47 protein-coding genes and 2 pseudogenes (1 of these 49 running past the window's edge) are annotated in these 54748 nt (G+C 53.6%); 44 read left to right on the forward strand and 5 right to left on the reverse strand.

What is annotated here, in order from left to right; genetic code table 11:
- Positions 1–362, forward strand: partial view of a histidine phosphatase family protein gene (locus ACK8P7_RS06590; protein ID WP_410043469.1) — the 3' portion only. 187 nt of this gene lie to the left of the window's left edge; 362 of the gene's 549 nt are visible here — the last part of the coding sequence; the start codon falls outside the window, past its left edge; the stop codon is at positions 360–362.
- Positions 363–459: 97 nt separating this feature from the next.
- Positions 460–1395 (forward strand): DUF1848 domain-containing protein, encoded by a 936-nt coding sequence (locus ACK8P7_RS06595; protein ID WP_410043425.1) that lies wholly within the window; start codon positions 460–462, stop codon positions 1393–1395.
- Positions 1396–1689: 294 nt separating this feature from the next.
- Here ACK8P7_RS06595 and ACK8P7_RS06600 read toward each other — a convergent pair whose 3' ends face one another.
- Entirely contained in the window at positions 1690–2007 is a 318-nt protein-coding gene (locus ACK8P7_RS06600; RefSeq protein ID WP_410043426.1) for a type II toxin-antitoxin system RelE/ParE family toxin, read from the reverse strand.
- Positions 1988–2260, reverse strand: a complete 273-nt coding sequence (locus tag ACK8P7_RS06605; protein WP_410043427.1) for a type II toxin-antitoxin system Phd/YefM family antitoxin — start codon at positions 2258–2260, stop codon at positions 1988–1990. The genes ACK8P7_RS06600 and ACK8P7_RS06605 overlap by 20 nt, the downstream gene beginning before the upstream one ends.
- Positions 2261–2445: 185 nt before the next feature.
- Between ACK8P7_RS06605 and ACK8P7_RS06610 the strand changes: the two genes are divergently transcribed.
- The 19 genes and pseudogenes from ACK8P7_RS06610 (at position 2446) to ACK8P7_RS06700 (ending at position 21693) form a co-directional block, all read left to right on the forward strand.
- Entirely contained in the window at positions 2446–2952 is a 507-nt protein-coding gene (locus tag ACK8P7_RS06610) for a hypothetical protein (RefSeq protein ID WP_410043428.1), read from the forward strand.
- A complete protein-coding gene (locus ACK8P7_RS06615; protein ID WP_410043429.1) occupies positions 2891–3850 on the forward strand; it encodes a hypothetical protein in 960 nt (319 codons plus the stop codon). Before ACK8P7_RS06610 ends, ACK8P7_RS06615 begins: the two co-directional genes overlap by 62 nt.
- Positions 3747–4571, forward strand: coding sequence for a hypothetical protein (locus ACK8P7_RS06620; protein ID WP_410043430.1), 825 nt, complete (start codon positions 3747–3749; stop codon positions 4569–4571). Before ACK8P7_RS06615 ends, ACK8P7_RS06620 begins: the two co-directional genes overlap by 104 nt.
- A gap of 91 nt (positions 4572–4662) precedes the next feature.
- Positions 4663–4914, forward strand: a pseudogene (locus ACK8P7_RS06625) (glycoside hydrolase family 32 protein); the annotation flags it as partial.
- Positions 4905–5285 (forward strand): annotated as a pseudogene (locus ACK8P7_RS06630) (carbohydrate kinase family protein); the annotation flags it as partial. The pseudogenes ACK8P7_RS06625 and ACK8P7_RS06630, both read left to right, overlap by 10 nt.
- Positions 5286–5474: 189 nt before the next feature.
- Positions 5475–6824 carry an MATE family efflux transporter gene (locus ACK8P7_RS06635; RefSeq protein ID WP_410043431.1) on the forward strand — a complete coding sequence of 450 codons (1350 nt, stop codon included), beginning with the start codon at positions 5475–5477 and terminating at the stop codon, positions 6822–6824.
- A gap of 445 nt (positions 6825–7269) precedes the next feature.
- Complete coding sequence (locus ACK8P7_RS06640) at positions 7270–7527, forward strand: HPr family phosphocarrier protein (RefSeq protein ID WP_410043432.1); 258 nt, start codon at positions 7270–7272, stop codon at positions 7525–7527.
- A 35-nt stretch (positions 7528–7562) separates the two neighbouring features.
- A complete protein-coding gene (gene ptsP, locus ACK8P7_RS06645) occupies positions 7563–9182 on the forward strand; it encodes a phosphoenolpyruvate--protein phosphotransferase (RefSeq protein ID WP_410043433.1) in 1620 nt (539 codons plus the stop codon).
- A gap of 13 nt (positions 9183–9195) precedes the next feature.
- The gene (nagB, locus tag ACK8P7_RS06650) at positions 9196–9927 is read left to right on the forward strand and encodes a glucosamine-6-phosphate deaminase (protein ID WP_410043434.1); all 732 of its coding nucleotides are present in this window, start codon (positions 9196–9198) and stop codon (positions 9925–9927) included.
- Between the two features lie 26 nt (positions 9928–9953).
- The gene (nagA, locus tag ACK8P7_RS06655; protein WP_410043435.1) at positions 9954–11066 is read left to right on the forward strand and encodes an N-acetylglucosamine-6-phosphate deacetylase; all 1113 of its coding nucleotides are present in this window, start codon (positions 9954–9956) and stop codon (positions 11064–11066) included.
- A 3-nt stretch (positions 11067–11069) separates the two neighbouring features.
- Positions 11070–11549: a PTS glucose transporter subunit IIA gene (locus tag ACK8P7_RS06660; protein ID WP_410043436.1), complete on the forward strand. Its 480-nt coding sequence runs from the start codon at positions 11070–11072 to the stop codon at positions 11547–11549.
- Positions 11550–11616: 67 nt separating this feature from the next.
- Positions 11617–13086 carry a PTS transporter subunit EIIC gene (locus ACK8P7_RS06665; protein WP_410043437.1) on the forward strand — a complete coding sequence of 490 codons (1470 nt, stop codon included), beginning with the start codon at positions 11617–11619 and terminating at the stop codon, positions 13084–13086.
- A 215-nt stretch (positions 13087–13301) separates the two neighbouring features.
- Positions 13302–14249: a hypothetical protein gene (locus ACK8P7_RS06670; RefSeq protein WP_410043438.1), complete on the forward strand. Its 948-nt coding sequence runs from the start codon at positions 13302–13304 to the stop codon at positions 14247–14249.
- 194 nt (positions 14250–14443) lie between these two features.
- A complete protein-coding gene (locus tag ACK8P7_RS06675; RefSeq protein WP_410043439.1) occupies positions 14444–14866 on the forward strand; it encodes a NusG domain II-containing protein in 423 nt (140 codons plus the stop codon).
- Between the two features lie 143 nt (positions 14867–15009).
- A complete protein-coding gene (locus tag ACK8P7_RS06680; RefSeq protein ID WP_410043440.1) occupies positions 15010–17559 on the forward strand; it encodes an FAD-dependent oxidoreductase in 2550 nt (849 codons plus the stop codon).
- 278 nt (positions 17560–17837) lie between these two features.
- Positions 17838–18500 carry a zinc ribbon domain-containing protein gene (locus ACK8P7_RS06685; RefSeq protein WP_410043441.1) on the forward strand — a complete coding sequence of 221 codons (663 nt, stop codon included), beginning with the start codon at positions 17838–17840 and terminating at the stop codon, positions 18498–18500.
- 33 nt (positions 18501–18533) lie between these two features.
- A complete protein-coding gene (fliB, locus tag ACK8P7_RS06690; protein WP_410043442.1) occupies positions 18534–19751 on the forward strand; it encodes a flagellin lysine-N-methylase in 1218 nt (405 codons plus the stop codon).
- 124 nt (positions 19752–19875) lie between these two features.
- A complete protein-coding gene (locus ACK8P7_RS06695; RefSeq protein ID WP_410043443.1) occupies positions 19876–20670 on the forward strand; it encodes an aspartate dehydrogenase domain-containing protein in 795 nt (264 codons plus the stop codon).
- 120 nt (positions 20671–20790) lie between these two features.
- Complete coding sequence (locus tag ACK8P7_RS06700) at positions 20791–21693, forward strand: NAD(P)-dependent oxidoreductase (protein WP_410043444.1); 903 nt, start codon at positions 20791–20793, stop codon at positions 21691–21693.
- A gap of 109 nt (positions 21694–21802) precedes the next feature.
- On the opposite strand, the gene ACK8P7_RS06705 is transcribed toward ACK8P7_RS06700, so the two are convergent.
- Positions 21803–22708: a TIGR01212 family radical SAM protein gene (locus ACK8P7_RS06705; protein WP_410043445.1), complete on the reverse strand. Its 906-nt coding sequence runs from the start codon at positions 22706–22708 to the stop codon at positions 21803–21805.
- Positions 22709–22837: 129 nt separating this feature from the next.
- Here ACK8P7_RS06705 and ACK8P7_RS06710 point away from each other — a divergent pair, with 129 nt between their 5' ends.
- From ACK8P7_RS06710 to ACK8P7_RS06740, 7 genes are all read left to right on the forward strand, one after another.
- Complete coding sequence (locus tag ACK8P7_RS06710; protein WP_410043446.1) at positions 22838–23656, forward strand: MBL fold metallo-hydrolase; 819 nt, start codon at positions 22838–22840, stop codon at positions 23654–23656.
- Positions 23657–23754: 98 nt separating this feature from the next.
- Positions 23755–25023 (forward strand): chloride channel protein, encoded by a 1269-nt coding sequence (locus ACK8P7_RS06715; protein ID WP_410043447.1) that lies wholly within the window; start codon positions 23755–23757, stop codon positions 25021–25023.
- 285 nt (positions 25024–25308) lie between these two features.
- Positions 25309–25977 (forward strand): polyphosphate polymerase domain-containing protein, encoded by a 669-nt coding sequence (locus ACK8P7_RS06720; RefSeq protein WP_410043448.1) that lies wholly within the window; start codon positions 25309–25311, stop codon positions 25975–25977.
- A 20-nt stretch (positions 25978–25997) separates the two neighbouring features.
- Positions 25998–26681, forward strand: coding sequence for a DUF4956 domain-containing protein (locus ACK8P7_RS06725; protein ID WP_410043449.1), 684 nt, complete (start codon positions 25998–26000; stop codon positions 26679–26681).
- Complete coding sequence (locus ACK8P7_RS06730; RefSeq protein WP_410043450.1) at positions 26681–28339, forward strand: CotH kinase family protein; 1659 nt, start codon at positions 26681–26683, stop codon at positions 28337–28339. The genes ACK8P7_RS06725 and ACK8P7_RS06730 overlap by 1 nt, the downstream gene beginning before the upstream one ends.
- A 43-nt stretch (positions 28340–28382) precedes the next feature.
- Positions 28383–30572 (forward strand): glycosyltransferase family 2 protein, encoded by a 2190-nt coding sequence (locus tag ACK8P7_RS06735; RefSeq protein WP_410043451.1) that lies wholly within the window; start codon positions 28383–28385, stop codon positions 30570–30572.
- Positions 30573–30581: 9 nt separating this feature from the next.
- A complete protein-coding gene (locus tag ACK8P7_RS06740; RefSeq protein ID WP_410043452.1) occupies positions 30582–31769 on the forward strand; it encodes a cellulase family glycosylhydrolase in 1188 nt (395 codons plus the stop codon).
- 183 nt (positions 31770–31952) lie between these two features.
- Here ACK8P7_RS06740 and ACK8P7_RS06745 read toward each other — a convergent pair whose 3' ends face one another.
- Positions 31953–32828, reverse strand: a complete 876-nt coding sequence (locus ACK8P7_RS06745) for an ROK family protein (protein WP_410043453.1) — start codon at positions 32826–32828, stop codon at positions 31953–31955.
- 208 nt (positions 32829–33036) lie between these two features.
- Positions 33037–33522 (reverse strand): peptidylprolyl isomerase, encoded by a 486-nt coding sequence (locus ACK8P7_RS06750; protein WP_410043454.1) that lies wholly within the window; start codon positions 33520–33522, stop codon positions 33037–33039.
- A gap of 512 nt (positions 33523–34034) precedes the next feature.
- Between ACK8P7_RS06750 and ACK8P7_RS06755 the strand changes: the two genes are divergently transcribed.
- The 16 genes from ACK8P7_RS06755 (at position 34035) to ACK8P7_RS06830 (ending at position 54615) form a co-directional block, all read left to right on the forward strand.
- Complete coding sequence (locus ACK8P7_RS06755) at positions 34035–34793, forward strand: S1 RNA-binding domain-containing protein (protein ID WP_410043455.1); 759 nt, start codon at positions 34035–34037, stop codon at positions 34791–34793.
- Between the two features lie 146 nt (positions 34794–34939).
- Entirely contained in the window at positions 34940–36292 is a 1353-nt protein-coding gene (locus ACK8P7_RS06760) for an ATP-binding protein (protein ID WP_410043456.1), read from the forward strand.
- Positions 36293–36419: 127 nt separating this feature from the next.
- Positions 36420–37307: a radical SAM protein gene (locus tag ACK8P7_RS06765; RefSeq protein WP_410043470.1), complete on the forward strand. Its 888-nt coding sequence runs from the start codon at positions 36420–36422 to the stop codon at positions 37305–37307.
- Positions 37308–37617: 310 nt separating this feature from the next.
- A complete protein-coding gene (sufC, locus tag ACK8P7_RS06770; RefSeq protein ID WP_410043457.1) occupies positions 37618–38361 on the forward strand; it encodes a Fe-S cluster assembly ATPase SufC in 744 nt (247 codons plus the stop codon).
- A gap of 18 nt (positions 38362–38379) precedes the next feature.
- On the forward strand, positions 38380–39798 hold the full coding sequence (gene sufB / locus ACK8P7_RS06775; RefSeq protein WP_410043458.1) for a Fe-S cluster assembly protein SufB: 1419 nt from the start codon (positions 38380–38382) through the stop codon (positions 39796–39798).
- Between the two features lie 11 nt (positions 39799–39809).
- Complete coding sequence (locus ACK8P7_RS06780; RefSeq protein ID WP_410043459.1) at positions 39810–40889, forward strand: SufB/SufD family protein; 1080 nt, start codon at positions 39810–39812, stop codon at positions 40887–40889.
- Entirely contained in the window at positions 40882–42120 is a 1239-nt protein-coding gene (locus ACK8P7_RS06785; protein ID WP_410043471.1) for an aminotransferase class V-fold PLP-dependent enzyme, read from the forward strand. Before ACK8P7_RS06780 ends, ACK8P7_RS06785 begins: the two co-directional genes overlap by 8 nt.
- On the forward strand, positions 42120–42587 hold the full coding sequence (gene sufU / locus ACK8P7_RS06790) for a Fe-S cluster assembly sulfur transfer protein SufU (protein ID WP_410043460.1): 468 nt from the start codon (positions 42120–42122) through the stop codon (positions 42585–42587). The genes ACK8P7_RS06785 and sufU overlap by 1 nt, the downstream gene beginning before the upstream one ends.
- A 367-nt stretch (positions 42588–42954) precedes the next feature.
- Positions 42955–45591: a transglycosylase domain-containing protein gene (locus ACK8P7_RS06795; RefSeq protein ID WP_410043461.1), complete on the forward strand. Its 2637-nt coding sequence runs from the start codon at positions 42955–42957 to the stop codon at positions 45589–45591.
- A gap of 8 nt (positions 45592–45599) precedes the next feature.
- The gene (locus ACK8P7_RS06800) at positions 45600–46214 is read left to right on the forward strand and encodes a YigZ family protein (RefSeq protein ID WP_410043462.1); all 615 of its coding nucleotides are present in this window, start codon (positions 45600–45602) and stop codon (positions 46212–46214) included.
- A 50-nt stretch (positions 46215–46264) separates the two neighbouring features.
- The gene (typA, locus tag ACK8P7_RS06805; protein ID WP_410043463.1) at positions 46265–48097 is read left to right on the forward strand and encodes a translational GTPase TypA; all 1833 of its coding nucleotides are present in this window, start codon (positions 46265–46267) and stop codon (positions 48095–48097) included.
- Positions 48098–48206: 109 nt separating this feature from the next.
- Entirely contained in the window at positions 48207–49091 is an 885-nt protein-coding gene (gene dapA, locus ACK8P7_RS06810) for a 4-hydroxy-tetrahydrodipicolinate synthase (protein ID WP_410043464.1), read from the forward strand.
- Positions 49092–49301: 210 nt separating this feature from the next.
- Complete coding sequence (dapB, locus tag ACK8P7_RS06815; protein WP_410043465.1) at positions 49302–50066, forward strand: 4-hydroxy-tetrahydrodipicolinate reductase; 765 nt, start codon at positions 49302–49304, stop codon at positions 50064–50066.
- A 174-nt stretch (positions 50067–50240) separates the two neighbouring features.
- Positions 50241–51677 carry an adenylosuccinate lyase gene (gene purB / locus ACK8P7_RS06820; RefSeq protein ID WP_410043466.1) on the forward strand — a complete coding sequence of 479 codons (1437 nt, stop codon included), beginning with the start codon at positions 50241–50243 and terminating at the stop codon, positions 51675–51677.
- Between the two features lie 280 nt (positions 51678–51957).
- The gene (locus ACK8P7_RS06825) at positions 51958–53967 is read left to right on the forward strand and encodes a M28 family peptidase (protein ID WP_410043467.1); all 2010 of its coding nucleotides are present in this window, start codon (positions 51958–51960) and stop codon (positions 53965–53967) included.
- Positions 53968–53979: 12 nt separating this feature from the next.
- Entirely contained in the window at positions 53980–54615 is a 636-nt protein-coding gene (locus tag ACK8P7_RS06830) for a GNAT family N-acetyltransferase (RefSeq protein ID WP_410043468.1), read from the forward strand.
- Positions 54616–54748 lie beyond the last annotated feature (133 nt).

The raw sequence follows: 54748 nt of genomic DNA on the forward strand, positions 1-54748 counted from the left end.
GCCGTGCCTATGATACGGCAAAGGAAATTTCTGTGATGACCGGTGTGCCGATGCGGATCGAGCAAAGGCTCATTGAACAGAATTTCGGCAAATGGGAGGGAACCGCCCGAGACGGAAAAGAGTTTGCCAGAGCAAAGCAGAACTTCTGTGACAGCTTTGACGGCGGCGAATCCATGATGCGAATGGCACAGCGCATCTACAATCTGATTGATGATCTGAAAAGGGATCCGGAGAAGACATATCTGCTCGTTGCACACAACGGCATTTCCAGAATTATCGAGTCATATTTTCATGACATGACGAACGAGGAGTTCGCTTCATTCGGTATCCGCAATGCGCAAGTGCGGGAATATGATTTCTGATGCCTTTATCCGTTCAGTTGTCTCGAAAATCAGCAGATTGCAGATAAGTTGTGCAGAATTGAAATTGTATGTGCACAGTGGATTTCAGAGGTATGCAATGATTATCAACACAGGAAGCCGAACGGATATCCCAGCCTTCTTTTCGGACTGGTTCTATAACCGCATTCGCGAGAGATATGCCCTTGTCAGGAACCCATATAATCCGGTCTCCGTGACAAAATACAGGTTGGACCCGTCAGTTGTGGATGTCATCTCTTTTTGCACAAAAAATCCAATTCCTATGCTGAACAGGATCCATGAACTGGACGCATTCCGCACTTTCTTCATGGTGACCATCACTCCTTACGGGACGGAGATAGAGCCGCATGTTCCGGAAAAGAAGAAGGTTATGAAGGCCTTTGCTGCTCTTTCCCGTTACGCCGGCCGAAGGAGTGTCATCTGGAGGTACGATCCGGTCTTTATTTTCGGAAAATATACGGTTGATTTCCACAAACGGACATTCGCTGAGATGGCTGGGAAATTAAAGCCCTATACCGATCAGTGTGTAGTGAGCTTCCTTGATCTGTATGAAAAGACAAAGCGCAATTTTCCAGAGGCATCGGCAGTTCTGATGTCCGTACAGAATGAGCTGATCGATTCTTTCAATATGACCGCTGAAAGGCTGGGTATGCAGATTCACCTGTGTCTGGAAGACAGATCCCTTGTCAGAAGCCATGTGGATGCAGAAGGGTGTTTTTCTAAGAAGGTCATTGAAAATGCCATAGGAAAGAGACTTCTCGTGCCAACCCATTCCCCTGCACGGCAGGGGTGTTCCTGTCTCCTTGGCGCTGATATTGGCGAGTACAACACCTGCGGACACGGCTGCCTTTATTGCTATGCCAACTACGACCAATCCGCTGTTCTCCATAATATGAGTCAGCATGATCCTTCGTCTCCGCTGTTAATCGGACATCTCACAGAGCATGATATTGTACACACTGCCAAACAGGCGTCCTGGATTGACAGACAGATGAGCATCTTTGACCTTCTCTAGAGCTCCCTCCACACAGCAAAATGATCGTAGATGTAGAACATTAAACATTGATCCTGTGGAATCACGATTGGAAAAGTCGCGGGTAGAAAGATTCTTATACCGGCTCTACGTGGCCCGAAGAGGTACTCATTTTTCAGAATCAATCTGAGAAGGGGTGCCTCTTTTTATATGCGCGCCGGCTTCTAGGTATGCGTGATGGGAGGAAAAGAATATGAGCAAAGTAATCGCAGTAGCAAATACAGTGCTAGTGATGACAGAAAAAGCCGCCTGTTTCAGCAGGCGGCTTGACTGTAATTATGTCAGCAGGTTGTCAAGATCACGCTTGGCGTACAGAGCACGGCGAATTTCCATTGTGTCGCCAATGACAACATAGAATATTGAAAAGTTTCTTACATTGATTCGGTAGTAAGGATGAGGCCTGGTTTTCGATGACGGATAGGGTGCGAAAGCAAGCGGAGTCTCAAGCCGTTTATTGATCGCAATCTCAATATCATCAATCAGACGGAGAGCAGCATCAGGATTATGCAGATGGTTCGCAATATAATCTGTGATCTCATCCAGGTCTTCCTCAAAGAGGGGAAGGAAAGACAGATTATACTTTTGCGTGCTCATTGATTCTTCTCCTTGCTCTGCCGAAAACATCTGAAGCAGAATACCGAACGGTAGTTTGTTCGGCAGCGGCATCAGCCTCATCCAGTTTCTGCTCGATGTTATCTGTGAGTTCGGAGTATTGTTCAATGCTCATGAGCACCATCGTTCCATAACCATTCTTTGTAAGAAACACAGGCGCGTTGGAATTAGTAACTGTTTCCTCAATCTCTGGAAACTTATTTCTGAGATCTGAGACAGGACGAATGTTGATCATAGTGGCACCTCCTTTATAACACTACATTATCATTATTTTATCAGAATCACAATAAAAAACTAAAAGCCAATGGGGCAGATGTCAGAGAAAAATTCATTCTCTGGCATCTGCATTTTTTAAGGAGAATCTGATGGCAAGAAAATCAAGGTACATGGGGTATAAGAACGCAGCGAGAACTATGAGAAATGCACCAGAAGTACCGAAGCGGGGAACCGCGCACGAATCAATCCGCCAGCGGCTCCGGTACTGGTTCGGAGAACAGCGGAAATCAGACGGGAAGCGATACGGAGAATTCTGGGAAACCGGATTCAGGAGAGAATACAGCGTCACCGGAGTCAACTGCGAATCTCGTTGATGAGACGAAAACGAAGCTGACGGAGATGAATTCTCTCGGCTGGTGGCTTCCGATCGTCTATGAGGAGGGCTATACCACAGAAAATACGGTCGTCACGGTCGACGGCGTAGACGTGACCAGTGCACTGACGAAAGTGACGGATGATGGAAGCATTGGCAAACTCGCACTGCAGCGCACGCCGGGGACGATCCGCATCCGCAGTACAGAAGATGCCGATAAGTACGAGACGATCGCTCTGAGTGAAGCGACGACGGAAACGGAAAATACGGACGCGAATGATAAGACCGAGGACGGCGCATGCAAGCTACGCACCGGACGCCATCATGAAGGAAGATGAGAGCGGTACGGTGTCTATTATGTTTAATTACAACACGGAGGACGAGAAGACCTGGTTTGATGGCATCGAGAAGCTCGCGCTGGTGTCCTATGACGAGCAGAAGAGGACGCTCAATGCGGATCTTCAGTTCGACATGAAGAAGAACGTTCTGCATGGCAAGGGCCATGTCGGTGAGCTGGAGATTCCGATGGGACAGACGAATTTTCGGAACAATGGTCGCTATTATGTACGCGTGACGTCGAGTGCAGGCGAGACCACGCTGGTTCCGATCCATGTGGTCAATGAGAAGAAGCCGAAGCTTACACTGAAGGAGACCGCGCAGTCCGGAAAGAATCTGCATTTTGCGGTCAGTGATCTCGTATATGGCATCACTTCGCCAGTGGAGCGTGTCACCCTGAAGACGCCGAATGGCGACATCGAGGAGCTTCAGAAATTTGATGACTGGTATCTGCTGAGTCAGGATCTGTTTGTACTTTACAACGATAAGACAGATCATCTTGCGACGAAGGGAAAGTATACACTGACGATTTATGCAAACGGATTCCAGACCTTCTCGAAGAATGACTGGGATGATTATGTAGACCAGTGCGAAGATGAAAAGACGGAAAATGACCGTATGCTTCCGTATGCGGAATACTGTGAGCGTGGAGAAATCTATGCGAGCCGTCCGGCCGCTGCAAAGGAAGTGCTTGAGGATGGCCTATTAGGTGACATCCAGCAGAGCAGTAGCTTCATTCCGAAGGACGATACCGAGCATGGTACGGAAACCGATCTCAGCCTGAAGGCACAGTATGATGAAGATGCAGAAGTATTTACCGCAACGAAGGATGATGCCGAAAAGTACTATGCTGATGCGACCTTTGAGCTTGAAGGAAGCGGAAGAAGAGACACCGGATGAGACGAGTATCGATATCCGCGTTCGGGCTATACGAAAGGAAAACGGATTTTTCACCAGTGGATATGTCATTCAGTTCAGCTACGACGATGGAGGCGGCATCACTGGATCCGATCTCGAAAAAGCACTGGAAACGTATGTAAAGAGTATTGATTGCGTTACGGTCGGCACGACCGAGTATTCGGCAGCTTCATCTAGCTTCAGCTTCGGAGACGATACGTTCTTACCATTTACCTATGACAGTACCTATGGAAGCCAGAAGGACAGCCTTCTTCTTTCGTTCAGCGGCTTTGATAAGAATGGTGATACCAGCGTCGCCATCAGCGCAGGAGAGAGTTATCCGGAAATTGAATTTGTAATCGATCAGAACGGAAAGCTGAAACAGGCGGCGACGTCTGAAAACACCGGTTCTGAGGAAGTGAAGGCATCGGATGAAGAAGCTGTTTCTGAAGGAGATGTACTTGCGGCCGATGACACGGTAATCTCCAGAAAAGCAGATACAGAGGTGAATACAGCGGCAAAGACAGAGGTAAATGCAGAGGCTGAGGAAAGAGAGACAGGTACTGCGATGAAGACCGAAACCTCAGATGACGCAAATGACGCAGAGGACGAGGGGCAGGAGGAAGATGAAAAGAAAGCGCCTTCAGATGATGCTGAGCAGAAAGATGAAATGATTGCGTCTTCAGCTAAGACGGAGCAGAAGGATGCGAATCCAGAAAACTGAATAAGAATCAGAACCAACACCATCTGGCCTCCCGGAGAAATCCGGGAGGTTTTTATGTAAATTCCTTACCATCGACAGCATCATTTCGTCGTGGGAATGTCCAGATTTCTTCGCACTCGGTGATAAACGCGTGCTGATCTGTTCTCCGCAGGATATGAAGGCGCAGAAGTATGAATTCCATAACGGTCATAATTCTGTATACTTCCTCGGTGATTATGATACAGAAACACATACGTTCGTAAAAGAGGAGGCACGTCCACTGGATTACGGTATGGATTTCTATGCCCCACAGACGACAGAGCTTCCGGATGGTCGTCGTATCATGATTGCATGGATGAAATCCAGTGGCTGAGTGGAGAGCAGGACTTCGATGCAGGTGTTCGCTGGATTCGAGCGCGTTTTTCGATTCCACTGATTCTGGTTTCGATGGGAAGAGATGGAAGCCGTGCGTACTATCAGGATAAAATCGTAGAGGTGAAGCCTTTCCTTCAGCCGACGACGATCGAAACCACCGGTGCCGGTGACACCTTCTGTGCCTGTGTACTGCACTATATCCTGTTGCATGGATTACAGGAGTTAACAGAAACGGATCTCTGGGTGATGCTTCGTTACGCAAATGCGGCAGCATCCATCATCACGACACGAAAGGGCGCACTTCGTGTGATGCCGAAGCCAGAGGAAATCAAGCAGCTTCTGGATAATGCAGCGCTTTAATCACATACCATAAAACATCTGGCCATGCCGTAGTGATGCTACGGCATGGCTTTTCTGATGGAAGCAGGCATATGAAGCGGTGCTTTTTATGTACCGAAAAATAAACGGAAATCCTCTTCACAAAGATTTGAAAAACTGATATAAACAGGAATGTTTGCGTTCATTTCGGGTTATAGCTGAGAGGAATTCATGATGAAAAAGGCAATCAATATGACGGAGGGGCCACTGGCGAAGCAGATTCTCTTCGTGAGTCTGCCACTCGTGATGTCGAACCTGCTTCAGGTGCTGTTTAATATATCGGATGTTGCGATCGTCGGACGCTTCGCGGGCTCGACTGCACTCGGATCGGTAGGCTCGACGAGCATCTTCGTTACACTGTTTACAGGATTTCTGATCGGTCTCGGTGGTGGCATCAATGTGCTGGTTGCGCGCTATTACGGTGCCGGTCGTGCGAAAGACGTGAAAAAGACGGTCGGGTCGTCACTGATCATCAGCCTGATTGCCGGTGTGATCCTCCTGCTCGTCGGACTCTTCGGGTCGCCTGCATTGCTCAAAACCATCAACACGAAGCCGGATCTGCTTCCGGGTGCGGTCATGTACCTCCGGGTCTACTTCCTGGGTATGCCGGCGCTTGCACTGTACAATTACGGTAATGCGGTCTTCAGTGCGATCGGTGATACGAAGAAGCCGCTGATCTTCCTCGCGATCGCGGGCGTGCTGAATGTGATTCTGAATCTGTTCTTCGTCATCGTGTGTCATCTGAGCGTGGTCGGTGTCGCACTTGCGAGTGCGATTTCACAGTGTGTTTCCGCGGGACTGATCCTTCATGCCCTGACGAAGGTGCAGGACAGCTATGCGCTCCACCTGCGGGAGGTGAAGTTCGATCGGACGATCGGGCAGCGTGTGCTGATGCTCGGTGTGCCGGCGGGGCTTCAGAACGCCGTGTTCGCCTTCGCAAATCTGTTCATCCAGGCAGGCGTCAACTCCTTCGATTCGCTGATGGTAAAGGGGAACTCTGCGGCGGCCAATGCAGACAACCTGATCTATGATGCCATGGCCGCCTTCTATATGGCCTGCGCAAGCTTTATGAGCCAGAACTACGGTGCAGGCAAGGTCGATCGCGTGAAAAAGAGCTTCTACATCAGCCTGGCGTATTCCTTCGCCATCGGCCTCGTGCTCGGTGGCAGCCTGCTGCTGTTCGGACGCGAGTTCCTCGCACTGTTTACGACAGAGCCAGCCGTCATCGATGCCGGTATGTACCGAATCGGTGTCATGGGACTCGCCTACTGCATTTCGGCCTTTATGGACTGCACCATCGCCGCCTGCCGCGGCCTCGGTGAGACGGTCGTGCCGACCATCCTCGTCGTGCTCGGCTCCTGTGTGTTCCGTGTGATCTGGGTATATACGATCTTTGCCTACTTCCATACGATCCCGTCCCTGTACCTCCTGTATCCATTCTCCTGGGGACTGACGGCCATCGCAGAAATCATCTATTTCGTCCGCATCTATAAAAAAGCGATGCGGGTCTATCAGCATTAATAGAGAATTGACGAGAGTCGTCCGGACCGTCCCGGGCGGCTCTTTTTCTGTCTTAAGAATTTCGTAAGGGGGTCTGACCCCATAAACTTCAGTTTAGAATCTGTTTAGAAAAATTTAATGGGGTCAGACCCCATTAAATTTCGAGGGGGCAAGAATTAAATATTCATCTGGAAATGACATTCTTAAGAGTTATGCCGATGAAAACCGGGTGGAATGAGAAAAGGCGCTTTGGAAAAGTGACGAAATTACGTAAGTGTAAGCACTTTATGTGACAAATCTGTCATAAACATCGGCAAAATGATGGACAAATTCTAAAGAAATTGTTAAAATACTATAAAGTTAAGAATTTCACAATTCATAATAATTTAAAAATACACAAAATTCGTGATGTTAAAGCCTGCTTGATCGAGGCTTTTTTTGAGCAGTAAGAAAGGATGCGATACAAATGAAGGAATTTTCTTATGTGATTAAGGATGAGATCGGACTGCATGCGAGACCAGCCGGATTACTGGTGAAGGAAGTGAAAAAGTTCGAGAGTGCGGTGACGCTTTCCTGCAAGGGAAAGACCGCAGCTGCCGGAAAGCTGATCGCCATCATGAGCATGGGCGTCAAGCAGGGCGATGAGGTGAACGTGCAGGTCGAGGGTCCGGATGAGGATGCTGCGTTCGAAGCGGTGGAAAAGTTTTTCCAGAATAATCTGTAATTCATCGATCGATATAGAATCTGAGAGGACAGAAAATGGAAAAGTACATCGGAAAGTCCGTTTATAAGGGAACGGCGATCGGTCCGATCAATGTTTTGAAGAAGCGTGATGGCATCGTGAAGCGCCAGCATATCGAGGATGTCGCGGCAGAGCTCGAGCGTCTCGAAGCAGCGAAGGCGCAGGCACAGACCCAGCTGGGCGCGCTCTATGAGAAGGCGCTCCAGGAGGTCGGTGAGGTAAATGCGCAGATCTTCGAGGTGCATCAGATGATGCTCGAGGATGAGGACTACCAGGATGCGATCCACTCGATGATCGAGACGGAGGAGGTCAATGCGGAGTACGCGGTGGCGGTCACTGGCGATAACTTCGCCGAGATCTTCGCGAATATGGACGATGAGTACATGCAGGCGCGTTCCGCGGATGTGAAGGATATCTCGAATCGTCTGATCCGGAACCTGAGTGGTGAGGAGGAGCTCGACTGGGCGCATATGGAACCGTCCATCATCGTGGCAGATGACCTGACACCGAGTGAAACGGTGCAGATGGATAAGCGTAAGATCCTCGCGTTCGTCACCGTCCATGGCTCGACGAACTCCCATACCGCGATCCTCGCGCGTATGATGAATATCCCGGCGCTGATCGGTGTGCCGGTGGAGCTCGACCGTCTCCACTCCGGTACGATGGGTATCGTCGATGGCAAGGATGCCGTGTTCTGCGTGGATCCGGATGAGGCAGCCATCGCTGCTGCACGCGAGATGCAGGCGAGGGCGGCAGAGCAGAAGCGGCTGCTTGCAAACTACAAGGGACGTCCTTCAGTGACGAAGAGCGGCCGTAAAGTAAATGTATATGCGAACATCGGCAGTGTTTCGGATGTAGCATATGTACAGGAAAATGACGCGGAGGGGATCGGCCTGTTCCGGAGTGAGTTCCTGTATCTCGGAAAGACGGCGCTGCCGGACGAAAATGAGCAGTTTAATGCATACCGCCAGGTACTGCAGACGATGGGCGGAAAGAAGGTCATCATCCGAACGCTCGATATCGGTGCGGATAAGAATGTCGATTACCTCGGACTCGGAAAGGAAGATAACCCGGCGATGGGCTATCGTGCGATTCGTATCTGTCTGAAGCAGCCGGAGGTGTTTAAGACACAGCTTCGTGCACTTCTTCGTGCGGCGAAGTATGGAAATCTCGCCATCATGTATCCGATGATCATCTCGACGGACGAGGTGCTTCGGATCAGGGAAATCGTCGCGGAGGTGGCCGCGGAGCTCGAGCGGGAGCAAATCCCGTATGCGATTCCGGAGCAGGGGATCATGATCGAGACCCCGGCAGCGGTGATGATGAGTGCAGAGCTTGCAGAGCTCGTCGACTTCTTCAGTATCGGCACCAACGACCTCACGCAGTACACACTTGCGATTGATCGCCAGAATGAGAAGCTGGACGATTTCTATAATCCACATCATGAGGCGGTTCTTCGGATGATTCAGATGACCATCGATGGCGCGCATAAGGCGGGCAAGTGGGTCGGCATCTGCGGCGAGCTCGGCGCAGATACGACGCTGACGGAGCGCTTCGTCGAGATGGGAATCGATGAGCTGAGCGTCGCACCATCCATGGTGCTCAGCGTGCGCAGTAAGATTTGTGAGATGGAGTAAGGGAGTAGAAATCATGAGAATTTATAGAGCGAAGGACTATCTGGACATGAGCCGTAAGGCCGCAAACATCGTTTCTGCACAGGTGATTATGAAGCCGGACTGTGTACTCGGCCTCGCGACCGGATCCACACCGATCGGCTTATACAAGCAGCTGGTGGAGTGGTATCAGAAGGGTGATCTCGATTTCTCCGAGGTTCGCACCGTGAACCTCGACGAGTATAAGGGGCTGACACGTGACAACGACCAGAGCTACTACTACTTCATGCATGAGAATCTGTTCGATCATGTGAATCTCCCGGTGGAGAGCACACATCTTCCGAACGGCATGGAGATGGATTCCGAGAAGGAGTGCAAGCGCTACTCCGCACTCATTAAGTCCATGGGCGGTATCGATCTGCAGCTCCTCGGCATCGGCCATAACGGACATATCGGTTTCAACGAGCCAGATGAGGCCTTCGATTCGGATGTGCACTGCGTAAATCTTACCGAGTCGACGATCGAAGCCAACAAGCGTTTCTTCGCTTCTGCGGACGACGTTCCGAAGCAGGCATACACGATGGGCATCAAGACCATCATGCAGGCGAAGAAGATCCTCATCGTGGCAAGCGGCGAGGACAAGGCACAGATCGTGCACGATGCGTTCTTCGGTCCGATCACACCGAAGGTTCCGGCATCTGTTTTACAGCTCCATAATGATGTAACCCTCGTTGCGGATGAGGCAGCGCTCAGCAAGGTCGAGCTGTAAAGCACAGAAGAGGGGAGCTGAAAACTATGCTTATAAAGGGTGCAAAGGTATATACAGCGGAGCATCGCTTCGAAACGAAGGATGTCGCTGTGGCCGGTGGCCGATTCACTGCGCAGGGCGGAGATGAGCGGGTGGTCAATGCAGACGGCCTCTACATGATCCCGGGCCTCGTGGATATACACTTCCACGGGTGCATGGGCGCAGATATGTGCGATGGCACGGAAGAGGCGCTGGATGTGATCACGAAGTATGAGGCTTCGATCGGTGTCACGTCCGTGTGTCCGGCGACGATGACCATCGCAAAGGATGAGCTTCTCAAGGTGATGCAGAACGCGGGCGCATATACGTATAAGCGTGGTGCGCATCTCGTCGGTATCAATATGGAGGGACCGTTTATCAGTGCCGCGAAGAAGGGGGCACAGGCTGCGGAGAATATCCTTCGCTGCGACGTGGAGCTCTTCCGACAGCTGCAGAGTGCGGCGAAGGGGCTCATCAAGCTCGTAGATATCGCACCGGAGGAACCGGGCGCGATCGACTTCATCGATCAGGTGAAGGGCGAGGTGGTGGTTTCCATCGCGCATACCATGGCTGATTATGAAGCTGCGAAAACCGCCATCGCGCATGGTGCGTCGCATGTAACACATCTTTACAATGCGATGCCGCCACTCAACCACCGGAATCCGGGCGTGATCGGTGCCGCACGGGATGCGGAGAACGTCCATCCGGAGCTGATCTGTGATGGCGTACATATTCATCCGTCTGTGATCCGTGCGACCTTCGCGATGTTCGGTGCGAAGCGGATGATCCTCATCAGTGACAGCATGCGGGCGACGGGCCTCGAGGATGGTGAGTATACCCTCGGTGGGCAGCCAGTCACTGTGCGGGGCAATCGTGCGACACTGCATGATGGCACGATCGCAGGCTCCGCGACGAATCTGATGGATTGTGTCCGTTTCTGTGTGAAGACCGTCGGCCTTCCGCTGGAGGATGCCATCATGTGCGCAACGGAGAATCCGGCCAGAGAGATCGGTATATACGGTGAGGTCGGAAGCATTGAAACAGGAAAGAAGGCGGACTTCGTGCTGCTGGATAAGGATTTAAATCTTGTAAGTGTCTATATCGACGGAGAGGAGATTTGACAGATGTTCGGACTTTTTAAGAGTAAGGAAAAGGGAAGCATCCTCCACTCACCGTGTAATGGAAAGGTGGTTCCGATCACAGAGGTACCGGATCCGACCTTTGCAGAGAAGATACTCGGTGATGGATTTGCGGTGATTCCGGCAGAGGGTAAGGTATATGCACCGGCCGATGGCGAGATCACCATGGTGTTTGACACACTGCATGCGGTGACGATGACCACGACACAGGGCGTCGAGGTCCTGATTCATATCGGACTCGACACGGTAAACCTGAAGGGCGAGCCGTTCACTGCGCATGTGAAGGCCGGGGATAAGGTGAAGCAGGGAGATCTTCTGATGGATGTGGATCTCGGGAAGATTCAGGCGGCCGGCTTAAACATCATCACACCGGTGCTGATCTGCAATACCGATGATTATAAGGAAATCAGCCTGCAGAAGCAGGGCGAGGTCACACTCGCGGACAGCGTGCTGAAGATTTCCTGATAAGTGTTTAATTTCGAACCTGATTGGAGTAATCCAATTTAGTATATTTTTCTTAAGGAGGGGAAATATGAAGTTTCTTCAAAAGTTGGGTAAAGCGTTAATGCTCCCAGTAGCTGTGCTGCCGATCTGTGGTATCCTGATGGGTATCGGATATCTGCTCTGTCCTGCAACCATGCAGGGTGGTGATATCCAGGGTGCAGCCAACCTGATCGGTCTGTTCCTCGTAAAGGCAGGTGGTGCCTTAATCGATAACATGGCGATCCTTTTCGCAATCGGCGTCGGCGTCGGTATGTCAGATAAGAATGATGGTACCGGTGGAATCGCTGCGCTTGCTTCCTGGCTCATGCTCACTACACTCCTTTCTACAGGATTTGTGACGACCCTGATGCCGTCGATCGCAGAGAGCGAAGTCAAGACCATCGCGTTCAACAAGATTGCAAACCCGTTCATCGGTATCCTCGCCGGTGTGATCGGTTCTACCTGCTACAATAAGTTCAAGGGCACGAAGCTTCCGGACTGGCTCGCTTTCTTCAGTGGTAAGCGTTGCGTAGCGATCGTTGCAGGTGTGGTTTCCATCATCGTATCCGCCGTTCTTCTGTTCGTATGGCCGCTGTTCTTCGGTTTACTCGTAAGCATCGGTGATGCAATCGCGAAGATGGGTGTTGTAGGTGCAGGTATCTATGCATTCCTGAACCGTCTCCTCATCCCGACCGGATTACACCATGCGCTCAACAACGTATTCTGGTTTGATACGATCGGTCTCGGTGATCTTTCTCACTTCTGGGCTGGTGAGACATCTGCAGATGTTTCCTGGAGCCTTGGTATGTACATGTCCGGATTCTTCCCATGTATGATGTTCGGTATTCCGGGTGCTGCACTTGCGATGGTACTGTGCGCGAAGCCTGAGAAGAAGGCTGCCACCATCGGTATCTTACTTTCTGCCGCTGTATGTTCCTTCATCTGTGGCGTTACCGAGCCGTTCGAGTTTGCATTCATGTTCCTCGCACCGGGTCTCTACCTGATCTACGCTGCACTGTATGGCGTATTCACGATCGTTACCGTAGCCCTCGGCTTCCGTGCTGGTTTCTCATTCTCAGCAGGTGCGATGGATCTCCTCTTCTCCGCTTCCCTTCCGGCAGCTGCGAAGACATGGCTGATCATCCCGCTGGGCATCGCTGCATTCCTTGTTTTCTACTTCGTATTCCTGTTTGCGATCAAGAAGTTTGATATCAAGACTCCGGGTCGTGAGGATGATGATGTAGAGGCTGAGAAGAACGTTCAGCTCGCTAGTGATGACTTCACTGCGATTGCAAAGCAGATCCTCGCAGGCTGCGGCGGCAAGGAGAACATCGCAAGCATCGACAACTGTGTCACCAGACTGAGACTTGAGGTGAAGGATATGACCCAGGTTGACGACAAGGCCATCAAGGCTGCAGGCGTTGCCGGTGTCATCAAGCCTGGTAAGACCTCAGTTCAGGTGATCGTCGGCACGAAGGTTCAGTTCGTAGCAGATGCGTTCTCTGAGCTTTGCAAGTAAGCTGAGAACAGGATGAAGTGTTTCGGGATACACTGAAAATCCCACTTTTATGAAAAGCGAAGGGACTGCCGCACGTTATGTGCGGCAGTTTTTCTATGTCCTCTGGCCTTCCTCGCTGCAGACAATTTGAATGTTCAGGTGCTGCCCGGACTAAAAATACTAAAAAAAGAGGAAAGGTTCGGAAAACAGGAGAGGTTTATGGTAGTATAGGGGGCATGAATGTAATCGATGAAATCAAGAAGGAATTTGAAATTCCGGGGGCGTTTGAGAGCTGGGCGCTGTACCGCGAACAGGTGACGGATCTTATTCTGGCAAGTGTTTCACAGCCAGATTTGCTGCAGGAGGCTTCGCCGCAGACCTCGATTCAGGACGTGGAGTGTTCACGGCGGCCAATGCCTACATCGGGCACGAAGGCGACAGGCTCTATCGCGCTGTTCGGGATCGGGCCGGCGAATGACATCGACCTCCGGCGTTTGAGTGAGCGTTTCGAGCGGATCACGCTGATCGATCTGGATCGTGAGGGTATGGAGAGAGGGCTCGTGCGTTATGGGCTGCAGCATTGTCCGAAGGTGGCGCTGTGGGATACTTCCCTTTCTGGGGTGACGATGGAGGATGTGGCGGCTTTTTTCGAGACGCTGTATGATCAGGTGGTGCGAAGCGGTCGAGCGCTTACGGAGGCGGCGTTTATGGAGATGTCGCAGGCGGTGCTGGAGCAGATCCAGCGGAAGGTGTTTGCGACTCGGGAGGTGCTACGGGCGAGGCTTCCGAAGGAGCACTACGATATGGTCGTCAGTGTGGGACTGCACAGTCAGTTCTGGAGTATCCTGAGCTACAGCTGGCTGACGCTCGCGGGGAATGTAGAGGAGCAGATCCTCGGACATGCGATGAATCATGATCCGTTTTTCGAGGCGCTGCGGGCGATCGACGATCAGTTTATCCCGGTGCTGAACGAGGTGATGCTGTCGATGGGCGACCGGGCGATCATCGCGGTCGAGGAGGATGAGGCGCACCCGGTCGAGGGCGCGTTTCAGTCGATGCAGGATATACGGCAGCGCTATCCCGATGTGCAGGAGAAACGGCTTCACTGGCCATTCCGGCCGGAGGAAGGGAAGAGCTACGAGATGCTTTTTCAGATCATCGGACAGACAGAGGTCGAGCACTGAAGTACCGCTCCCGGAGCCGCGGCCAGTGCATGGATGCACTGGGAAATGATCTGAATGATGATTAGATAGGAAGGAAATCCGGAGGCCGAAAACAGGTCGCCAAAGAAAGAAAGGAAATCCGGAGGCCGAAAACAGGCCGCCAAAGAAAGAAAGGAAATTCGGAGGCTGTATGCAGGCATCCGATGGGGAGAAATATGCAGGAAACAGTAAAGAAGAAGAGAAATATCATCGTGATCGCAGTCATCGCGGCGATCATCGTCATCAGCTTCGTCGCGATGCTCGTGATTCGAAAGACCAGTGGTCCGCGGCTCGATGTCGTGGTGCAGTACGGCGATCAGGAGATCCTGCGTGTGCCGCTCTCGAAGGATGCGATGTATAAGATCGAGGATGGGCGGGCCATCGAGGTGCCGAAGGATACGACACTTGCGTCACTTGGTGAGGAGGCGTATCCATCGCAGCATGATGTGAATCTGCTGGAAATCAAGGATGGTGAGGTATGGGTGCCGGAATCGAACTGCTCGAACCAGGTATGTGTATCGATCGGAAAGCTCAGTGGTTCGGACTACGATTTCCCGATCACCTGCCTGCCGCACGGGATCATCGTCGTGATTGAATAGGGCACCGAGGGCCGGAAACAGAAGCGGAGTATGGCTTCTGTTTCCGGCTTTTCTGCATCTTTTCTATACAACATGTTGTATGGTTGTATCCGATATGATAAAATATTATCGGTTTTTTGTAGTACGTGAAAGAAGGAGGGACTATGAAAAAAATCGTAAGTGGTGCGATGGCGCTTTGCCTCGTCGCATCGATGACGGCATGCTCAACCGGAAAGCCTGCAGAGACGACAGCGGCTGCTACGGAAGCTGCGAAGCAGTATGTGGCAGGCACCTACTCGGCATCCGAGGAGGGCTTCGCCGGTAAGGTGACGGTCACCATCACGACCAGTGAGTCGGAGATCACAGATGTAAAGGTCGAGGGACCGAATGAGACCCCGGACAAGGGTGGCGCTGCGATGGAAAAGCTGCAGGGCGAGCTTCTGAAGGCGCAGTCCGCAGAGGTGGACGCGGTCAGTGGTTCGACCGTGACCAGTGACGCCGTAAAGCAGGCGATGGCCGCTGCCATTGAAAAGGCGAAGAGTGGTGATGCGTCCACCGGCTCCGATGAAGCGCTTGCATTCACCGCAGGTACCTATACAGGAACCGGTGTGGGCTATAACGGCCCGACGACCGTGGAGGTTACCTTCGATGACAGTAAGATCACGGATATCAAGATCGTGGATACGAAGGAGACCGCTCATGTAGGTGATACCGCGTTCGAGGTACTCATCCCGCAGATGATCGAGGCAAACGGTACCGGCGTCGATGCCGTGTCCGGTGCGACCTTCTCCTCGAAGGCACTGAAGACCGCAGTCAATGATGCTGCAGAGCAGGCTGGTGCGACCAACCTCGATGCGTTTAAGGCAAACACCCTCGAGGTAAAGGCGCAGGATCCGATCGAGGATACCTGGGATGTGGTTGTTGTCGGTGGCGGCGGAGCCGGTATGGCGGCAGCTGCACAGGCAGCACAGAACGGCGAGAGCGTACTCGTGATCGAGAAGAACGTCGAGGTCGGTGGTAATACCCTCGTATCCGGCGGTCAGTACCAGTCTGTGATGCCGTATCTCGTATGGGATCCAGAGAATCCGGATGCGACGACCGGTATCGGCTTCGATGGCAATGAGTACAACAAGGTGAAGTCCGTACAGGGCTGTATCGATGAGCTGAAGACCATCTACAACTGGTCCGAGGAGCCATTCGATGAGGATTACTACGATACACACGAGTATGTAGCCGGTGATATCGAGGAGCTTTCGAAGCACGGTGTCGTTGCTGAGTATCTCCCGACTCTCCAGGCGCTCAAGAAGGAAATCAAGGCATACCTCGACTGGGCACAGCCGAAGCTCGACGCCGGCACACCGGAGTCCGATCTCACCCTGTTCTCAACGGTAAACCTTCACATCTTCCAGAGCTACTATGGCGGCCTTCGTCAGAGCGCGGATAAGTCCAGCTGGATCTGGGGCGATGTCGATCTCGTTTCCCAGTTCATCAAGGATGGTCAGGATCTGAAGCCATGGCTCGAGTCGATGGGTTCGACCTTCGTCGAAGATACACAGCCGACCCTGATCGGTGCCCTCTGGTACAGAGAGAACCAGTTTATCGGTGCCAATGTTGATACCGATGGTGATGGACAGACCGAGGAGTATGATGGCAGATGGGGCACCTACTTCGTAGCTCCGATGACCTCCTTCCTGAACGCAAACGAGCACAATAAGATCATGACACGTACCACCGCCGAGGAGCTGATCCAGGAGGATGGCCGTGTAACGGGTGTGAAGGCGACGATGTATGATGGTACACCGGTCACTGCACATGCGAAGAAGGGTGTCGTTCTCGCAACCGGTGGTTATGCAGCGAACATCGCAAAGGTCGTAGAGACCAACGAGTACTGGGATCCGGAGTATCTCAATGATAAGACCGAGACCACAAACCGCAGCTCGCTGCAGGGCGACGGTATCACGATGGCCGAGGCTGTCGGCGCCGCAACGACCGGTATGGGCTATACACAGCTGATGCCGATCTCCTGGGTAGACAACGGTGACCTCGCATTCGGCGGCGGTGACTATGCTGTTTACATCAACCCGACGACGGGCAAGCGTTTCGTAGATGAGACCTCTGAGCGTGATGTTCTGTCTCTCGGCGAGTTCAGAAACGGTATCGAGTGGAACGGCCATAAGGGCGTCTTCATCGAGATCGCCAATGCAGCGACCCCGATTCCTGGACCATATCCGTACAAGGATGAGGATGTCGAGGGTCGTCAGTATGTCAGAACCATCGGCGAGATCGCAGATGTGCTGAAGGCAGAGGGCTTCGACACGGATGTCGAGACCATCAAGGCGACCATCGAGGATTACGATCAGGCGATCATCAATGGCACACAGCCACAGGATGTCAGCAAGAAGCAGTTCTCTGCACTGATCGGCGACTGCGAGAAGAACGAGGACGGCTCCTACAAGGCCGACACCTATAACCTCGACGATGCAAAGCTTCGTATCCGCTTCCTCGCTCCGTCGACCCACCATACGATGGGCGGTATCCACGTAGACGTGAAGCGTCACGTACTCGATGCAGACGAGAAGCCGATCGCGGGTCTCTATGCAGCCGGTGAGGTGACTGGTGGTATCCACGGTGGTAACCGTCTCGGCGGTAACGCGATCACGGAGATCTTCGTTTCCGGTCGTACCGCAGCAAACGCTATCAGCGAGGATAACTAATCTGCTGAATGCAGGAAACGATTCTGCGGATCGTCCACGGGGATGGATGGCAGAATGAACAGAAACAGAATATGAAACGATTCAGCCGGCGGTCCTCCGGGCAGCTGGCTGAACAGCTACAAAATACCATGCATGGGCCGCTCCGAAAGGGGCGGCCTTCTTGATTATTCCGCGCATCCATACTATGATGAAGGCTACATTTGTTTTTCGGTAACAGTTCAGCGCTGCCGCCCCTCCGGGGCTCCTGCCTGAACGGTTACATTATTTGAGGTGAGTAGATGAAATGTCCGAAATGTGGTGCTGAGATATCAGATTATGCAAGGCACTGTCCAGCGTGCGGCACGCCGATCGTGAAGATCCGGCCGAAGCGTGTCTGCACGAAATGCGGCGCAGAGGTGCCGGATGATGCGACGGTATGTCCTGGCTGTGGCCGGCCTGTGAAGCGTCGTGAACACCAGCAGCCGCACGGTGCCAATGCAGGCGGCGCGAACGCAGGTGGCGCTGCAGCGATGCATGGCAGCGGCTTTATGGCGCGCATCCGTCAGAGCTGGGTGCGTGATAAGTACGCATGGCTGCAGGCGGTGCTCCCGATCGTACTCGCCTTTCTGTATCATATCAATCTGCTGCAGGATAAGATGTCGTTCAATCTGATGAATACCGCACTGATCTTCGAGGGCCTGATTTTCTTCTTCGGCTATCTCGATGTGAAGGAGATCAGCCAGCGCCCGGAGATGTATGGCGGTGTCGCGTTCAGCAGCCGCTACATGTACCTGAGCTATTTCCTGCCGGTCATGAGCTTTTTCGAGCGACGGCAGCTCCCGGGTATGAAGCGAAACGCGCTCTACCCGATCGTCCACGCCGTGCTCCTCGCGATTTTCGCCATCCTGATGCTCTTTACCTCGGATGAGGTGATGCTCCTCGAGGTCGGCGGCGCACTGTGAGACAAATGACGATTACACGAAACAGGAGGAAGCGTGAGCGAGAACAGAAAGCCGATCATCGAACCTGAATTTTATAAGGATTTCCACTGTATCGGTGGGCAATGCTCTTTCACCTGCTGCAAGGAGTGGAAGATTGCGGTTGACCAGGAGACGAAGAAGCGCTGGCGGAAGCTGAGCGTGCCGGAGACGGTGCTGGAAAGCGGTCGTGTGCCGAAGCATGCATGCCAATCAAGCTTAGATAAGGCGCAGTTAAGCCAGTTCGTGATGAAGAAGGATGGCAGTGAGATCATCGAGCTTCTCCCGAATATGCGCTGTCCGTTCCTGGAGGATACGGAGCTCTGTCGTCTGGTGCTCGACTATGGAGAGGAGTGCCTCTCCGAAACCTGTCATGTATTTCCGAGGGAAACGCATGAATTCGCAGATCGGACGGAGTGCACACTCGTCAGCTGCTGTCCGGAAATCGTCGATCGTCTGTATGCATTAAAGGAACTGCACTTCACGAAGCTCCCATATCAGGACCGGGCGTTTCTGCTGAAAGGAAAAGATAAACTGTTTCAAATCCGTAACATCATGATGTACTGGCTACAGGATGCGTCGGTTTCGAACGAAGTGAATCTAAAACGTTGTTTGTTCATGCTCCTCGATCTTCTTGAGAAAGAGCAGAAGATGAGGGCGATCGATCCTGGCGAGTGCCTGAAAGAGGCCGATGTAGAGAAGCTGACGGAGATGATTCTCGCGATGCCAAAGGATGCACAGGCCTCGATCGAGGAGCAGAATGCGCTGTTCCTGGATATCACGGAGAACTACCGGAAGGAAGGGCGCTATCAGGGACTGCTGAATCCACTCTATGCGATGGCAGAGCAGCTGAGTCATGAATTTCAGGAAGCGGAGCCTGCGCGGATGGATGAGATCTGCGCATTGCATGCGGAGGTCGTGGTTTCCTATACGTCACTTCTCCGGAATTACCTCGTGGCGGAAGCATTCGCCACTCTGCTGATCCCGGGATGCACGCTGCGGGACATGGTGCTGCAGCTCGAGTGGATGATCATGGAGTATGTGCTGATCGTGCACGCGATGGTGCTGCAGCGCCTGAGCGAAGACGCACCGCTCGCCTATCCGAAGGCGCGGGAGCTGCTTATCCTGATTGCGCGGATGACCGGCTATGACGGCGATGAGATCGAGGAGTATCTCCGCGACAGCTTCGAGAATCCGGTCTGGCCGTGGGGCTACGCGGATTACCTGCTTGCATAGCATATGATTTGAATGCGACTGTACGTGAATAAGCGCATACCGTTGACATCTTAGATCAGGATCGATTCTCGAGAATCGATGGATAAACAATAAAATAAAAATACAAAACAAAGGAGTTTTGACTATGAAGAAGATTGCGATTATCGGTTGTGGTTTCCTCGGAAACATCATCGCAGACGCGATGAAGAAGGGGCTGCTCACGGACTATACGCTGGCGGGTGCGATGAGCCACCAGAAGGCATCGGCCGAGAAGCTCTGTGAGGGTCTCGGTGGTGAGGCGGTGGAGAGCCTCGACGAGCTGCTGGCACTGAAGCCGGATATGGTCATCGAGACCGCGTCGGTGGCGATGGTCCGTGAGGCCTGCATCCCGACCCTCGAGCACGGGGCAGACTTCATCCCGCTTTCCATCGGTGCATTTGCGGATGCCGCGTTCTATCAGAAGGCACAGGAGGCTGCACGTGCGCGTGGCGTACACATCTACATCCCGCACGGTGCGGTCGGTGGCTTCGATGTGCTCCAGACCATCGCGCTGATGGCCGAGGCCGGTGACATGGAGATCAAGGCCGGCATCGAGACCCGCAAGGGACCGAAGTCCCTCCGGAACACCCCGGTGTATAAGGAGGAGATGGCCGGCACCGAGGAGGTCGAGGCGTTCTACGGCACCTGTCAGGATGCGATCGCGCTGCTTCCAACGAAGGTCAATGTCGCCGTCGCGCAGTCCCTCGCGACCATCGGACCGGAGAAGGCGACCGCACGGATCACCTCCGTACCGGAATTCATCGGTGATGACCATAAGATTACCGTGGAGACCGAGGGGCTGAAGGCCATCGTGGATATCTATTCCAGCACCTCTGCCATCGCCGGCTGGTCCATCGTGGCGCTGCTGCGCAACCTCAGCAGTCCGGTTTCGTTTTTCTGATCGCGGAGGTCCAGCGTGCGCGCCCGGAACATTGTCCTGCAGGACATGTACCGGGGACGTCGGACGATGCGGTATCGTGATTTGATCGAAGGCCATCGCGCTTTCATTAGGGAGTAAGCTATGAAGAAATTTAGAAAACTTGTATCCATCGATAAGGTGGCACTGACCGAGACGGGCATCCGTGAGCTGCAGAACTACGCTGAAAGCATCGAACTCGCGCAGGATATTCCGGAGAACGACGAGGAGATCGTTCAGCGCATCGGTGATGCGGATGCGGTGCTTCTGTCTGCGAATTCACGGCTCGAAGCCGATGTCATGACGCAGGCACCGAACCTTCGCTATGTCGGTATGTGCTGCAGTCTCTACAGCGAGGAGAGTGCCAATGTTGATATCCCATATGCACGTGCGCATGGCATCGAGGTGAAGGGCATCCGTGACTACGGTGATCACGGCGTCGTAGAGTATGTGATCTACCAGCTCGTAAAGCTCCTTCACGGCTATGAAGGCAGAATGTGGAAGTCTGCACCGATGGAAATCACAGGTTTGAAGGTGGGCTTCGTCGGTCTCGGAACCTCCGGTGGCATGACCGCAGATGCACTTCAGTTCCTGGGTGCGGATATCTCGTATTTCGCACGTGCAGAGAAGCCGGAGCGGACGGCACAGGGGTTCCACTTTAAGGATCTGAAGACCCTGCTTTCCGAGTCCGATGTCATCATCACCGCACTCAATAAGAACGTCATCCTGCTCCATGAGGAAGAGTTCGAGGCACTCGGTAAGGGAAAGATCATGTTCAACACTTCGATCGGACCGGCGGCCGATATGGAGCCGCTCCGGAAGTGGATCGAGGATCCGGAGAACATCTTCTGCTGTGACACGAAGGGCGCGATCGGCGAGATCGCGGATGAGGTTATGGCGTACCCGAACGTGTACTGTATGAACGCCAGTGCCGGCATGACCTGCCAGGCCTATGAGCTCCTGAGCCGCAAGGTACTGGATAACATCCGGAGCGTGCTGGAGGTGTGACGCATTCGCTGCCGGGAGGCCAAGGGGTCTGATCCCCGCGGGCATTTTGTCATCACCTTAAGAATTTCGGAAGGGGGTCAGACCCCATTCATTTTCGGCTTTTTCTCTGTCAGGCTTCGTGAATCGCGCGATTCAGAGTGTTCAGAACCTTTTTCTTATCGGCGGACCAGAGCGGTGCGAGGAGCAGTCGCTTTGGTCCGTCGCCGGTTATGCGGTGAATCACGGTGTCGGGTGGCAGGAGCCGGAGGCACTTCACGACCAGTGCACAGTATTCGTCCAGTGAGAGCGTTCGGAAGGGCTCCGCTTCATACATGCGGCCGAGCTCTGTGCCGCGGAGGACGTGAAGGAGCTGAAGCTTGATGCCGTCGAGATGCGGATTCAGTGCGCTGAGATAACGGATGGTCGCGAGCATGTCGTCGTCGGTTTCCCATGGGAAGCCGAGGATGACATGGACGATGACGGTGAAGCCAGCGGCCTTCAGGCGGCGATAGGCAGCGTCGAACACGGCGAGCGGATAGCCGCGGTGGATGCGTTCCGCCGTCGCTTCATGGATCGACTGGAGTCCGAGCTCGATCCAGATGTCCTTTCCGGATTCGTCGCGAAGTCGCTGCAGCATCGCGAGCATCTCGTCCGGGAGACAGTCGGGACGGGTGCCGAGGGAGAGGGCGACGATTTCCGATTGTGCGAGGGCTTCCCGATAGAGCGCTTCGAGGCGCTCGACCGGTCCGTAGGTATTCGTATAGGACTGGAAGTACGCGATGTACTTCTGCTCCTCCTCCGCGCGGTTCTTCGGGAGCTTCGCCTCGACACGTGCCTTCGCGAGCCGGAGCTGCTCCTTCAGCGGAAGCAGCGGTGCCGCGAAATCGCCGGACCCACCCTCCGAGCAGAAGATGCAGCCGCCATAGGAGAGCGTGCCGTCCCGATTCGGACAGGAGCAGCCGGACTGAAGTGAAAGCTTGTAGACTTTCGTACCATAGTGTTTTTTTAGATGGTCGGATAATGTGATGATTTTCATAGGCGTAGTATAGCACAGCATCGCCGACCGTGGCAGACGGAAACCCCGAGGGTAAAACCTCGGGGTTTTCTCATGTGAAAAAACGTTGTAATATATATGCTGAAAATCCAAATGATGAGGAGAATGAATATGAAGATCACGATGCTTGGTACGGGCAATGCGCTCGTGTCGGAGGTTTACAATACCTGTTATGTCCTGACGGATGAGGAGAAGCAGGGAACGGAGAAGTACTTCATGGTGGACGCCGGTGGCGGCGGACAGATCGTGCATCAGCTGAAGTATGCGGGCTTCAACTGGATGGATATGCGGGAAATCTTCCTGACACATAAGCATATCGATCACTTCACCGGTATGATCTGGATGGTGCGTCTCATCACGCAGAACATGAAGTCCGGGAAGTACGAGGGGGAGGCCAATATCTATGGCCACAAGGAAGTCATCGAGCTGCTTGATGATATCTCCCGGAAGCTGCTGCAGCCTGGTCAGGTGAAGTTCATCGGTGACCGCCTGCATCTGATTCCGGTCGAGGATGGCGAGACCCGTGTGATCAATGGGCATAAGGTGACCTTCTTCGATATCGGTTCTACGAAGGCGAAGCAGTTCGGCTATCTCTATGAGATGAGCGATGGTCGGAAGATCTGCTGCTGTGGTGATGAGCCGTATAACGCTGCGTTCGAGGAGAAGTATGCGAAGGGGGCAGACTGGCTGCTCCATGAGGCGTTCTGCCTCTATGAGGAGCGGGACAGCTTCCATCCGTATGAGAAGCATCACTCGACGGTCAAGGATGCGGCGGAGCTCGCGCAGAGTCTCCAGGTGCCGAATCTACTTCTCTATCATACGGAGGATAAGAACATCGCGCGCCGGAAGGAGCTCTATACGGCAGAGGCGCAGGCGTCGTATACCGGCCACGTCGTGGTACCGGAGGATCTCGAGACCATCGAGCTGTAGAGTTTATGGGGTCTGACCCCATAAACTTCAGTTTAGAATCTGTTTAGAAAAATTTAATGGGGTCAGACCCCATGATCGGCGCTAAAAGGGGGAGAGTTATGGGAACAAATTACGTAGCGTACTGGAAGACGCTGCCATATAAGCTGCTGGTGGGGCTCAAGTGGATCGGATTCGGTGTGCTGACCGGCATCCTCGTCGGGGGTGTGTCGGCGCTGTTTGCGAAGGCTATCGTGCTGGCGACGGGCTTCCGCCTGGCGCATACCTGGATCGTGTTTCTGCTGCCGCTTGCGGGTCTGTTCATCGTCTGGTTCTATCATCGTCTCGGGGCGCGGAAGCCGCGGGGGACGAACCTCGTGCTGGAGGCCATCCGCGAGAGTGAGCGTGTGCCGGTGAAGATGGCACCGCTCATCATCGTGTCGACGGTGCTGACGCATCTCTTCGGTGGTTCGGCTGGACGAGAGGGCGCGGCGCTGCAGGTCGGCGGTTCACTCGGGCATGGGCTGGGACAGCTGCTGCACTTCCGGAAGGAGGAGCGTCGCCGGACCATCATGTGCGGCATGAGTGCGGCCTTCTCGGCGCTGTTCGGAACGCCGCTGGCCGCGACAGTGCTCTCGATGGAGATCAGTACCGTCGGCGTCATGTATTACTCCTCGCTCGTACCATGCGCGGTATCTGCATTGACCGCACACTTCGTGGCGCAGGTGATCAACCCGGGAAGCGAGGCGATGCTGCTCTCGGCGGTACCGGCCTTCCATGTGCGCGACGCCGTCTGCACTGGTCTGTTTGCGTGGGCGTGTGCGCTGGTGTCGATCCTCTTTGCAACGTCGATGCACAGCAGTAAGAAGCTGCTGCAGAAGTACTTCCCGAATGACTACATCCGCGTGGCGGTGTCCGGCGTAATCATCGTCGTGCTGACACTGCTCGTGGGCGACCAGACCTATAACGGTACCGGCTCGAATATCATCGCGAGCTGCATCGAAAATCCGACGTTCAAGCTGGCGTTCTATGCCTTCCTGCTGAAGATTCTGTTCACCTCGGTGACCCTCGGCGGTGGCTTCCAGGGCGGTGAGATCGTGCCGTCGCTCTTCATCGGTGCGACCTTCGGACATGTGGTCGGCAGTTTTACCGGCATGAACCCGGCGCTCTGCTCCGCGATCGGCATGGCCTGCGTCTTCTGCGGCGTGACGAACTGTCCGCTCGCCTCGCTGCTCATCGCGTTTGAGATGTTCGGCTTCGACGCGTCGTCGTACTTCATCCTTGCGATCGCGATCACTTATCTGTTCTCCGGTAACTACGGTATCTACGGCGCGCAGAAAATCCGCTTCAGCAAGTGGGATCCGGCGGAGATCGACGCGAATACACACTGAGTCCATCCGAAAGTTTATGGGGGCAGACCCCATAAACTTCAGTTTAGAATCTGTTTAGAAAAATTTAATGGGGTCTGACCCCATTACTGAATAAATTAGACATATTTAATAAATAAAGTTGCATTTTACACATTTCACACATATAATTTAGAAAATTTGGTTTTGTGTTCATGTGTACTAATGACAAATTTGGAGCAGCTATTCATTTAACCAAATGAATAGCTGTTTTTTTATGCATAAGAACCGAACAGGAAGGAAAGGATAGAAATGTCGGATGTTTCTGTCGTGCGTACAGAAAAAAAGTACAGTATATCACGGTGCCAGCAGAGCAGGCTGCTGCAGCGGCTGGAAACGGTTATGCGCGTCGATCAGTACAGCAGCATCAGCGGATATATGGTGCGTTCTTTGTATTTTGACAGCATGTATGACAATGACTATTTTGACAAGATCAGCGGACTCGAGATGCGAAAGAAGGTGCGGCTACGTATCTATTCACCGGAGCAGACGAGCGTGAAGCTCGAGCTGAAGCAGAAGCAGGGCGCTGCGCAGAAGAAAATCAGTCTGACGATCTCGAGAGCGCTGGCGGAGGAAATGATACGTGGGCAGTATGCAGGGCTGCTGGAGCTGAACTCTGATCTGGGATGGATGTTTTATCAGATACTGGAAACCGGTCTGTACCGTCCGAAATGTATCATCGAGTATCACAGAATCGCCTTTGCAGAGGAGTGCAATAATACACGGATTACGCTTGATTCAGAGATTGGGATGAGTGCGTTCGTCGATCGGTTTTTCGATGCACAGTCGAATCTGATACCGGTACGAAGCGAACCGGTGTTAGAGGTGAAATACAACGGTTTTTTACTGAGTCCGATCAAGCAGGCACTGGATCTCGCAGATGTGCCTGAAGTTGCGGTCAGTAAATATGCCATGTGCCGGCAGGCCCTGGGAATGTAAATATAATTTCGGAGGAAGCTATGAAAAATTTTATTATGCAGTATTCACATGAGGTCGTTCAGGAGCTCACCATAGAGCAGATCGTATTAAATATGGTGGTTGCGCTGGTGCTCGGACTGGTCATCTATCTGTCGTACCGCTTTTCGCATTCCGGCGCGGTATACAGTGCCAGATTTAACGGATCACTCCTGATGATGACGCTGATCACGACGATGATTATGAATGTGATCGGTAATAACATCGCGTTATCGCTCGGAATGGTAGGTGCGCTTTCAATCGTACGATTCCGAACGGCCATCAAAGATCCTAGGGATACCACGTATATTTTCTGGTGCATCGCTGTCGGCATCTGCTGTGGCGTATCGTATTATGCGCTGGCCTCGATCAGTACAGGCATGATTTTCCTGGTCATGCTTGTGATCGGAAGTATCAAGGCCAATGATCGATACCTGCTGATCATCCATGCAAACAGAGAAGAGTGCGCAAAGGAAATCGAGGAAACCGTGTTGCTGCAGTACAGGGGGCAGGCGGTTTTACGTGTCGCAAATCGTACATCCGGGCAGCTCGAGTATATCTATGAACTGACAACGCGAATGATGGAAGAAAAGAAGCAGAGTGATACGAATCCTGTGGAGCTCTTAAGAAAGATCGATGGCGTATATCGCGTGAACCTGGTGTGCCAGAATGAGGAGATGAGCAGATAATGAAAGGGCGCTTTCGGAAAATTAGTTTTTGTCTTGCAGTAGGATTACTGCTGGGCGGAATTGTACTGGGAGCATATAAAGATGAAGGATACCATTTTCCTGAAGTAAAACCATCTTCATGTGAGGAAACGACCGATTTGAGCGAAAAATCGATCGTTGCAGATGAAACGTTCGTTCGAAAAAAACATGGAAGAACGAATTTTCGTGAAAAGAGAATATGGATAGATGAATCGTTTGTCAGTAATTTACCTTTGGTTGTGATCCATACGAATGAGGGAGAAAGACCTCCAGCTCATATCGTATGGAACACGGAAGAAAAACTATACTTGCCAAACGAAAATGAAGATATTTATCTCGATGGAGAACTGTTCATATATAACAGCACAAACGGAGCAAATAGACTAAGTGACGCGCCATCAGTGGAATCGGCGATCCGATTGAGGCGAAGGGGAAATTCTTCAGTCGATTATGATAAAGCGCAATATCTTATTAAACTTGTAGGCGAGGATGGAAAAGCGAATCGACAGAACTTGCTGCAGATGGGAACAGATAATGAATGGGTTTTGAATGTCTCTTTCATTGATAAGTCCCTTTTACGTAATTATTTGGCATACGCTACAGCAAGGGAAATTATGCCATATGTGCCAGATTGTCAGTACTGTGAAGTCATCTGGTATGATGGGCAGAACTATCAATATGAAGGCGTTTATTTATTGATGGAAAATATAAAGGTCGGAAAAGAACGGGTCGATTTACCTCGGTTTGTGGAAAATAGTGAACACCTTCCATTTTTGCTCCGGCGAGATCGATGGGAGCCAGACCGACTGCTCCTCAATAATTATGCACGGAGAGAAAATCTGTTGGAAGGAGTTCTACGTGTCGAATGGCCATCTGCAAACAAATTGTCAGAGCAGTCTATCCAACGGATCACAAATCAAATTGATGAATTTGAGAAAGCGTTGTTCGCTGAAGACTACGAGACCTTTCTTCAGTACCGCGATATGATCGACATCGATTCGTTTGTTGATTATCTGATTTTAAATGAGTTTTTGATAAATTATGATGCAGGATTCCATTCCACATATATGTACTCCAGTTATAATGGGAAATTGACGATGGGACCGGTGTGGGACTTTGATGGCGCAATGGATAATTACTATCGTGCAACCGCTGAGTTAGACACCGTCGCTTTTTTTCAGTCGCCTTGGTTTAAGCAGATATTGCGTGATCCGGAGTTTACAGAGCGCGTGGTGGAGCGTTACGAAGAATTACGAAAAACTATTTTGTCGGATGAATCCATCGGAACGTTTCTTGATGAGACGGTGGCATATCTGGGCCCCGCAATCGAGCGCGACTGGGCGAGATGGGGGTATTTTTATAAAGACGGTGATTATTTGACCTCGGATTCTTCGGAGCAAACTGATCGTAATACGAAAAGTCATGCCGAAGAAGTAGAGAGAATAAAAAAAGTTCTTTCTGAACATGGAAAATGGTTAGATAAGCATATGGATACTTTGTATCAATTCGTTGATCCAAATGCAGACGCTTATCAAGAAGTAGAAGCTGATCAAAAAGATTATGGTTCTGCCCTTGCCGTTGTGTTCGTAGCGGTTTTTCTGATTTCGGTCAAGCTGGTACTGAAGTATGAAAGCGAATAATGGAGGTGTTTAAATGAAGCGCAAAAAACTATGGTTTTGGCTCATGACAGTTACATCTGTTATTTATATTTTGTGGAGACTCTTCTTCACGCTGCCGCTCCATGCCGGGATCGTATCACTGATCGCCGGAATCGCGCTGTTTTCGGCCGAGTTTATCAGTATGCTTGAAGCGGTGATTCACTATATCTGCATGAGCAAGGATCACGCGCCGGAGTTTCCGGTGATCGAGGAGGCGGATTATCCGCATGTGGATGTCCTGATCGCTACCCACAGTGAAGATGCCGATTTGCTGTTTAAAACGCTAAATGGCTGCAAGCATATGGAGTATCCAGATCCAGCCAAGGTGCATATTTATCTGTGTGATGACAATGATCGACCGGAGATGGCGAAGCTGGCGCAGGACATGGGCGTCGGATATTTCGGTTTATCCGATAACAAGCTGGCGAAGGCGGGCAACCTGAATCATGCGCTTTCCAAAACGGATTCGCCGCTCGTCGTGACCTTCGATGCGGATATGATTCCGAGAAGTAATTTCCTGCTGGAGACGGTACCGTACTTCTCTTTGCCGGAAATGATCCTCGACCATGGAGAATGGAGAAAACGGACAGAGGATGAAATCGATCCCGATTATAAAATCGGCTTTATCCAGACACCGCAGAGCTTCTATAACCCGGATCTGTTCCAGTTTAACTTCTATGCGGAGAATAATATCCCGAATGAACAGGATTACTTCTTTAAGGAAGTAAACCTCGGAAGAAACAGCAGTAATTCTGCGATCTATGCAGGATCTAATACAGTGATCTCCCGGCAGGCACTGGAAGACGTCGGCGGTATCCGTACAAAGACGATTACGGAAGATTTTGCGACCGGCATCGATATTCAGGCAGAAGGATATACCTGCTTCGCGATCGATAAGGTGCTGGCCTCCGGGCTGGCTCCTGATGATTTCCCAAATCTGCTGAAACAGCGTCAGCGTTGGGGACGTGGCTGTGTACAGACGATCCGAAGCCTGAAGTTTCTGTTTGGCGAGCTGCCGCTTCTGTCGAAGCTAAGCTACCTTTCCTGCCTGCTGTACTGGTGGACGTTCCTGCGAAGAATCGTCTATATTCTCTCGCCGATCCTCTTTACGGTATTTGGCGTACTGGTCGTAAAAACAGATATCTGGGGGATCGTACTGATCTGGCTGCCATCCTATCTGATTTATAATCATTCGCTACGTTTACTGTCCGGTAAGGTACGAGATCAGAAATGGAGCAACATCGTCGATACCATACTGTGTCCGTATATGATCATTCCGATCTTGGCGGAGACCCTGGGCATCCGTATGCGTACTTTTTCGGTTACAAGTAAGACAAAATCCGTATCCAGAAGTGCGAAAATCATCTATGCCATTCCGCACATGATTCTACTGGCTGCGTCCCTCGTCGGCATTTACTTCAGTGTGAAATTCATGCTGCTGTACAAGAGCATACTTGGACTGGTGGTGCTGTTCTGGCTATGTATGAATTCATACTTCCTGATCATGGCGATCTTTTTCCTTTTGGGAAGAATCAACTACAGACATTCAGAACGCTTCCGCGTGGAGATACCGATCATGTTTTCGGTCGGTACACGCGAGGTCAATGCTGCCACCTGTGACCTCTCTGAACATGGCTTATCGTTTATCACGGATTTCCCGGAATTTCTATACGGTACGGTAGCGTTTGAATTACAGGACCGACAGTGGCGTGCACGCGTGCCGGGTGAGATCGTCCATGTCGCAAGGGTGGGAGATCGATGGCGGTACAGTGTGAAGCTGGCCGATTTATCGCTTGAAGAAAAGCAGAATTACGATCAGATCGTATTTGACCGTGTCCCAACATTGGCGACAGAAATCAAAACCAACGCAGCGAAGGATCTGCAGGTCTTTTTCAAGAGAAAGATGGCAAGCGCTGTACTATCTCAAAGAAAGCTGCCGAGAATCGTGCTGGATGCTTCCCTGCAGACAGAGAGTGGAAAGCCGATTCATGTTTCTAATTATAATTACCAGTATATGCTTTTGACGGGAGAGGTTCCGGATTCGGAGTTCGATCTCAGGATGGGCAGCATCACCCTGCACTTGAAAAAGACGCCAGAGGCCCTGGGTGGAAAAGAGAAGCTGTTTGAAATCGAAAACTGGGAGCATGTCTCTGCATCTTCAGAGCTTCACGAAGCACTCGTTGCGTTGATTTCAACGAAACAGATCGCAGAATAAGAGTTCGAAATGAGTAAGAAAAATGCAATCAGATGCTATGCAGTGGTTGGGGCAGCCGTATTGGCCGCCGCAATCATACTGCTGGCAGGGATGTTGTATGAGCAAAAGAAAATAGACAAAGCCCTATCCGAGGAGCGGCAGACGTTTCAGAAGCAGGCGCAGGAGTTTCAGGTGCAAAATCAGGCGCTTCAGAAGGAGAATCAGGAGATTCAGATAGAAAATCAGAAGTTTCAGAAGGAAAATCAAGCGCTTCTGCAGGAAATAGACGATTTGCGGACAGCCAAAAATGGAGTAGAAGAGCATGGACGGCTGTCTGTAGATGGTACGCAGCTGGTAGATCAACATGGAAATCCACTCATGCTTCGGGGGATGAGCAGCCATGGTATCAGCTGGTATCCGGAATTCACGAACTATGCGGCGTTGAAAACGATCAAGGACTATGGCGCAAATGCATTTCGGGTAGTTATGTATGTAGAGCAGAATGACGCTTACCTCGAAGAGCCAGCATTGAACCAGAAGCTCCTGTTTTCTGCCATCGAAAACGCCCTGGCAGCTGACCTGTATACCATCGTCGACTGGCATGTGCTCCGGGATGAAAACCCAAACCGCCATATAGAGGAAGCGATGCGTGTACTGGAAGAGGTTGCGCAGCGCTATGGAGACCATCCGGGCATCCTCTATGAAATCTGCAATGAACCGAACGGTGACACGAGCTATGAGGATATCGTTCACTATGCGGAGAAAATCATCCCCGTCATACGGAAGCACGCGCCGAATGCCGTGATTCTGGTGGGAACACCGAAGTTCTGTACATCACTTTCGGAAGCGATCGAAGATCCGATCGACGAGCGGAACATCATGTACAGCTATCATTACTATGCCGGGATCGCCGATGGTACGTTCGCAATCAAGCAGATTACGAGAGGACGGGAAAAGGGCTTGCCGATCTTTGTCAGCGAGTGGGGCGTGGATGGTTATGACGCTACGGAACAGGACTGGGAAGAAACCAGAGCTTTCCTGGATTATCTCGAGAAAGAAAAAATCGGATGGATCAACTGGTCCCTCAGTGATAAAGACGAAGGCTACTCCATGATTCGGCCGGACAGCGGAAAGCTTCATGGCTGGGATGAAAAGGATATGAGCGAAAGCGGACGACTGGTGCTGGAGTATCTGTCGCCGGGCAAGGAGGCGCACTGATTTCAACACTTACGAAGGTAGAGCAGATGATCTCATGGACGCGTGATCAAGCGCTGCGAGCTGAAGTGAAAAAACGGACCTGGCTCTATAGAGAACCGGATCCGTTTTTTGCTGGAACCAACGTAATGGGGGTCTTACCCAATTCATTTTTCTAAACAGATTCTAAACTGGGAGTTTATGGGGTCAGACCCCATAAACTTCGTCGATCGCGAGCTTGATGGCACCCATGATGCCCTGGTCGTCGTGAAGGGAGGCCGGGACGATGTAGTGGTCGAGGTCGGCGAGCTCGTCGGTAAGGACATAGCCGTTTACCATGGATTTCACCTTCTCGCGGATGAGCGGGAAAAGCTGCGCCTGGTGCATGACGCCGCCTCCGAGGATGATGATCTGCGGACTCAGGGTCATGATGAGAGTGGTGCAGGCTTCTGCGATGTAGTGTGCTTCGATGTCCCACACCTTCGGATCATCCTTGAGGGTGATGGCTTTCTGCCCCCAGCGTTCTTCGATGGCCGGGCCGGCGGCCATGCCCTCGAAGCAGCTGACATGGTAAGGACAGTGGCCTTCATACGTATCGTCCGGATGCTTCACCACCGGGATGTGTCCGAACTCCGGGTGGAGCATGCCGTGTACGAGATGACCACCGGAGAGGATGCCGGCACCGACGCCGGTACCGATCGTGATGTAGACAGCATCCGTGAGACCGCGCGCCTGTCCGTAGGTGAGCTCGCCGAGGAGAGAACCGTTGACATCGGTATCGAAGCCGACCGGTACGCCGAGCGCGCGCTTCAGTGTGCCGACGATGTCAAAGTTCGCCCATCCCTTCTTCGGAGTGGTCGTGATATAGCCGTAGGTCGGCGAGTTCCGGCGAAGATCGACCGGACCGAAGCAGGCCACACCGAGGGATGCAATCTCCTTGTCGCGGAACCATGCGATAATCGCAGACAGGGTTTCCTCTGGTGTGGTCGTCGGGATGGATGTCTGCTCGAGAATCGTTCCGTTTTCATCGCCGAGCGCACACACCATCTTCGTGCCACCGGCCTCTAAAGCTCCGTAAAGCATAATTTCATATCCTCCTGTTGGATGGGGCAGTCCCCTTATGATCGTCTTAAGAATTCTGTAAGGGGGTCTGACCCCATTAAATTTTTCTTAACAGATTCTAAACTGGAAGTTTATGGGGTCAGACCCCCTTACGAAAAACTTAAGATAAAGCATCGCTAAAAAACAGAGTCTCCGGATACCGGAGGCTCTGCGTTTTAAGCGATATGAATTACTCCTCGACAGTAACCTTCGTCATGGTGACAGCGACGACAGGTGCATCCTGCCAGCCGGTCGGGGTGGAAGCGATGCGGTCGACCTCATCCATGCCGTCGATGACCTTACCGAAAGCAGCATACTGACCATCGAGGTAGGAAGCATCTGCATGCATGATGAAGAACTGGGAACCTGCGGAGTCCGGATCCATCGCACGCGCCATGGAAATCACACCACGCTTGTGCTGAAGATCGTTCTTTACGCCGTTGGAGGAGAACTCACCCTTGATATTCCAGCCTGGGCCGCCGGTACCGTTGCCCTCCGGATCACCGCCCTGGATCATGAAACCAGGAATGATGCGGTGGAAGGTCAGACCATCATAAAAGCCCTGCTTTACGAGCTTCACGAAATTCTCTACCGTGATCGGTGCGATCTCAGGGTACAGCTCGAGCTTGATATCCTTGTCGTCGTCCATATGAATTGTTACGATTGGATTAGCCATAATTGAAAACCTCTTTTCATTGATTTATCTCTATGGATTCTACCAGTAAAACGCAGGCAGAACAATAGAAAAAGGGAGATTCGCTGATTACAGCTTCAGACTATTTTCGTCCAGCAGAAAAATTTTTAGGCCATAAATCGTCATCTATTCCGAAAACAGGTGCAGATGCACCTCATTTCGGAATAGGAACATCATAAAACATAGTTCGGTTAAAGCTGAAGCTTCGCAGTTTTTCTGAGATTCCCTACGCAATGAAGATCCAATCAGATATAACCAAACGGAATTCATCTCGGCGTAAATAAGTAGCAGTGCTGGGAGTGTCACCGGAGTACTGTGCTTCGGTTGCCGACCCTCCGGGGGCACGCCCAAAATGCGACGAAACATCGCAAAACGGCTGGAAACCGCTGTGCGAATTTCATCCCCCATCTTGTAGCGACGTGCCGGTTTGTGGTATAGTATATCGAGTGAGCCTTCGGGGCACGCATTATTAAGAAAAAGAGGTACCATAGACTATGGCAGACGAGATCAAGATCGAGGAAGCAAAGGAAGAGAAGATTCCTTCCATGGATGATTTCAAGGAGGAGCTTGAGGCATCGTTCAAGCAGCATGCAAATGCGAAGCGCGTGGACATGAGCAAGTGGGAGAAGATCCTCGATGACTTCCAGAACAAAACCAGCTTCGAGGTAGAAGTAAATGAAGCGGTGAAGAGCGGTGTAACCGCAAGCGTGGATGGCCTGAGAGCATTCATCCCGGCATCGAAGCTTTCACTCGGCTTCGTAAAGGATGAGGAGCTGAAGGACTGGGTAGGCAAGAAGCTGAATGTCCGCGTCATCACGGCTGAGCCAGAGAACAACAAGCTGGTTCTTTCTGCACGTGATGTTCTCCGTGATGAGCAGGAGAAGGTAAGAGCAGAGAAGGCAGCTGCGATCCAGACAGGTCTCGTAACCGAGGGTACGGTTGAGACTGTGAAGGACTATGGTGCATTTATCGATCTCGGAGATGGCGTGACCGGTCTTCTGCACGTTTCTCAGATTTTCAACAAGAGAGTGAAGTCTCCGGCAGATGTGCTGAAGGAAGGCCAGACCGTAAAGGTTCAGGTTATCGGCGTCAAGGATGGTAAGATTTCCCTTTCCATGAAGGCACTCGAGGCTGAGAAGCAGGAGCGTAAGGAGAAGCAGGAGCGCGAGGATTTCCGTGCAAATTACAAGGAGTCCGGTGCAGCGACCTCTTCCTTCGCAGAGATCATGAAGAAGAGTGGCATCAAGTTCTGATGATGCAGACAGCTTGATTTTTCATCAGTCACGTATTCGAAAGGATGCGTGGCTGATTTTTTATGATTTATGCTTTCTATTTCAGTGCATATGGGTATAATAGCGGAACAGGTATGAATGCTGATTTTGTTAAAGAGAGGAAACAGATGGAGTATACAGCGAAGGAAGTGACGGCGGAGGAGCTCGAGCAGTGGCCACGGGAGAGCTATCACCTGATCGATGTGCGAAGTGAAGAGGATTTTCAGACGGGCAAGATGCCGGATGCGCTTCGGGTGGATCTCGACCGTATCGCCGAGGGGAACCACAGCATCCCGAAGGATAAGCGGGTCGTACTGTACTGTAAGTACGGTGACCTCTCCCTGACGGCAGCCGAGGACCTGTGCGCGCAGGGCTATGAGGCCTACAGCCTCGCCGGCGGCTACGGTAAGTGGGTGCTCCGCCAGATCCAGAAGGACATGGATTCCGAGCAGCGCCGCGACGACATCGAGAAGTCCCTCCGCAAGAAGTTCAAGCGTAACCTCTTCGGCATGTTCGTGAAGGCCATCTGCGATTATCAGCTCGTCGAGCCGGGTGACCGCATTGCGGTCTGCATCTCCGGCGGTAAGGATTCGATGCTCATGGCGAAGCTCTTCCAGGAGCTGAAGCGCCACAATAAGATCCCGTTCGAGCTCGTGTTCCTGTGCATGGACCCTGGCTATAACGAGGCAAACCGTAAGGTTATCGAACGGAACGCGGATCTCCTTGGCATCCCGCTCACGATCTTCGAAACAAATATCTTCGACTCCGTCTACAACATCCCGAAGTCCCCGTGCTACGTCTGCGCCCGCATGCGCCGCGGCTACCTCTATAAGGAAGCCCAGCGCCTCGGCTGCAACAAGATCGCGCTCGGCCACCACTTCGACGACGTCATCGAGACCGTCCTCATGGGCATGCTCTACGCCGGCCAGTATGAGGCGATGATGCCGAAGCTCCACTCCACGAACTTCCCGGGCATGCAGCTGATCCGCCCGCTCTATCTCATCCGTGAGGCGGAAATCAAGCACTGGCGCGACTACAACAGTCTGAACTTCATCCAGTGCGCCTGCCACTTCACCGAGACCTGCGCGACCTGCCATACCGACGGTCAGACCAGCTCGAAGCGTCTAGAGACGAAAAAGCTGATCGAGAAGCTGAAGGAAACGAATCCGTACGTCGAGCGGAACATCTTCAGCGCGATGGAAAACGTAAGCCTGAACAAGATCCTCGGCTACAAGCGTCAGCACGTGAAGCACAGCTTCCTCGAGTGGTACGACGATGAGGACGACCTGAAGATCGGCGTCATGAACGAGGCGGAGATCGCGCACGAGGATGAGCTTCGTCGGCAGCAGGAGCGGGAGAAGGAGAAGGCCCGCATCGATTCCCAACCGAAGTCCGAGCAGGCGCGCCGAAACGCCGAGGAGAACCGTCGCAACGCGCAGTTCCGTAAACTGGAAGGAGCGAGACCGGATGGAAACGCATAGTACAGGGCCAATGCCTACATCAGCGCACACGCCGTCCGGATTTCGCTCAGCCGCAGCGCCTGCGGACGCGGCGCCAAGCAGAGCACCCGCAGAGGCCGACAGCATTGGCGAAGTGAACGAAGCGACGATGGAGCACTGCCGGCTCTGTCCACGACAGTGCGGTGTGAACCGGAACGCGGGGCAGAAGGGCGTCTGTGGCGTCGGCTCCGAGCTCTATATCGCGCGGGCGGCACTCCACTACTGGGAGGAGCCGTGCATCTCCGGTAAGGAAGGCAGCGGCGCGGTGTTCTTCTCCGGCTGCACCCTGAAGTGCGTGTTCTGCCAGAACTATGAGCTGAGCCACCAGGAGGTCGGAAAGCGCGTCAGCCTCGAGCGACTCGCGGAGATCTTCTTCGAGCTGGAGGCGCAGGACGCGAACAACATCAACCTCGTGACCCCGGACCACTACATCCCGCTCATCGCGCAGGCCATGGAGCGGAGTCGCGTGCAGGGACTGAAGATCCCCTTCGTCATCAACTGCTCCGGCTATGAAACGACCGAGCTGATCCGCCGCCTGGACGGCCTCGCGGACATCTACCTCGACGACTTCAAGTACATGGACAGTGCGAAGGCACAGAAGTATTCCGGTGCCGGAGACTACCCGGAACGCGCGCAGGAAAGCCTCGCCGAGATGGTGCGCCAGTGCCCGGAGCCTGTCTTCGACGAACGCGGCATGATGCAGAAGGGCGTCATCGTCCGCCACCTCCTCATGCCGTCGATGGTCCATAACGCAGAACGCGTCGTCGACTACGTGTATGACCGCTACGGCGACCAGGTCTACCTCAGCCTCATGCACCAGTTCACCCCCTTCCCGCGCCTCGAAAAGTGGCCGGAGATCAACCGCCGCGTCACCCGCCGTGAGTACGAACGCCTCATCGACTACGCCCTCGAAAAAGGCGTCACCAACGCCTTCATCCAGGAAGGCAGCGTCGCGAAAGAGAGCTTCGTCCCAAAATGGGATGCAGAGGGTGTCTAGAAGAGATGTCGGGTGCTGTGCACCCGATTTAGTACGTAATCCTATAGGGAAACTAGGAAATCTTGTTGCGGAAGCGAATCCGCTGGGCTATAATCAAAGCTGCTGATATCCTGTGCCGTTCAGACGGCGGACACCGGCGGCTTTTTATATATTCCCGCACGCGCTGTGGAGGCGACACAGCCGTACGGTAATCATGTTCTAGATGGGTGAGTTACAGTAAACCAGAGGCCTCTCCGAGGCCCCCATCGCTGAACGGTTAGATGAATAGAATTCACGCCCCGCACCCCGGGGCTCTTATGGAGGAATGAATATGGCAGATTTACTGAATGTCAAGAATCTTCAGGTGAAGGTCGAGGAGAAGGAGATTCTCCACGGCGTCGATCTGACAGTGAATAGAGGTGAGACCCATGTCCTGATGGGACCGAACGGTGCCGGTAAGTCCACCCTCGGAAACGCACTGATGGGCAACCCGCAGTACCAGATCGTCGGCGGACAGATCCTGTTCAACGGCCAGGACATCACGACGGAGCCGACTGATCAGAGAGCAAAGCTCGGTATGTTCCTGTCCTTCCAGAACCCGCTCGAGGTGCCGGGCATCACCCTCGGTAACTTCATCCGCTCGGCTCTGCAGCAGAGAACCGGCAAGCACATCCGCCTCTGGGACTTCAAGAAGGAGATGAAGAGGGCGATGGAGGTCCTCGATATGGATCCGAGCTATGCCGATCGTGATCTCAATGTCGGCTTCTCCGGCGGTGAGAAGAAGAAGGCAGAGATCCTGCAGCTCCTCATGCTGAAGCCGTCCCTCGCAATCCTCGACGAGACCGATTCCGGCCTCGACGTCGATGCCGTTCGTACCGTAAGTAAGGGTGTCGAGGAGTACCAGAAGTCCATGGACGGTGCCCTCATCATCATCACCCACTCCACGAGAATCCTTGAGTCTCTGAAGGTGGATAAGACGCACGTTCTCGTCAGCGGCCAGATGAAGGCCGAGGGTGACGCGTCGATGGTCGACCGCATCAACGAGAACGGCTTCGTGGATTTCCTGAACAAGTAAGCGTGGAGGACAGCATCTATGGCAAATAAGGAAAAGGCAGAGGTTCAGGACATCAACCGCTCCATGTATGATTTCCGTTACGAAGAGAAGGATACGGATTTCTACAAGATCCAGGAGGGGCTGACGAAGGATATCGTCCTCGAGATCTCTGAGAAGAAGGGAGACCCGGCGTGGATGCGGGACTTCCGTTTAAAATCACTCGAAATTTATAATCAGAAAAAGGTTCCGCAGTGGGGCCCGAGCATCGACGGACTCGATATGAACAACATCGTGACCTATGTAAAGCCGAAGACGAAGATGACCGCGGACTGGGAAGAGGTTCCGGAGGACATCAAGAACACCTTCGAGAAGCTTGGCATCCCGCAGGCAGAGCGTGAGTCGCTCGCCGGCGTCGGCGCACAGTACGACTCTGAGCTCGTCTATCATAACCTCCAGAAGGAGGTCGAGGAGCAGGGCGTCGTATATACCGACATCGAGTCGGCCCTGCACGGTCCGTATGCAGATATGATCCGGGATCACTTCATGCACCTCGTACCGCCGACGGATCATAAGTTCGCGGCGCTCCATGGTGCGGTCTGGTCCGGCGGCTCCTTCGTCTATATCCCGAAGGGCGTCTCCGTCGAGATCCCGCTGCAGTCCTACTTCCGTCTGAACGCCCCGGGCGCCGGACAGTTCGAGCATACCCTGATCATCGTGGATGAGGGGGCACAGCTCCACTTCATCGAGGGCTGCTCTGCACCGAAGTACAACATCGCGAACCTGCATGCCGGCTGCGTCGAGCTCTATGTCGGCAAGAATGCGAAGCTTCGCTACTCGACCATCGAGAACTGGTCGAAGAATATGTATAACCTGAACACGAAGCGTGCCATCGTCGAAGAGGGCGGCACGATGGAGTGGGTATCCGGATCCTTCGGCTCCCATGTTTCCTACCTCTATCCGATGACCATCCTGAAGGGCGACAACTCCCATATGGAGTTCACCGGCGTTACCTTCGCCGGCAAGGGCCAGAACCTCGATACCGGTGCGAAGGTCGTCCATACTGGAAAGAATACCAGCTCCTACATCAACACCCGTTCCATCAGTAAGGATGGCGGTATCAGCACCTACCGTTCCTCCGTCGTCATCAACAACTCGGCGAAGCACGCGAAGGCGGCGGTTTCCTGCCAGTCCCTGATGCTCGACGACATCTCCCGCTCCGACACCATCCCGGCGATGGATGTCCGCACCCAGGATGCCGACGTCGGACACGAGGCGAAGATCGGACGTATCTCCGACGATGCCGTATTCTATCTGATGTCCCGTGGCCTCTCCGAGGAGGACGCACGTGCGCTGATCGTTTCCGGCTTTGCAGACAGTGTTTCGAAGGAGCTCCCGCTCGAGTACGCCGTAGAGATGAACAACCTCATCCGTCTCGAGATGAAGGGCGCGATCGGTTAAGGAGGGCAGAGATGAAGGAAAATCAGCTTTTAGTAAATGTTCTGCCGTCACCGACCTATAACTGGCTCCGGATGAACGACGCAGATGTGAAGGTACCGGGTGATGCGGTCGAAGGAAATCCGATGGTGACCCGGACCGCCGATGTGACCGCGACGGTGACCGATTATACAGAGATCCAGGATATCGCCGGCGGCATGGGCTATGATTTCGATACCTATATGAAGCATTCGGACGCGGATGTCCTGAAGCTTCAGATCGGCCGTCAGCAGAAGGCCGCACAGCCGGTGCATATCGAGTTCGATTATGAAAAGGACTGTGCAGACGTAAATGCCGTCTACATTGACGCAGACGAAGGGAGCGACCTCGTCGTCGTGATGGATTTCCGCTCCGCTGCAGAGGCCGTCGGCTTCGCAGCCGTACAGACGAAGATTCATGTGGCGAAGGACGCCCACGTACTGCTCGTGCAGATCCAGCGGCTCGGCCAGGGCTTCCGCTTCCTGAATGATGTGGCCGCGAAAACGGAGGAGAGCGCAGGCTTCGAGCAGATCGAGCTCATCCTCGGCGGCGCAGACACCTACCAGGGCTCCCGTACCGACCTCGTCGGTGCGCACAGTACCCTGAAGACCGATATCGGCTATCTCCTGAAGCGGCAGGAGCATCTCGATATGAACTACATCGCGAACCACATCGGCCGGAAGACCGAGTGCGCGATCGACGTGAAGGGCGTGCTCCGCGATGGGGCACATAAGCTCTTCCGCGGCACGATCGACCTCCGGAGAGGCGCGAAGGGGGCCCTCGGAAACGAGCTCGAGGACGTGCTGCTGATGGATGACAACGTGATCAACCAGACGATTCCGGTCATCCTCTGTGACGAGGAGGACGTCGAGGGTAACCATGGTGCGACCATCGGCCGGATCGATGAGGCCCTGCTGTTCTACCTCGAGTCGAGAGGTATGACAGAGGCCGAGGTCTACGAGATGATGGCCGGTGCCCGGATCGATTCGGTGATCCATAAGATTCCGGATGCCGTGACACGTGACCGTGTGTTCGAGGAACTCAAGGGCCATAAGGAGGAGCGATATGATGACTGAAATCACAAGAGAAGAGCGTCAGCGTGAGGATCAGGCAATTCTTCAGCAGTTCCCGATCCTCGACGGCAGCTTCACCTACCTCGACAACGGGGCGACGACCCAGAAGCCGCAGTGCGTCCTCGATGCGATGATGCACTACTATACGAAGGAAAACGCAAACCCGATGCGCGGTCTCTATGATCTCTCGATCAAGGCCACCGAGGCCTACGAGGATGCGCGTGAGACCGTCCGTGCCTTCATCAACGCACGCGCTCACGAGGAGATCGTCTTCACGCGGAACGCCACCGAGAGCCTGAATCTCGTGGCGTACACCTACGGACGCGCGTTTATAAAGGAAGGTGACGAGATCGTCATCACCATCATGGAGCACCACAGCAACATGCTTCCATGGCAGCAGCTCTGTAAGGAAAAGGGCGCGAAGCTCACCTACATCCTGCCGGAAGCAGATGGCACGATCACAGAGGAGATGTTCCGCTCCTACATGAACCCGAACGTCAAGCTCGTGGCGATGACCCAGGTGTCGAATGTGCTCGGCGTGAAGAATGACATTAAGACCTTCGCCCGCATCGCCCACGAGAACGGCGCGGTCTTCGTGTGCGATGGCGCACAGTCGGTACCGCATATGAAGGTCGATGTACAGGAGCTCGACTGCGATTTCCTGTCCTTCTCCGGCCATAAGGTCTACGGACCGATGGGCATCGGCGTCCTCTATGGAAAGCGCGAGCTCCTCGACCAGATGCCACCGTTCCTGTTCGGCGGCGAGATGATCGAGTACGTCACCACTGAGGGCGCGACCTGGAACGAGCTGCCGCATAAGTTCGAGGCAGGTACGGTCAATGATGGCGGTGCGGTCGGACTGGCCGCCGCCCTCCGCTTCGTGTCTTCAATCGGCTTTGACCGGATCGAGGAGCGCGAGCTTCATCTCACGAAGATGATGATGACCGAGATGCAGAAGCTGCCGTATGTGCACATCCTCGGATCCACCGATCCGGAGAAGCACCACGGCATCGTCACCTTCACCGTCGACGGCGTTCATCCGCACGACATCGCGGCGATCTTCGACTCCCATAAGGTCGACATCCGCGCCGGACACCACTGCGCACAGCCGCTCATGAAGTTCTGCCATACCCCGAGCACGGTACGTGCAAGTATGGGCCTCTACAACACTGAGGAGGATGTACAGCATTTCCTCGATGCCCTGAAGAAGCTGAGAGAGGAGATGGGTTACTGATGGCAATTACATTTTACAACGAGGTCCTGACGGACCATAATATTCATCCGTCCCACAAGTATAAGATGGAGGACGCAACCTACTCCCTCGAGGGGGTCAATCCGAGCTGCGGCGATGACGTCGTACTCTATATCAAGGTCGACGCGGACAACGTGATCGAGGACGCCTCCTTCGACGGAGACGGCTGCGCGATCTCCCAGGCCAGCGCTGACATGATGTGTGACCTCATCATCGGCAAGCCGAAGGACGAGGCCCTGCGCCTCTCGGAGATCTTCCTCCGCATGATCAAGGGCAAGATCACCGACGAAGAGAAGGACGAGCTCGAGGAAGCAGGTATCCTCGAGGACATCTCGCACATGCCGGCCCGCGTCAAGTGCGCGGTGCTCGGATGGCACACCATGGACCAGATCTTCCAGGACGCCGATAATGGCAAGGTTGATCAATACGACGGAAAGTTCGAAAAATAATTCGGACGTTTTTGGATCAGAACCCCCGGAGGACCGGCACCAGAAGTCATACGGAGAGTTCGTGAAGAATCAAAATCCCAGCTCTTAGAAGTACTTGGAGTAATTTTTCCTTAGCACCCTCTGCAACGCTGAGTTTTCATAAAGAAAACTCAGTGATTGCAGAGGGCCTAGTACTTCTTAGAGCTGGGATTTTAGAGTCTTCCGAACTCGGAGTACTGTACTTCTGGTGTCGGTCCTCCGGGGACTCTGCCATAAACCTAAAGGAAATTGTAAAGTCTGAGCATTGTAAACGCCGTAGCGCTTCGTTATAATGAGAATGTTTATTAAAAGGGAATTTTTGCATTTTCGGAAGACGGACTAGAAATACATGAAGAATTACAGCCGATTTAACGTAGATAAAACCTTATATGAGATGGACAACACGAAGGTGAAGCTCGGACACAGCATCGCCCATCTCATCCAGATGGCGCTGCTGATCCTGGTGCTCTGCCTCTGCCTCCTGGGGGCCGCGATGGGCTTCGGTATGTTCCGGGGCATCCTCGACTCCGCGCCGGACATCGATACGATCCATATCGGTCCGACCGCCTATGCGTCGAAGGTGCTGGATACCGATGGAAACATTACTGCGACACTGGTGACGGCGGGCTCGAACCGTGAGCGCGTAAGCTACGAGCAGCTCCCGGAGGACCTCATCAACGCCTTCGTCGCGATCGAGGATGAGCGCTTCTGGCAGCACAATGGCATCGACCTGAAGTCGATCCTTCGTGCCGTCCGCGGCGTGGTGTCGGATGATGACTCTGCCGGCGGCGGCTCGACGATCACGCAGCAGCTGATCAAGAATAACGTCTTCGGCGGTGGCCTGCATGAGGGAAAGTTCCAGCGCTATGTCCGGAAGTTCCAGGAGCAGTATCTGGCCCTCGAAATCGAGAACCAGCCGGGACTCAGCAAGGAAGAAATCAAGAAGAGTATCATCACGGAGTATCTGAACACCATCAACCTCGGTGCGAATACCCTCGGTGTCAAGGTAGCAGCGAGACGCTACTTTAATAAAGAAGTGAGCGATCTGACGCTCTCCGAGTGTACGGTCATCGCGTCGATCACGAAGAACCCGAGCGGGCTGAACCCGATCACCCATCCGGAACGGAACGCTGAGCGCCGTGCGCAGGTGCTGAAGAACATGCTCGAGCAGGGCTATATCGATGAGTCACAGTATACGGAAGCCCTGGCAGACGACGTGTACGCGCGGATCCAGGACGTCAATGTACAGAAAACAGCAGAGAATGAGCCGTACTCCTACTTCGTGGATGAGCTGACGGCACAGGCGATTCAGGAGCTGCAGGATCGACTCGGCTATACGAAGGATAAAGCAACCGACCTGCTCTATTCGGGCGGTCTCACGATCTACTCCACCCAGGATCCGAGCCTCCAGAGCATCGTCGATGAGGAGGTCAATAATCCGGACAACTATGACACGGCGAAGCATTCCGTGACCTGGCGCTATACGCTGAAGCACGACGACGGCTCGATCGTGAACTACTCCGAGAAGGACCTCCTCCGCTGGATGAAGGAGGTGAAGGGCATCAACTTCAACGGTCTCTTCAGCTCGGAGGACTCGGCGAAGTCCTATGTCGAGCAGTATAAGGCAGAGCTCGTCCGTGATACCGATACGGAGCTGGGCGAGCAGTTCTTCACGACCCTGGAGCCGCAGGTTTCCTTCGTGCTCATGGACCCGCACACCGGCCAGGTTCGGGCCATCAGCGGTGGTCGTGGCGACAAGCGCTATTCACTGTCCCTGAACCGTGCGACCGGAACCCTCCGGCAGCCGGGATCGACCTTCAAGCTGCTTACGTCCTTCGCACCCGCCATCGACCTCTATGGGGCAACATTGGCCACGCCTTTCTATGATACGGCGTATACGCTCGGAAATAAGACCTTCAAGAACTGGTACAGCTCCGGCTTCCTCGGCTACCAGACGATCCGCGATGGTATCATCTACTCGCTGAACATCATCGCGGTGCGCTGCCTCATGGAGCAGCTGAATCCGCACGAGGGACGGCTGTATGCAGAGAACCTCGGCATCACGAGCCTGCTCGACAGCGATGAGAACCCGGCGCTGGCGCTCGGCGGTATCACGCATGGTGTGACGAATCTCGAGCTCACGCAGGCCTTCGCGACGATCGCAAACGGCGGTCAGTTTAACAAGGCGAAGTTCTTCACGAAGATCCTCGATCAGGAGGGCAATGTGCTCATCGATACGACGGAGGACCAGCCGCGGCAGGCGATGAAGGCCACGACGGCGTTTCTGCTGACCGATGCGATGAAGCAGTCCATGCTGCCGAATCGTGCGTATGCGGGCTCGCTGAATGTCAACTCCACGTCGACACGTGCGCACTTCGACGGTATGAGCCTCGCCGGCAAGTCCGGTACGACGACGAAGGATGTCGATATCTGGTTCGTCGGATACTCTCCATATTATGTGGGCGGTATCTGGGGTGGCTGTGATGAAAACCAGCCGCTCATCGATAAGGCGAGCGGAGAGTATAACGGCGGCGCCGGTTTCCACAAGGATATCTGGCGGAAGATCATGAGCCGTGTGCATGAGGGACTGCCGGATATCGGCTTCACACAGCCGGACGGCATCGTGCAGGCACAGGTCTGCCGGAAGTCCGGTAAGCTTCCGACGAGTGGATGCTATGCGGATTATCGCGGCAGTTCTGTCATCACGGAGTATTTCGCAGAGGGCACAGTGCCGACCACGAACTGTGACCGACATACGAGCTGGGGCTCTATCATCATCCCGGAGGATGAGAAGGATCTCGCCTATACGGATGATGGCGGCTTCGTCTTCCCGGAGCCGACCGAAGCGGAGACAGAGGAATCCTCAGACGACGAGGTGATCGATGAGGGACCGGCGGATGCCGCAGGCCCGGTTGTCTCAGGTGGTGGCGGACCGGGTGAGGGACTGCCGTCACGGGATATCAAGGCACCGGTCGTCGAGGGATAGAATAGAAAATGAAGTATGTAAAATCCTATGCGACCGGCGAGTATGAGGAGAAGAAGTCCCGATTTATCGGGGAGGTCTTCCCCATCCAGTCGGTCGACGAAGCAGAAGCCCTGATTCAGCAGGTGCGCAAAAAATATTATGATGCACGCCATCACTGCTATGCCTATGTGCTCGGAGATCAGTATGAGACCGTGAAGCAGTCCGATGATGGGGAACCGTCCCAGACGGCGGGCATGCCGATCCTTAGTGTGCTGAAGGGGCAGGAGATTCATGATGCGCTCGTCGTCGTCACCCGCTACTTCGGCGGTACGCTTCTCGGTACAGGCGGGCTCGTCCGCAGCTATACGAATGGCGCGAAGGCGGCGCTTGATGCGGCCGTGATCCTGACCGCGGTCGAGGGCTATGCTGTGCAGGCGGAGATCCCGTACACGCTGGTCGGGAAGATCAAGTACATCGCGGAGAGCGCCGGGATCACGGAGGCGCGTGCCGACTATGGTGCAGCGGTCTCGATGACCTGGCACGTGCCGGCAGAGCAGCTGACCGAATTTCAAAATCAGATACAGGAGCTGTCCGGCGGATCCATAGTACTTGCAATCGATAAGCACCGGTGGTATAATTCGTAAGATTTTTTTGTAAGCATGTACATTAAATATAGTAGAAATAAGGTGTCAAGATGAATCAGAAGAGAGAAGATATTCGTAACGTTGCCATCATTGCCCACGTTGATCATGGTAAAACCACACTGGTCGATGAGCTGTTAAAGCAGTCCGGTGTATTCCGTGATAATCAGGAGATGGGCGTCCGTGTCATGGACTCGAACCCGATCGAGCGTGAGAGAGGTATCACCATTCTCTCGAAGAACACAGCCGTTCACTATAAGAGCACGAAGATCAACATCGTCGATACCCCGGGCCACGCTGATTTCGGTGGTGAGGTAGAGCGTATTCTCAAGATGGTAAATGGTGCGATCCTCCTGGTCGATGCTTTCGAGGGACCGATGCCTCAGACCCGTTTCGTACTGCAGAAGGCCCTGGACCTTCGTCTTCCGGTTATGGTCGTTATCAACAAGATCGATAAGCCGCAGGCACGTCCGGCCGAAGTCGAGGATGAAGTTCTCGAGCTGATGATGGATCTCAATGCTTCCGACGAGCAGCTCGACTGCCCGTTCCTGTATGCATCCTCGAAGGAGGGCTTTGCGAAGAGAAGCCTCGATGATGATTCCACCACCATGGAGCCACTGTTCCAGACCATCCTCGATTATATCCCGGCACCGGAGGGCGATCCGGATGCGGATACGCAGATGCTGGTGTCGACTATTGATTACAACGAGTTCGTCGGCCGTATCGGTGTCGGTAAGATCGATAACGGTTCCCTGAAGCTGAATCAGGAGGCCTACGTCGTGAACCACCACGATCCGGACAAGCGTACCCGTGTACGTATCACGAAGCTCTACACCTTTGACGGTCTCGCAAGAGTTGATGTCAATGAGGCCAGCTGCGGTGAGATCGTTGCGGTTTCCGGTATCGAGGATCTCCACGTAGGTGATACGATCGTCACCGGCGAGGCAGCCGCGATTCCGTTCCAGAAGATTTCTGAGCCGACGATCTCGATGGATTTCATCGTCAATAACTCCCCGCTCGCCGGTCAGGAGGGTAAGTTCGTGACTTCCCGTCATATCCGTGACCGTCTGATGCGTGAGCTGCAGACCGATGTATCTCTCCGTGTAGAGGATACGGATTCTGCTGATACCTTCAAGGTTTCCGGCCGTGGTGAGCTTCACCTCTCCGTACTCATCGAGACGATGCGTCGTGAGGGCTTCGAGTTCGCCGTATCAAAGGCAGAGGTTATCTACAAGACCGAGAACGGCAAGAAGATGGAGCCGATGGAGATCGCGTACGTCGATGTTCCGGATGAGTTCAGCGGTAATGTCATCCAGAAGCTGACTCAGCGCAAGGGCGTACTGAACGGTATGAGCCCGCTCGCTTCTGGCTATACCAGACTCGAGTTCGAGATTCCGTCGAGAGGTCTGATCGGCTACCGTGGTGAGTTCATGACCGATACCAAGGGTAACGGTATCCTGAACACCGAGTTTGACGGCTACGGCGAGTACAAGGGTGATATGAACTACCGTCACAACGGCGCGCTCATCGCCTTCGAGTCCGGCGAGGCGGTTACCTATGGTCTCTTCCAGGCACAGGCGAGAGGAACGCTCTTCATCGGACCTGGCGAGAAGGTTTACGGCGGCATGGTCATCGGCCAGTCTCCGAAGTCCGAGGATATCGAGGTCAATGTCTGCAAGACGAAGCATCTGACCAACACCCGTACATCCTCTTCTGATGAAGCACTGAAGCTCGTTCCGAAGAAGATCATGTCCCTCGAGCAGTGCATCGACTACATCGATACCGACGAGCTCCTCGAGGTTACCCCGGAGAGCCTTCGTATCCGTAAGAAGATCCTCGATCCGGTCCTTCGTAAGAGAGCCGGCTTCGCACGGAAGCAGGGATAATTTTCATAGCCCCTGCGAGGGGGTATGATGTAGCGACGGAGACATTGGCCCAGGGCCAGTGAACAGATACTAAAGTGTAAGAGAAACCAAAGCAAAGACGGAGGTAGTTATGGCACTTTTCAGAGGCGCTGGAGTCGCGCTGGTGACTCCATTTCATGCAGATGGCTCTGTGAATTATGATAAGCTGGCAGAGCTCGTAGAGGAGCAGATCGCGGGTGGCACCGACGCCATCATCGCGTGTGGTACGACCGGTGAGGCAGCCACCATGTCCGAGGAGGAGCACATGGATGTGATTCGCTTCATCATCAAGGCGGTGAATCATCGTATTCCGGTTATCGCCGGAACCGGCAGCAACTGCACGGCGACCGCGATCGATCTGTCGAAGCAGTCAGAGGAAGCTGGCGCCGACGGTGTCCTTCTGGTGACCCCGTACTACAATAAGGCGACCCAGGGTGGTCTCATCCAGCATTACGAGGCCGTGGCAGGCGCGATCAGCCTCCCATGCATCCTGTACAATGTTCCATCCAGAACCGGCGTGACCATCCAGCCGGAGACGATGGCATACCTCTATCAGCATGTCGAGAACATCATCGGTGTGAAGGACGCAACCGGCAACATCTCGATGATCACGAAGCTGATGTCACTGGTGGACGAGGATTTCCTTCTCTTCTCCGGTGATGATGATCAGATCGTTCCGCTCCTCAGCGTGGGCGCATCTGGTGTTATTTCCGTACTTTCGAACGTGGCACCACGTGAGACGCATGAGATCTGCCAGAAGTGGTTTGACGGCGACATCAAGGGCGCACGTGAGGCACAGTTTAAGGCATATCCGCTGATTAAGGCACTCTTCGCCGAGGTCAATCCGATCCCGGTCAAGGCGGCCCTGAATCTGATGGGTAAGAATGTCGGCTCCTTACGTCTCCCGATGACGGAGGCGACCGACAGCACCAAGGCACTCCTCAAGGATGAGATGACGAAGTACGGTATCCTTTAAGTGACTTCCTCGGCAGTGACCTTCGGTGAAGGCCGCTGCCTTTTTTAGTGGTATATGTGATGATGAAATCATGGTAGTGAGATGGTCTCGTGAAATGGGTCTGACCCCATAAACTTTTGTTTAGATTCAGTTTAGAAAAATTTAATGGGGTCAGACCCCGTGAAATGCCGAGACTTCATGGATGACCGTGACGATATATTGGAGAAAACAATGACCAGAATTCTTTTATTCGGCGCGATGGGCGCGATGGGCAGAAATGTAATCAACTGTGCGAAGGCGATGGAGGATGTGACGATCGTCGCGGGTGTCGACCGTGAGGATCACTTCGATGATCCGGCGATCGGATTTCCGGTGTATGGCAGCTTCGATGCGGTGAAGGAGGACTTCGATGTGATCATCGATTTCTCCGTGGCACCGGCCATCGACGGTCTTCTCGACTATGTGGAGAAGAGTGGAAAGGCGCTCGTGCAGTGCACAACCGGTCTTTCAGCGGAGCAGATCGCACGTGTACAGAAGCTTGCGGAGAAGGCTCCGATCCTTCGCAGTGCGAATATGTCGATCGGCGTGAATCTGCTCCTGGAGCTCGTGAAGACTGCAGCCCAGAAGCTCTATGAGAAGGGCTTCGACATCGAGATCGTCGAGCAGCACCACCATCGCAAGATGGACGCCCCGTCCGGTACCGCACTGGCACTGGCAGATGCGGTCAACGAAGCACTCGATGACAGGCTGACCTATGTGTATGACCGTTCCCAGCGGAAGGCAGCCCGTCCGCACGAGGAGCTCGGTATCAGTGCCGTTCGTGGTGGCACACTGCCGGGGGTTCATGATATCATCTTTGCAGGCGAGGATGAGGTCATCACCTTCAACCACACTGCGTACTCGAGAGCGATCTTCGCAAACGGCGCACTCAATGCAGCCCTTTTCCTCCACGGAAAGGCAGCAGGCATGTACTCGATGCAGGATGTGCTCGCCTGAACGGGTCGGAACATTCAGGGAGGCAGAGGGGTCTGACCCCATAAACTTCAGTTTAGAATCTGTTTAGAAAAAATTAATGGGGTCAGACCCCATTAAAAAAGTATAAACTTCGGTCGTCAGCATTGCGCTCAGCGATGTTGCAATATAAAACATGCTTACGGTAAGGAGAAGAACATGGCGGAATACAATCGTTACACAAGCCCACTGACAGGACGTTATGCATCGAAGGAGATGCAGTACATTTTCTCACAGGACAACAAGTTCCGGACCTGGAGAAAGCTCTGGATCGCACTGGCAGAGACGGAGCATGAGCTGGGCCTCAACATCACGAAGGAGCAGATCGATGAGCTGAAGGCACATCAGGATGAAATCAATTATGAGGTGGCAGAGGCACGTGAGAAGGAAGTCCGTCACGATGTTATGAGCCATGTGTATGCGTACGGCGTACAGTGCCCGAACGCGAAGGGTATCATCCACCTCGGTGCGACCTCCTGCTATGTCGGCGACAACACCGATATCATCATCATGCGGGAGGGTCTCGAGCTCGTGCATAAGAAGCTCGTCAATGTCATCAACGAGCTCAGTAAGTTCGCGATGAAGTATAAGGATATGCCGACGCTCGCGTACACCCACTTCCAGCCTGCACAGCCGACAACCGTTGGTAAGCGTGCGACCCTGTGGCTGAACGAGCTCGTGCTCGACCTCGAGGATCTCGAGTATGTACTCGGCTCCCTGAAGCTGCTTGGCTCTAAGGGCACCACCGGCACCCAGGCGTCCTTCCTCGAGCTCTTCGACGGCGACCATGCGAAGTGCCGCCAGCTCGACCAGATGATCGCAGAGAAGATGGGCTTCACGTCCTGCTATCCGGTATCCGGTCAGACCTACAGCCGTAAGGTCGATTTCCGTGTTCTCAGCGTGCTCGCCGGCATCGCCCAGTCCGCGCATAAGTTCACGAACGACATCCGTATGCTCCAGCATATGAAGGAGGTCGAGGAGCCGTTCGAGAAGCACCAGATCGGTTCCAGTGCGATGGCCTACAAGCGGAACCCGATGCGTTCCGAGCGTATCGCCTCCCTCGCAGACTACGTGATCTCCGATCTCATGAATCCAATGCTGGTATCCTCCACGCAGTGGTTCGAGCGTACACTCGATGACTCCGCAAACAAGCGTCTGTCCGTACCGGAGGGCTTCCTCGCCATCGATGGTATCCTCGATCTCTACCTGAACGTCGTCGATGGTCTCGTGGTATACCCGAAGGTCATCCGCAAGCATCTCATGGCGGAGCTGCCATTCATGGCGACCGAGAACATCATGATGGATGCGGTAAAGGCTGGTGGCGATCGTCAGGAGCTGCATGAGAAGATCCGTCAGCTTAGCATGCAGGCTGGTAAGACCGTCAAGGAAGAGGGTAAGGACAACAACCTCCTCGAGCTGATCGCGGCAGATCCGAGCTTCCATCTCTCCCTCGAGGATCTCGAGGCCAGCATGCAGCCGGAGCGCTATGTCGGTCGTGCACCGAAGCAGACCGAGGAGTTCATCACCGAGGTGATCAACCCGATTCTCGAGAAGAACAAGGAGGTGCTTGGACTCACCGCTGAGATCAATGTCTGATCCCGTTACAACAGACCGTGCCCGGAGGGGCGGCAACAGAAACACAGTACTCCGAGCTCGGTAAAATCTAAGCCAGGAACCCTAAGCGGCACTAGGCCCTCTGCAATCACTGGGTTTTCTTTATGAAAACTCAGCGTTGCAGAGGGTCCTAAGGAAAAAGGCACCAAGTGCCGCTAAGGGAACCCGGCTTGATTTTACACGACCTCTCCGTATGGATTCTGTTGTCGGCCCTCCGGGCCTTTTTGATTTGTGACGTGGTGTGCAGTGAAGGGGGAAGTGTATGGAAAAGAGCAGTATCCTTCCATGGATCAATACAGAATATTCCTATCAGCTGGCGAAGCGGATGGAGCAGTTCCGCTCGCATCCGGAGCTCGGCTACCGGCCGGCAGGATCAAAGGCGGAGTTTGCGACCGGCGAGATACTGCGGGAGGAGATGGAGCGCATCGGTCTCCGGGACGTCCATAAGGATCAGATCTGCGTGGATGCCTGGGAGTTTCATAAGGCAGAGCTTGTATGGCGACGTGCAGATGGCAGTGTCGGGCTGCGGTCGCTGCTCGGTGGCTATCAGACCACGTTTCAGACCGACGGGCCGCAGGAATTCGGCCTCGTCTACGTCGGGAAGGGCACGGCAGCTGACTACGAGGGGAAGGATGTGAAGGGAAAGCTGGTCCTCGCGGATATCAATCAGCGCGACGAGTGGTGGATCAATTTCCCGGTCTACCAGGCCTATGTTCGTGGTGCCGCCGCGTTGATCGCCGTGCAGGAGGGCGGCTTCGCGGAGATCCAGGATGAAGCGCTGAATGCACAGGATATCGCGGGTCCGGCAGAGGCCGCCGCCTTTTCGATGTCACGCTCAGATGCCGCAGTGCTGAAGCAGGCACTCCGGGAGACACCGGAACTCCGGGTGACCCTCGACGCGGACAGCACCGTCACGGAAAAGCAGCGCTCCTACAACATCATCGGCACGATCCCGGGTGAGGATCCGACGCAGATGATTCTCCTGTCGGCCCACTATGACTCTTACTTCAGCGGCTTTCAGGATGACAATACGGCGGTGGCAATGATGTTCGGCATCGCGAAGGCACTGATCGACAGCGGCTACCGGCCGAAGAAGACCATCGTCATCGCGGCGCTGGCGGCGGAAGAGTGGGGCATCGTGAACACGAAGTATGACTGGTCGACCGGTGCCTACCAGCAGGTCTTTCAGGTCCGTCCGGAGTGGCAGGGCAGGGTCGTGGCTGACTTCAACTTCGAGCTTCCGGCGCACGCCCATGGACCGAAGGACGCCGTGCGCAGCGTCTATGAGTACGTGCACTTCCTCGAGCAGGCCGTCGCCGACATCCCGGTGGATCCCGCGGCGTATCCGGAGGGACTCGAGGTGCATGCGCCGATCCAGACCATGTCCGACGACTTCTCGATGGCCATCGCCGGCATCCCGTCCATGGTAAACGAGTTCACGGACAGCAGCTTCATGGAGACGCACTATCACTCGCAGTTCGATAACGAAGCCTATTATCATGAGCCGGTCTACCGTTTTCATCACCTCTTATACGGCACGCTGATTCAGAAATTCGACCAGCTGATCCTCCCGCCGATGGACTTTTCCGCGCTGTTCGAAGCGATGAACAGAAGCATTGACCTGCGCTACGCCGGCCTCGTCGGCGAACTGGGCGCGGAGCTGGATGCCGTGACGAAGGAGGCGGCAGCCCTCGGGCATGCCGTGTACCGCTGGATCGCGTCGGTCAATGCTTCCGGCGTGACTCCATCACGTGCCGGAGAGTGCACGGAGATCCTGATGAAGGCCTTCCGAAAGGCCCAGGACTCCTTCGTGCGCCTCGACTGGCAGGATACCGTCCTCTTCCCACAGCAGGCGGTACGGCAGAACCTCACGCATATCAAGGACGCCATCCGCTGCCTCGAGGAGAGCGATGCCCGCGGTGCCCTCGATGCCATCTATGAAATCGATAACAACTGCTATGCCTTCCAGTTCGATGAGGAGGTATTTAACTACTTCACCGACTATGTCTTCTGCCAGCCGAAGGAGCGCCTCCAGTGGGGAGCCGGACGGATCGTGCATCATGAGAACCTGTACCAGCTGGTGCAGAAGCTGAAGCGCAAGGCAGAAGCCGGCAGCGTAGATTTCGAGGAGGAGCTTCGCATCCTGAACCGTGTGCGGAAGAACCAGGAAGAGTGCTATAAATCGGATCTCGAATACATGATACGGGAAACAAACAATATCATCCAGAGCCTGAAACAGATTTCAGCGATCGCGGATGGAAAGGAATGTTAAACAGGATTTACTATGGATAGTGACAAATTGTACCGCGTAAAAAAGGAAGATATCCCGAAGCTGGAGCGGCTGCTGACGGTCTGCTTCGCGAAGGATCCGCTGTACTGTAAGCTGATTCCGGACGAGGATACACGGAATCGTCTGCTGCCGGAGCTTTTTCACTGTGATCTTGAGGAGATGTTCGAGACCTGCGAAATCTTCGCAGACAGCCCGGAGCTGAATGGCATCCTGGTCGTATCCGACGAGTCGGAGCCGTATAATTTCTTCCGCTATTACCTGACCGAGCTTCGCGCGAATCTGAAGACCGACGAGTACCTCATCAAGGAGGATCCGAGCCTCCGGGCTTTCTGGAACTTCGTGCTCGGCAAGGACTATCTGAACGAGAAGTGGACCGACCAGCTCCACCAGGAGGAGCGCATCCACATCATCTACCTCGCGGTCGATCCCGAGAAGCAGCATCATCACATCTCCTCGATCCTCATGGACGAGGCCATTGCCTACGCCGACGCACATCATCTCATGATGTCCCTCGAGACCCACAACGAGCATAACGTCGCCATGTACGAGCATTTCGGCTTCAAGCTTTACGGCGTGATGGAAAAGCACTTCGACCTCAAGCAGTACTGCCTCATCCGAGAGGTGCAGTAGAGGCCATCTTAAGAATTTCGTAAGGGGGTCTGACCCCATAAACTTTTGTTTAGATTCGGTTTGTGAAAATTTAATGGGGTCAGACCCCAATGTCGTCAACTTAACACTTAGACTCACGCGAAAGCGTGGGTCT

It is taken from the genome of Oribacterium sp. P9 (genome assembly GCF_046365365.1).
Lineage (GTDB): Bacteria > Bacillota > Clostridia > Lachnospirales > Lachnospiraceae > Oribacterium.

Excerpts from the sequence above, each read along its gene's own strand:
- ACK8P7_RS06595 (WP_410043425.1), top strand. The coding sequence starts at position 460 with ATGATTATCAACACAGGAAGCCGAACGGATATCCCAGCCTTCTTTTCG.
- ACK8P7_RS06600 (WP_410043426.1), bottom strand. The coding sequence starts at position 2,007 with ATGAGCACGCAAAAGTATAATCTGTCTTTCCTTCCCCTCTTTGAGGAA.
- ACK8P7_RS06605 (WP_410043427.1), bottom strand. The coding sequence starts at position 2,260 with ATGATCAACATTCGTCCTGTCTCAGATCTCAGAAATAAGTTTCCAGAG.
- ACK8P7_RS06610 (WP_410043428.1), top strand. The coding sequence starts at position 2,446 with ATGCACCAGAAGTACCGAAGCGGGGAACCGCGCACGAATCAATCCGCC.
- ACK8P7_RS06615 (WP_410043429.1), top strand. The coding sequence starts at position 2,891 with ATGATAAGACCGAGGACGGCGCATGCAAGCTACGCACCGGACGCCATC.
- ACK8P7_RS06620 (WP_410043430.1), top strand. The coding sequence starts at position 3,747 with ATGAAGATGCAGAAGTATTTACCGCAACGAAGGATGATGCCGAAAAGT.
- ACK8P7_RS06635 (WP_410043431.1), top strand. The coding sequence starts at position 5,475 with ATGATGAAAAAGGCAATCAATATGACGGAGGGGCCACTGGCGAAGCAG.
- ACK8P7_RS06640 (WP_410043432.1), top strand. The coding sequence starts at position 7,270 with ATGAAGGAATTTTCTTATGTGATTAAGGATGAGATCGGACTGCATGCG.
- ptsP (WP_410043433.1), top strand. The coding sequence starts at position 7,563 with ATGGAAAAGTACATCGGAAAGTCCGTTTATAAGGGAACGGCGATCGGT.
- nagB (WP_410043434.1), top strand. The coding sequence starts at position 9,196 with ATGAGAATTTATAGAGCGAAGGACTATCTGGACATGAGCCGTAAGGCC.
- nagA (WP_410043435.1), top strand. The coding sequence starts at position 9,954 with ATGCTTATAAAGGGTGCAAAGGTATATACAGCGGAGCATCGCTTCGAA.
- ACK8P7_RS06660 (WP_410043436.1), top strand. The coding sequence starts at position 11,070 with ATGTTCGGACTTTTTAAGAGTAAGGAAAAGGGAAGCATCCTCCACTCA.
- ACK8P7_RS06665 (WP_410043437.1), top strand. The coding sequence starts at position 11,617 with ATGAAGTTTCTTCAAAAGTTGGGTAAAGCGTTAATGCTCCCAGTAGCT.
- ACK8P7_RS06670 (WP_410043438.1), top strand. The coding sequence starts at position 13,302 with ATGAATGTAATCGATGAAATCAAGAAGGAATTTGAAATTCCGGGGGCG.
- ACK8P7_RS06675 (WP_410043439.1), top strand. The coding sequence starts at position 14,444 with ATGCAGGAAACAGTAAAGAAGAAGAGAAATATCATCGTGATCGCAGTC.
- ACK8P7_RS06680 (WP_410043440.1), top strand. The coding sequence starts at position 15,010 with ATGAAAAAAATCGTAAGTGGTGCGATGGCGCTTTGCCTCGTCGCATCG.
- ACK8P7_RS06685 (WP_410043441.1), top strand. The coding sequence starts at position 17,838 with ATGAAATGTCCGAAATGTGGTGCTGAGATATCAGATTATGCAAGGCAC.
- ACK8P7_RS06695 (WP_410043443.1), top strand. The coding sequence starts at position 19,876 with ATGAAGAAGATTGCGATTATCGGTTGTGGTTTCCTCGGAAACATCATC.
- ACK8P7_RS06700 (WP_410043444.1), top strand. The coding sequence starts at position 20,791 with ATGAAGAAATTTAGAAAACTTGTATCCATCGATAAGGTGGCACTGACC.
- ACK8P7_RS06705 (WP_410043445.1), bottom strand. The coding sequence starts at position 22,708 with ATGAAAATCATCACATTATCCGACCATCTAAAAAAACACTATGGTACG.
- ACK8P7_RS06710 (WP_410043446.1), top strand. The coding sequence starts at position 22,838 with ATGAAGATCACGATGCTTGGTACGGGCAATGCGCTCGTGTCGGAGGTT.
- ACK8P7_RS06715 (WP_410043447.1), top strand. The coding sequence starts at position 23,755 with ATGGGAACAAATTACGTAGCGTACTGGAAGACGCTGCCATATAAGCTG.
- ACK8P7_RS06725 (WP_410043449.1), top strand. The coding sequence starts at position 25,998 with ATGAAAAATTTTATTATGCAGTATTCACATGAGGTCGTTCAGGAGCTC.
- ACK8P7_RS06730 (WP_410043450.1), top strand. The coding sequence starts at position 26,681 with ATGAAAGGGCGCTTTCGGAAAATTAGTTTTTGTCTTGCAGTAGGATTA.
- ACK8P7_RS06735 (WP_410043451.1), top strand. The coding sequence starts at position 28,383 with ATGACAGTTACATCTGTTATTTATATTTTGTGGAGACTCTTCTTCACG.
- ACK8P7_RS06740 (WP_410043452.1), top strand. The coding sequence starts at position 30,582 with ATGAGTAAGAAAAATGCAATCAGATGCTATGCAGTGGTTGGGGCAGCC.
- ACK8P7_RS06745 (WP_410043453.1), bottom strand. The coding sequence starts at position 32,828 with ATGCTTTACGGAGCTTTAGAGGCCGGTGGCACGAAGATGGTGTGTGCG.
- ACK8P7_RS06750 (WP_410043454.1), bottom strand. The coding sequence starts at position 33,522 with ATGGCTAATCCAATCGTAACAATTCATATGGACGACGACAAGGATATC.
- ACK8P7_RS06755 (WP_410043455.1), top strand. The coding sequence starts at position 34,035 with ATGGCAGACGAGATCAAGATCGAGGAAGCAAAGGAAGAGAAGATTCCT.
- ACK8P7_RS06760 (WP_410043456.1), top strand. The coding sequence starts at position 34,940 with ATGGAGTATACAGCGAAGGAAGTGACGGCGGAGGAGCTCGAGCAGTGG.
- ACK8P7_RS06765 (WP_410043470.1), top strand. The coding sequence starts at position 36,420 with ATGGAGCACTGCCGGCTCTGTCCACGACAGTGCGGTGTGAACCGGAAC.
- sufC (WP_410043457.1), top strand. The coding sequence starts at position 37,618 with ATGGCAGATTTACTGAATGTCAAGAATCTTCAGGTGAAGGTCGAGGAG.
- sufB (WP_410043458.1), top strand. The coding sequence starts at position 38,380 with ATGGCAAATAAGGAAAAGGCAGAGGTTCAGGACATCAACCGCTCCATG.
- ACK8P7_RS06780 (WP_410043459.1), top strand. The coding sequence starts at position 39,810 with ATGAAGGAAAATCAGCTTTTAGTAAATGTTCTGCCGTCACCGACCTAT.
- ACK8P7_RS06785 (WP_410043471.1), top strand. The coding sequence starts at position 40,882 with ATGACTGAAATCACAAGAGAAGAGCGTCAGCGTGAGGATCAGGCAATT.
- sufU (WP_410043460.1), top strand. The coding sequence starts at position 42,120 with ATGGCAATTACATTTTACAACGAGGTCCTGACGGACCATAATATTCAT.
- ACK8P7_RS06795 (WP_410043461.1), top strand. The coding sequence starts at position 42,955 with ATGAAGAATTACAGCCGATTTAACGTAGATAAAACCTTATATGAGATG.
- ACK8P7_RS06800 (WP_410043462.1), top strand. The coding sequence starts at position 45,600 with ATGAAGTATGTAAAATCCTATGCGACCGGCGAGTATGAGGAGAAGAAG.
- typA (WP_410043463.1), top strand. The coding sequence starts at position 46,265 with ATGAATCAGAAGAGAGAAGATATTCGTAACGTTGCCATCATTGCCCAC.
- dapA (WP_410043464.1), top strand. The coding sequence starts at position 48,207 with ATGGCACTTTTCAGAGGCGCTGGAGTCGCGCTGGTGACTCCATTTCAT.
- dapB (WP_410043465.1), top strand. The coding sequence starts at position 49,302 with ATGACCAGAATTCTTTTATTCGGCGCGATGGGCGCGATGGGCAGAAAT.
- purB (WP_410043466.1), top strand. The coding sequence starts at position 50,241 with ATGGCGGAATACAATCGTTACACAAGCCCACTGACAGGACGTTATGCA.
- ACK8P7_RS06825 (WP_410043467.1), top strand. The coding sequence starts at position 51,958 with ATGGAAAAGAGCAGTATCCTTCCATGGATCAATACAGAATATTCCTAT.
- ACK8P7_RS06830 (WP_410043468.1), top strand. The coding sequence starts at position 53,980 with ATGGATAGTGACAAATTGTACCGCGTAAAAAAGGAAGATATCCCGAAG.